The 55,396-nt window shown below is 59.2% G+C and carries 58 protein-coding genes (2 of these 58 only partly in view); 30 read left to right on the forward strand and 28 right to left on the reverse strand.

Annotated features, from left to right (window positions below; translation table 11 throughout):
• Positions 1 to 654, reverse strand: partial view of a hypothetical protein gene (locus HFO71_RS18410; RefSeq protein WP_025394217.1) — the 5' portion only. It extends 69 nt beyond the left edge of the window; only the first 654 of its 723 coding nucleotides appear in the window; it begins with the start codon at positions 652 to 654; its stop codon lies beyond the left edge, outside the window.
• A 177-nt stretch (positions 655 to 831) separates the two neighbouring features.
• On the opposite strand from HFO71_RS18410, the gene HFO71_RS18415 reads away from it, so the two are divergent.
• A complete protein-coding gene (locus HFO71_RS18415) occupies positions 832 to 2,820 on the forward strand; it encodes a bifunctional 2',3'-cyclic-nucleotide 2'-phosphodiesterase/3'-nucleotidase (RefSeq protein ID WP_025394216.1) in 1,989 nt (662 codons plus the stop codon).
• A gap of 42 nt (positions 2,821 to 2,862) precedes the next feature.
• Here HFO71_RS18415 and HFO71_RS18420 read toward each other — a convergent pair whose 3' ends face one another.
• Entirely contained in the window at positions 2,863 to 3,831 is a 969-nt protein-coding gene (locus tag HFO71_RS18420; RefSeq protein WP_027666095.1) for a LysR family transcriptional regulator, read from the reverse strand.
• Between the two features lie 139 nt (positions 3,832 to 3,970).
• Between HFO71_RS18420 and HFO71_RS18425 the strand changes: the two genes are divergently transcribed.
• The gene (locus tag HFO71_RS18425; protein WP_131640273.1) at positions 3,971 to 4,585 is read left to right on the forward strand and encodes an FMN-dependent NADH-azoreductase; all 615 of its coding nucleotides are present in this window, start codon (positions 3,971 to 3,973) and stop codon (positions 4,583 to 4,585) included.
• A gap of 48 nt (positions 4,586 to 4,633) precedes the next feature.
• On the opposite strand, the gene HFO71_RS18430 is transcribed toward HFO71_RS18425, so the two are convergent.
• The gene (locus HFO71_RS18430; protein ID WP_131640274.1) at positions 4,634 to 5,209 is read right to left on the reverse strand and encodes a TetR/AcrR family transcriptional regulator; all 576 of its coding nucleotides are present in this window, start codon (positions 5,207 to 5,209) and stop codon (positions 4,634 to 4,636) included.
• Between the two features lie 162 nt (positions 5,210 to 5,371).
• On the opposite strand from HFO71_RS18430, the gene HFO71_RS18435 reads away from it, so the two are divergent.
• A complete protein-coding gene (locus tag HFO71_RS18435; protein ID WP_020049619.1) occupies positions 5,372 to 6,148 on the forward strand; it encodes an SDR family oxidoreductase in 777 nt (258 codons plus the stop codon).
• Positions 6,149 to 6,155: 7 nt separating this feature from the next.
• Here HFO71_RS18435 and HFO71_RS18440 read toward each other — a convergent pair whose 3' ends face one another.
• The 3 genes from HFO71_RS18440 to ilvA all read right to left on the reverse strand — a co-directional run bounded on the left by HFO71_RS18440 (position 6,156) and on the right by ilvA (position 9,280).
• Positions 6,156 to 7,424 (reverse strand): GGDEF domain-containing protein, encoded by a 1,269-nt coding sequence (locus HFO71_RS18440; RefSeq protein WP_131640275.1) that lies wholly within the window; start codon positions 7,422 to 7,424, stop codon positions 6,156 to 6,158.
• A 241-nt stretch (positions 7,425 to 7,665) separates the two neighbouring features.
• Positions 7,666 to 7,992: an HlyU family transcriptional regulator gene (locus HFO71_RS18445; protein WP_131640276.1), complete on the reverse strand. Its 327-nt coding sequence runs from the start codon at positions 7,990 to 7,992 to the stop codon at positions 7,666 to 7,668.
• Positions 7,993 to 8,029: 37 nt separating this feature from the next.
• Positions 8,030 to 9,280 carry a threonine ammonia-lyase gene (gene ilvA / locus HFO71_RS18450; RefSeq protein ID WP_094086185.1) on the reverse strand — a complete coding sequence of 417 codons (1,251 nt, stop codon included), beginning with the start codon at positions 9,278 to 9,280 and terminating at the stop codon, positions 8,030 to 8,032.
• A 183-nt stretch (positions 9,281 to 9,463) separates the two neighbouring features.
• Between ilvA and HFO71_RS18455 the strand changes: the two genes are divergently transcribed.
• Positions 9,464 to 9,838, forward strand: coding sequence for a VanZ family protein (locus tag HFO71_RS18455; protein WP_077981228.1), 375 nt, complete (start codon positions 9,464 to 9,466; stop codon positions 9,836 to 9,838).
• Between the two features lie 539 nt (positions 9,839 to 10,377).
• Here the strand turns inward: HFO71_RS18455 and HFO71_RS18460 are convergent.
• The 3 genes from HFO71_RS18460 to wrbA form a co-directional block, all read right to left on the reverse strand.
• Positions 10,378 to 10,704 (reverse strand): type II toxin-antitoxin system RelE/ParE family toxin, encoded by a 327-nt coding sequence (locus tag HFO71_RS18460; protein ID WP_077981229.1) that lies wholly within the window; start codon positions 10,702 to 10,704, stop codon positions 10,378 to 10,380.
• Positions 10,691 to 10,981: a ribbon-helix-helix domain-containing protein gene (locus tag HFO71_RS18465; RefSeq protein WP_077981286.1), complete on the reverse strand. Its 291-nt coding sequence runs from the start codon at positions 10,979 to 10,981 to the stop codon at positions 10,691 to 10,693. Before HFO71_RS18465 ends, HFO71_RS18460 begins: the two co-directional genes overlap by 14 nt.
• Before the next feature lie 662 nt (positions 10,982 to 11,643).
• Positions 11,644 to 12,240 carry an NAD(P)H:quinone oxidoreductase type IV gene (wrbA, locus tag HFO71_RS18470; protein ID WP_131640277.1) on the reverse strand — a complete coding sequence of 199 codons (597 nt, stop codon included), beginning with the start codon at positions 12,238 to 12,240 and terminating at the stop codon, positions 11,644 to 11,646.
• A gap of 286 nt (positions 12,241 to 12,526) precedes the next feature.
• On the opposite strand from wrbA, the gene HFO71_RS18475 reads away from it, so the two are divergent.
• From HFO71_RS18475 to HFO71_RS18490, 4 genes are all read left to right on the forward strand, one after another.
• Positions 12,527 to 13,303 carry a competence/damage-inducible protein A gene (locus HFO71_RS18475; protein WP_020049613.1) on the forward strand — a complete coding sequence of 259 codons (777 nt, stop codon included), beginning with the start codon at positions 12,527 to 12,529 and terminating at the stop codon, positions 13,301 to 13,303.
• Positions 13,304 to 13,411: 108 nt separating this feature from the next.
• Positions 13,412 to 14,254, forward strand: a complete 843-nt coding sequence (locus tag HFO71_RS18480) for a universal stress protein (RefSeq protein ID WP_131640278.1) — start codon at positions 13,412 to 13,414, stop codon at positions 14,252 to 14,254.
• 181 nt (positions 14,255 to 14,435) lie between these two features.
• Positions 14,436 to 14,930: a xanthine phosphoribosyltransferase gene (gpt, locus tag HFO71_RS18485; protein WP_011651569.1), complete on the forward strand. Its 495-nt coding sequence runs from the start codon at positions 14,436 to 14,438 to the stop codon at positions 14,928 to 14,930.
• A gap of 297 nt (positions 14,931 to 15,227) precedes the next feature.
• Entirely contained in the window at positions 15,228 to 15,818 is a 591-nt protein-coding gene (locus HFO71_RS18490; RefSeq protein ID WP_168258292.1) for a hypothetical protein, read from the forward strand.
• A 235-nt stretch (positions 15,819 to 16,053) separates the two neighbouring features.
• On the opposite strand, the gene HFO71_RS18495 is transcribed toward HFO71_RS18490, so the two are convergent.
• Positions 16,054 to 16,335 (reverse strand): hypothetical protein, encoded by a 282-nt coding sequence (locus HFO71_RS18495; RefSeq protein WP_164902861.1) that lies wholly within the window; start codon positions 16,333 to 16,335, stop codon positions 16,054 to 16,056.
• A 122-nt stretch (positions 16,336 to 16,457) separates the two neighbouring features.
• On the opposite strand from HFO71_RS18495, the gene HFO71_RS18500 reads away from it, so the two are divergent.
• Genes HFO71_RS18500 through HFO71_RS18515 form a run of 4 tightly spaced genes read left to right on the forward strand, consistent with a single transcriptional unit; the run spans position 16,458 to position 21,379 of the window.
• A complete protein-coding gene (locus tag HFO71_RS18500; protein WP_168258291.1) occupies positions 16,458 to 20,273 on the forward strand; it encodes a vitamin B12-dependent ribonucleotide reductase in 3,816 nt (1,271 codons plus the stop codon).
• Between the two features lie 6 nt (positions 20,274 to 20,279).
• Positions 20,280 to 20,783 (forward strand): hypothetical protein, encoded by a 504-nt coding sequence (locus HFO71_RS18505; RefSeq protein WP_221988250.1) that lies wholly within the window; start codon positions 20,280 to 20,282, stop codon positions 20,781 to 20,783.
• Complete coding sequence (locus HFO71_RS18510) at positions 20,780 to 21,115, forward strand: hypothetical protein (RefSeq protein WP_168258289.1); 336 nt, start codon at positions 20,780 to 20,782, stop codon at positions 21,113 to 21,115. The genes HFO71_RS18505 and HFO71_RS18510 overlap by 4 nt, the downstream gene beginning before the upstream one ends.
• A 57-nt stretch (positions 21,116 to 21,172) precedes the next feature.
• A complete protein-coding gene (locus tag HFO71_RS18515; protein WP_168258288.1) occupies positions 21,173 to 21,379 on the forward strand; it encodes a hypothetical protein in 207 nt (68 codons plus the stop codon).
• Between the two features lie 34 nt (positions 21,380 to 21,413).
• Here HFO71_RS18515 and HFO71_RS18520 read toward each other — a convergent pair whose 3' ends face one another.
• The 5 genes from HFO71_RS18520 to hppD all read right to left on the reverse strand — a co-directional run bounded on the left by HFO71_RS18520 (position 21,414) and on the right by hppD (position 27,335).
• Positions 21,414 to 22,745 (reverse strand): COG3904 family protein, encoded by a 1,332-nt coding sequence (locus HFO71_RS18520; protein WP_168258287.1) that lies wholly within the window; start codon positions 22,743 to 22,745, stop codon positions 21,414 to 21,416.
• A 362-nt stretch (positions 22,746 to 23,107) separates the two neighbouring features.
• Positions 23,108 to 23,740: a maleylacetoacetate isomerase gene (gene maiA / locus HFO71_RS18525; protein WP_221988251.1), complete on the reverse strand. Its 633-nt coding sequence runs from the start codon at positions 23,738 to 23,740 to the stop codon at positions 23,108 to 23,110.
• On the reverse strand, positions 23,737 to 24,762 hold the full coding sequence (locus HFO71_RS18530) for a fumarylacetoacetate hydrolase family protein (protein WP_168258285.1): 1,026 nt from the start codon (positions 24,760 to 24,762) through the stop codon (positions 23,737 to 23,739). Before HFO71_RS18530 ends, maiA begins: the two co-directional genes overlap by 4 nt.
• A 40-nt stretch (positions 24,763 to 24,802) precedes the next feature.
• Entirely contained in the window at positions 24,803 to 26,164 is a 1,362-nt protein-coding gene (gene hmgA / locus HFO71_RS18535; RefSeq protein ID WP_168258284.1) for a homogentisate 1,2-dioxygenase, read from the reverse strand.
• A 61-nt stretch (positions 26,165 to 26,225) separates the two neighbouring features.
• Complete coding sequence (gene hppD, locus HFO71_RS18540) at positions 26,226 to 27,335, reverse strand: 4-hydroxyphenylpyruvate dioxygenase (protein ID WP_168258283.1); 1,110 nt, start codon at positions 27,333 to 27,335, stop codon at positions 26,226 to 26,228.
• A gap of 130 nt (positions 27,336 to 27,465) precedes the next feature.
• On the opposite strand from hppD, the gene HFO71_RS18545 reads away from it, so the two are divergent.
• The gene (locus tag HFO71_RS18545; protein ID WP_168258282.1) at positions 27,466 to 27,966 is read left to right on the forward strand and encodes an Lrp/AsnC family transcriptional regulator; all 501 of its coding nucleotides are present in this window, start codon (positions 27,466 to 27,468) and stop codon (positions 27,964 to 27,966) included.
• Between the two features lie 19 nt (positions 27,967 to 27,985).
• On the opposite strand, the gene HFO71_RS18550 is transcribed toward HFO71_RS18545, so the two are convergent.
• Positions 27,986 to 28,447 carry an Lrp/AsnC family transcriptional regulator gene (locus tag HFO71_RS18550; protein ID WP_003547665.1) on the reverse strand — a complete coding sequence of 154 codons (462 nt, stop codon included), beginning with the start codon at positions 28,445 to 28,447 and terminating at the stop codon, positions 27,986 to 27,988.
• Between the two features lie 123 nt (positions 28,448 to 28,570).
• On the opposite strand from HFO71_RS18550, the gene HFO71_RS18555 reads away from it, so the two are divergent.
• Positions 28,571 to 29,362, forward strand: a complete 792-nt coding sequence (locus HFO71_RS18555; RefSeq protein WP_168258281.1) for a phenylalanine 4-monooxygenase — start codon at positions 28,571 to 28,573, stop codon at positions 29,360 to 29,362.
• A 60-nt stretch (positions 29,363 to 29,422) separates the two neighbouring features.
• Here HFO71_RS18555 and HFO71_RS18560 read toward each other — a convergent pair whose 3' ends face one another.
• The gene (locus HFO71_RS18560) at positions 29,423 to 31,204 is read right to left on the reverse strand and encodes a peroxidase family protein (RefSeq protein WP_168258280.1); all 1,782 of its coding nucleotides are present in this window, start codon (positions 31,202 to 31,204) and stop codon (positions 29,423 to 29,425) included.
• Positions 31,205 to 31,890: 686 nt separating this feature from the next.
• Here HFO71_RS18560 and HFO71_RS18565 point away from each other — a divergent pair.
• Both HFO71_RS18565 and HFO71_RS18570 read left to right on the forward strand, forming a co-directional pair.
• A complete protein-coding gene (locus tag HFO71_RS18565) occupies positions 31,891 to 33,246 on the forward strand; it encodes a S8 family peptidase (RefSeq protein ID WP_168258279.1) in 1,356 nt (451 codons plus the stop codon).
• Complete coding sequence (locus HFO71_RS18570; protein ID WP_168258278.1) at positions 33,243 to 33,473, forward strand: hypothetical protein; 231 nt, start codon at positions 33,243 to 33,245, stop codon at positions 33,471 to 33,473. Before HFO71_RS18565 ends, HFO71_RS18570 begins: the two co-directional genes overlap by 4 nt.
• A 96-nt stretch (positions 33,474 to 33,569) precedes the next feature.
• Here HFO71_RS18570 and HFO71_RS18575 read toward each other — a convergent pair whose 3' ends face one another.
• Positions 33,570 to 34,274 (reverse strand): type 1 glutamine amidotransferase domain-containing protein, encoded by a 705-nt coding sequence (locus HFO71_RS18575; protein ID WP_168258277.1) that lies wholly within the window; start codon positions 34,272 to 34,274, stop codon positions 33,570 to 33,572.
• 80 nt (positions 34,275 to 34,354) lie between these two features.
• Positions 34,355 to 34,861 (reverse strand): YybH family protein, encoded by a 507-nt coding sequence (locus HFO71_RS18580; RefSeq protein ID WP_020049599.1) that lies wholly within the window; start codon positions 34,859 to 34,861, stop codon positions 34,355 to 34,357.
• 349 nt (positions 34,862 to 35,210) lie between these two features.
• Between HFO71_RS18580 and HFO71_RS18585 the strand changes: the two genes are divergently transcribed.
• The 7 genes from HFO71_RS18585 to HFO71_RS18615 all read left to right on the forward strand — a co-directional run bounded on the left by HFO71_RS18585 (position 35,211) and on the right by HFO71_RS18615 (position 41,507).
• Entirely contained in the window at positions 35,211 to 35,936 is a 726-nt protein-coding gene (locus tag HFO71_RS18585; protein ID WP_131640289.1) for an SDR family NAD(P)-dependent oxidoreductase, read from the forward strand.
• A complete protein-coding gene (locus HFO71_RS18590; protein ID WP_131640290.1) occupies positions 35,930 to 36,400 on the forward strand; it encodes a RidA family protein in 471 nt (156 codons plus the stop codon). Before HFO71_RS18585 ends, HFO71_RS18590 begins: the two co-directional genes overlap by 7 nt.
• Positions 36,401 to 36,440: 40 nt before the next feature.
• The gene (locus HFO71_RS18595) at positions 36,441 to 37,445 is read left to right on the forward strand and encodes an enoyl-CoA hydratase/isomerase family protein (protein ID WP_131661191.1); all 1,005 of its coding nucleotides are present in this window, start codon (positions 36,441 to 36,443) and stop codon (positions 37,443 to 37,445) included.
• A 153-nt stretch (positions 37,446 to 37,598) separates the two neighbouring features.
• Positions 37,599 to 38,132 (forward strand): hypothetical protein, encoded by a 534-nt coding sequence (locus HFO71_RS18600; RefSeq protein WP_131640292.1) that lies wholly within the window; start codon positions 37,599 to 37,601, stop codon positions 38,130 to 38,132.
• Positions 38,133 to 38,165: 33 nt separating this feature from the next.
• Entirely contained in the window at positions 38,166 to 38,789 is a 624-nt protein-coding gene (locus tag HFO71_RS18605) for a cysteine hydrolase family protein (protein ID WP_168258276.1), read from the forward strand.
• A 287-nt stretch (positions 38,790 to 39,076) separates the two neighbouring features.
• Positions 39,077 to 39,745, forward strand: a complete 669-nt coding sequence (locus HFO71_RS18610; protein ID WP_131640293.1) for a VOC family protein — start codon at positions 39,077 to 39,079, stop codon at positions 39,743 to 39,745.
• Positions 39,746 to 40,220: 475 nt separating this feature from the next.
• The gene (locus HFO71_RS18615) at positions 40,221 to 41,507 is read left to right on the forward strand and encodes an epoxide hydrolase family protein (protein WP_168258275.1); all 1,287 of its coding nucleotides are present in this window, start codon (positions 40,221 to 40,223) and stop codon (positions 41,505 to 41,507) included.
• A gap of 131 nt (positions 41,508 to 41,638) precedes the next feature.
• Here the strand turns inward: HFO71_RS18615 and HFO71_RS18620 are convergent, their stop codons facing one another.
• Positions 41,639 to 44,485, reverse strand: a complete 2,847-nt coding sequence (locus tag HFO71_RS18620) for an ATP-binding protein (protein ID WP_168258274.1) — start codon at positions 44,483 to 44,485, stop codon at positions 41,639 to 41,641.
• Positions 44,486 to 44,744: 259 nt separating this feature from the next.
• Here HFO71_RS18620 and HFO71_RS18625 point away from each other — a divergent pair, with 259 nt between their 5' ends.
• Positions 44,745 to 45,398 (forward strand): response regulator transcription factor, encoded by a 654-nt coding sequence (locus tag HFO71_RS18625; RefSeq protein ID WP_025394185.1) that lies wholly within the window; start codon positions 44,745 to 44,747, stop codon positions 45,396 to 45,398.
• A 92-nt stretch (positions 45,399 to 45,490) separates the two neighbouring features.
• On the opposite strand, the gene HFO71_RS18630 is transcribed toward HFO71_RS18625, so the two are convergent.
• Positions 45,491 to 46,492, reverse strand: a complete 1,002-nt coding sequence (locus tag HFO71_RS18630; RefSeq protein ID WP_168258273.1) for a L,D-transpeptidase family protein — start codon at positions 46,490 to 46,492, stop codon at positions 45,491 to 45,493.
• Positions 46,493 to 46,611: 119 nt separating this feature from the next.
• Between HFO71_RS18630 and HFO71_RS18635 the strand changes: the two genes are divergently transcribed.
• Positions 46,612 to 47,505, forward strand: coding sequence for a LysR family transcriptional regulator (locus HFO71_RS18635; RefSeq protein ID WP_168258272.1), 894 nt, complete (start codon positions 46,612 to 46,614; stop codon positions 47,503 to 47,505).
• A 101-nt stretch (positions 47,506 to 47,606) separates the two neighbouring features.
• Here HFO71_RS18635 and HFO71_RS18640 read toward each other — a convergent pair whose 3' ends face one another.
• The 5 genes from HFO71_RS18640 to HFO71_RS18660 all read right to left on the reverse strand — a co-directional run bounded on the left by HFO71_RS18640 (position 47,607) and on the right by HFO71_RS18660 (position 50,224).
• Entirely contained in the window at positions 47,607 to 47,921 is a 315-nt protein-coding gene (locus HFO71_RS18640) for a hypothetical protein (protein WP_025394182.1), read from the reverse strand.
• Positions 47,922 to 48,043: 122 nt separating this feature from the next.
• Positions 48,044 to 48,625: a BA14K family protein gene (locus HFO71_RS18645; RefSeq protein ID WP_168258271.1), complete on the reverse strand. Its 582-nt coding sequence runs from the start codon at positions 48,623 to 48,625 to the stop codon at positions 48,044 to 48,046.
• The gene (locus HFO71_RS18650) at positions 48,622 to 48,789 is read right to left on the reverse strand and encodes a hypothetical protein (protein ID WP_165503774.1); all 168 of its coding nucleotides are present in this window, start codon (positions 48,787 to 48,789) and stop codon (positions 48,622 to 48,624) included. The genes HFO71_RS18645 and HFO71_RS18650 overlap by 4 nt, the downstream gene beginning before the upstream one ends.
• A gap of 50 nt (positions 48,790 to 48,839) precedes the next feature.
• Positions 48,840 to 49,709 carry a DUF1236 domain-containing protein gene (locus HFO71_RS18655; RefSeq protein ID WP_221988252.1) on the reverse strand — a complete coding sequence of 290 codons (870 nt, stop codon included), beginning with the start codon at positions 49,707 to 49,709 and terminating at the stop codon, positions 48,840 to 48,842.
• A gap of 116 nt (positions 49,710 to 49,825) precedes the next feature.
• Complete coding sequence (locus HFO71_RS18660; protein WP_025394179.1) at positions 49,826 to 50,224, reverse strand: DUF1236 domain-containing protein; 399 nt, start codon at positions 50,222 to 50,224, stop codon at positions 49,826 to 49,828.
• A gap of 196 nt (positions 50,225 to 50,420) precedes the next feature.
• Here HFO71_RS18660 and HFO71_RS18665 point away from each other — a divergent pair, with 196 nt between their 5' ends.
• Positions 50,421 to 50,687 (forward strand): hypothetical protein, encoded by a 267-nt coding sequence (locus tag HFO71_RS18665; RefSeq protein ID WP_221988253.1) that lies wholly within the window; start codon positions 50,421 to 50,423, stop codon positions 50,685 to 50,687.
• Between the two features lie 91 nt (positions 50,688 to 50,778).
• Here the strand turns inward: HFO71_RS18665 and HFO71_RS18670 are convergent, their stop codons facing one another.
• On the reverse strand, positions 50,779 to 51,624 hold the full coding sequence (locus HFO71_RS18670; RefSeq protein ID WP_170269155.1) for a class I SAM-dependent methyltransferase: 846 nt from the start codon (positions 51,622 to 51,624) through the stop codon (positions 50,779 to 50,781).
• 403 nt (positions 51,625 to 52,027) lie between these two features.
• Here HFO71_RS18670 and HFO71_RS18675 point away from each other — a divergent pair, with 403 nt between their 5' ends.
• Positions 52,028 to 53,416: a sensor histidine kinase gene (locus HFO71_RS18675; protein WP_132615171.1), complete on the forward strand. Its 1,389-nt coding sequence runs from the start codon at positions 52,028 to 52,030 to the stop codon at positions 53,414 to 53,416.
• 2 nt (positions 53,417 to 53,418) lie between these two features.
• Entirely contained in the window at positions 53,419 to 54,042 is a 624-nt protein-coding gene (locus tag HFO71_RS18680) for a response regulator (RefSeq protein WP_094086217.1), read from the forward strand.
• 27 nt (positions 54,043 to 54,069) lie between these two features.
• On the opposite strand, the gene HFO71_RS18685 is transcribed toward HFO71_RS18680, so the two are convergent.
• A complete protein-coding gene (locus HFO71_RS18685) occupies positions 54,070 to 54,567 on the reverse strand; it encodes a hypothetical protein (RefSeq protein WP_131719702.1) in 498 nt (165 codons plus the stop codon).
• A gap of 291 nt (positions 54,568 to 54,858) precedes the next feature.
• On the opposite strand from HFO71_RS18685, the gene HFO71_RS18690 reads away from it, so the two are divergent.
• The gene (locus HFO71_RS18690; protein WP_025394173.1) at positions 54,859 to 55,356 is read left to right on the forward strand and encodes a hypothetical protein; all 498 of its coding nucleotides are present in this window, start codon (positions 54,859 to 54,861) and stop codon (positions 55,354 to 55,356) included.
• Positions 55,357 to 55,366: 10 nt separating this feature from the next.
• On the forward strand, positions 55,367 to 55,396 hold the start of the coding sequence (locus HFO71_RS18695; RefSeq protein WP_132615169.1) for a GFA family protein. The gene runs 372 nt beyond the window's last position; only the first 30 of its 402 coding nucleotides appear in the window; its start codon is at positions 55,367 to 55,369; its stop codon lies off the right edge, out of view.

Genomic DNA, 55,396 nt, shown 5'->3' on the forward strand with positions numbered 1-55,396 from the left:
GTTCCAGTAGCTGCGGTTGACGTTGACGTCGAGGGTGACCGAACCTTGCGTCTGCGGCAGCCTGGCGCCGAGGTCCCTGACGTCGACGGTGGCGGTATTGGCGTTGGCGCCGGACAGCAGGATCGTTTCCGTGCCGAGCGGCACGTTGACCGCGCCAGGCGCCTGGCTGCTGGAGAGCGGCTCGCTTGATATGATCTGGCCGTCTCCGCCGAGGAACTTGATATCGCAGGTCTGGCATTCGCCCTGCGTCCAGCCGGGATTGACCTTCAACTCGACCCGCGGCGGCAGGGAGCGAGTGCCGTCCTGAGCATGGGCGACGCCGACGATGCCGAACAAGCTGGCGGCCGAGCTGACCTCGATCGGCCGCGGGTTGGCTGCACTCCCCTGTGCAGCGGCCATAATGAGAGCCGGTGCGCCGATGCCAAGAAGAAGCGCCTTCTGCAACTGCTGTTCGCGATAGATCAGCGCGATAGCGCCGCCAATAATGAAGAAGACGACGATGGCGGCAAGCGCGCAGGCAACTGAGATCCAAGGGTTTGCCGTCGTCGTCAGCCATTTCTCGACATCGCCGCTGTAGAGCGCCTGCGCCTTGTCGACCAGACTGGGTGCGATGCCTCCGAAACCTCCGACCAAAGCGATAACGACCTTGTTCATGATCCCATCTCCCCAATGGTTCCAGCCGCCGCTACTGTACCATAAATTGTGTTTCACGACCATGCCGCTCTCCCGCTGGATTGTTTTGACGTCCTGTCATTTTCGCAGTGTACTCCTCGTCAAATCGTCCTAATTCTGACGGGCCGGACGATGCATGATCTTTGAAGGAGAGTTTCCATGTCTTCCATTTTCGATGTTGGCGTAATGAGCCGCCGTTCCCTGCTCGGAGGCCTTGCCGCCACTTCCGCCCTGGTGCTGCTGCACCCTTTCAGCGCGCGCGCCAACGCCAATCAGGCGCATCTGAGGCTGATGGAAACGACCGACATTCACGTCAACGTCTTCCCCTATGACTATTATGCCGACAAGCCGAACGACACGATGGGCCTGTCGCGCACCGGGACGATTATCGACGCGATCCGCGCAGAGGCCGTCAACTCGCTGCTGATCGACAATGGCGACGTGCTGCAGGGCAATCCGATGGGCGATTACATGGCTTATCAGCACGGCATGAAGGACGGCGACGTCCATCCAGTGATCAAGGCGATGAACACGCTCGGCTATACGGTCGGCACGCTCGGCAATCACGAGTTCAACTACGGCCTCGACTTCATGTTCAAGGTCCTGGCAGGTGCAAACTTCCCCTTCGTCTGCGCCAACCTGACCAAGGGCCAGCTCGCCTCGGACCCGAAGCAGGACGATCTCTTCTTCAAGCCCTACATCATCGTCGAAAAGCAGATCAAGGACGGCGTCGGCAATGAGAGCCCCGTCAAGATCGGCTTCATCGGTTTCGTGCCGCCGCAGATCATGCTGTGGGACATCAAGAACCTCGAAGGCAAGGCGCAGACGCGCGACATCGTCGAGGCCGCTAAGGCCTGGGTTCCCGCCATGAAGGAAGCCGGCGCCGATATCGTCATTGCGCTCTCGCATTCCGGCATCGACGGCAGCGCACCGTCCGAAAAGATGGAAAACGCCTCGCTGCATCTCGCCGCCGTCGACGGGATCGACGCGATCTTCACCGGCCACCAGCATCTCGTCTTCCCCGGCCCGAAGAGCTGGGACGGTGTGGCCAATGCCGACCCCGTCAAGGGCACGCTGCAAGGCAAGCCCGCCGTGATGGCCGGCTTCTGGGGCTCACATCTCGGCCTTATCGACCTGCTGCTCGAAAAGGACGGCAATAGCTGGAAGATCGTCGATTTCACCTCGGAAGCACGGCCGATCTTCCATCGCGACGACAAGAAGAAAGTTGTTGCCGACTACGCCGATAAGAAGGAAGTGGTCGAGGCGGCCAAGGCCGAGCACGAGGCAACGCTTGCCTATGTCCGCACCCCGGTCGGCAAGACCTCCGCACCGCTCTATTCCTACTTCGCGCTGGTTGCCGACGATCCCTCGGTGCAGGTCGTCAGCCAAGCCCAGACCTGGTACATCAAGCAGATGCTCGCCGACACCGAGTTCAAGGACCTGCCGGTGCTTTCGGCGGCTGCTCCCTTTAAGGCCGGCGGTCGCGGCGGTGCCGACTACTATACCGATGTTCCGGCCGGCGATATCGCCATCAAGAACGTCGCCGACCTCTATCTCTACCCGAACACGGTGCAGGCTGTCGCCATCACCGGCGCCCAGGTGAAGAACTGGCTCGAAATGTCGGCAGGCATGTTCAATCACATCGAGGCCGGCTCGAAGGATGGGGCGCTGCTCAACAATGATTTTCCGTCCTACAATTTCGACGTGATCGACGGCGTCACCTACCAGATCGACCTGTCGCAGCCGCCGAAATATGATTCGTCCGGCAAGCCGATCAATCCGGACGCCAACCGCATCCAGAACCTCGCCTTCAACGGCAAGCCGATCGACCCGGCCCAGAAGTTCGTCGTCGTCTCGAACAACTACCGCGCCGGCGGCGGCGGCAATTTCCCTGAGATCACCGCGGACAAGGTGATCTTCCAGGCGCCGGATACCAACCGCGACGTCATCGTCCGCTATATCCATGATCAGGGCACGATCAATCCGTCGACCGACGCAAACTGGACCTTCAAGCCGCTCCCGGGCACGACCGCGACCTTCGAAAGCGGCCCGAAGGCGAAACAGTTCCTCGCCGAGGTCAAGAGCGTCAAGATCGAGGATGCCGGCGAAGGGGCCGACGGTTTCTCGAAGTTCAGGCTGGTTCTTTAGACGGAAGACAATATCAGCGAAGGCGCGGCACCCGCGCCTTCGTCATTCGGCCGCGAGCGGCGTACCAGCGTCCTGCAGTTCCGCTATCTGAGCATGGAAATCGGCTTGGCTCGGGCATGCGGAAAGCCGCGTGCGGAACGCGTCGATCATCCAGGTGGCGGCAGGTCCGGGCGGGTTGGCGAGCTGACGGACCGAATATATCGGATACTCCCCCTGTTCGTAGGCATCCAGATCGAGATGAACGAGCCTGCCGCTCGTCAGATCGTCATGAATCACGGAAGCCGGAAGGCCGCCCCAGCCAAGGCCGGCCGTGATGAGCTGGTGCTTCGTCGCAATATCGCTGACGCGCCATGTCTTGTAGGAGAGAACGTTGAAATCGCGCCCCTTCGTCCGTCCCGACGCATCGGTGACGACGAGTTGCACTTCCTCGCGCACGTCGCCGAGCGTCAGCGGCCGGCCGATTCCGGCAAGCGGGTGGTTATGCGCGGCGACCGGCAACATGAAGGAATGACCGATACGCTCCGTGACGATCGAATCGTCCTGCTTGACGACCGCGCCGCCAATCCCGATCGTCGCCTTGCCGCTGAGGACGAGATCCATGACCATTCCGAGCTCACCGACATTGAGGCTTAACGAAACGGATGGAAACATCTCGCGGAATTCGCGGAGGACGTCCACCAGGGCTCGCGAAGGCACCATGACACTGATGGCGACGGAAACCTCCGCTTCGAGCCCTTCCCTCAGGCTCTTGACGCGCGCGCGCATGACTTGCAGATCGCCCAGAATGCGCCGCGCATCCTCCAGCATCGCCTTGCCCGCCTCCGTCAGCTTCGGCTGACGCGCGCCGGAGCGCTCGAAAAGCGGCACTTCGAGCTGTGCTTCCAGATTGGCGATCGTATAGCTGACGACCGACTGCGCACGGTTCAGCGCCCGCGAAGCGGCCGAGAAGCTGCCGGTCTCGGCAACGGTCAGAAACACCTGCAATTGGTCCAGAGTGGGATTGGGCAGCATCTTCTATCCATTCCATCGATAGTTTCGATCTACATTATCACCGTTTTTTCGATAGCAGGCCAGACCTATTTTCCTCATCGAGACTGCGGCTCACCTCCCAGCAACGGGCCGTCAAATCCCATTCGAAAGGAAATGCACCATGTCGTCCATCCTTCTTCTGACGTCCAGCCCGCGTGCCGAATCGCTCTCGACGCCGATTGCCGTCGATCTCGCCGAAAAGCTGAAGAGCCAGAATCCGGGCAGCGTCGTCGTTCGCCGCGACCTGGCCGCCAACCCGCTGCCGCATATCGATGACCTCTTCACCGGCGCGATCCGCAAGCCGGCCGAAGCCCGCACCGCTGAGGAAACGGCAGCCGTCAAAACCTCCGACGAGCTTGTCAACGAGCTGCTCGCAGCCGACACGATCGTCATCAGCACCGGCCTCATCAATTTCAACATCTATTCGTCGCTGAAGACATGGATCGACAACGTCGCCCGCGCCGGCCTGACCTTCAAGTACACGGAAAGCGGCCCGGTCGGCCTGGCAACCGGCAAGAAGGTCTATGTCGTGCTCGCCTCGGGTGGCGTCTACTCGCAGGGACCGGCCGCCGCCTTGAACCATGCCGTGCCGTATCTGAAGTCGGTTCTCGGCTTCCTCGGCATCAGCGATATCGAGACCATCTATGTCGAAGGCCTGGCGTTTGGTCCGGAAGCTGCCGAAAAGGCCATCGACGCCGCCAAGTCGCGCGTCCAGAAAATCGCGCTGGCGGCCTGATCGGCTCCCAAATGCTTTGCGGAACGGCCGGCCTTTGCCGGCCGTTTTTCATTTATCGATATCGGCGACAAAATCCCGGACCGTCGCCAGGATTTCGGCGGAGAGTTCCTCATCGGACGAAATCCTGGCAAGGCCGACGCCACCGGCCATCATCGCGAAGGCCATGATCGCCTTGCGCCGCCTTTCCCCTTCGTCCGCTCCCGCAGCCTTGCTCGCCAATGACGCGACATTGCGCCTGAGCCCGTCCGTCGCGATCGCCCGCGTCTTCTCGCCGCTGCGGGATATGTCGGAGGTCAGCGCTGCGAAAGGGCAGCCCTCGCCAGGATGGTCGCGGTGATAGGCGCTGACATAACGATCGGCGACATCGGCAGCCGTCATCTCCGCCGGGTTCACCCCCTCGGCCTCCAGCTTGCGTCCCCATGAATCGAAAGCGGACTGGATCGCTTCGGCAACCAGATCGTCACGGGAGGCGAAATGCTTGTAGAAGCCGCCGACGGTCAGTCCGGCCTCCTTCATCAGATCGGCGACGCCAATACCGTCGAGCCCCTCCTCGCGCAGCCGCTTCGACGCGATCTCGACAATCTTCTCGTGCGTCTTCTGTTTTTCCAACTGCGAACGCCCCATCGGACATCTCCCCGGCACCAATCGAATGAGCATGATGTCGGCCGAAAACCGCTTACACTTTTCGGAATCATGCTTCTCTTGACTTAAATGGATTATCATCATAATCCTTATGGATAACGATCATAATCCAGATCGTTGCCAATTCCAAGAGGAGCATGAATCATGCGTCTAAGAAACAAGGTCGCCCTGATCACCGGCGGAAACAGCGGCATCGGTCTTGCCACCGCCAAGGTCTTCATCGACGAGGGTGCCAAGGTGGTGATCACCGGCCGCAACCCGGACACGCTGGCGGCTGCCGAAAAGGCGCTCGGTGCCGGCGTGCTGGCGCTGAAGGTCGATGTCACCGATGCCGCCGCAACCGAGAGGGCCTTTGCGGAAGCCGCCGGAAAGGTCGGCAAGTTCGACATCGTCTTCGCCAATGCCGGCATCGGCGGCGCGACGCCGCTCGGCGAGACATCACTGGCGCAGTTCAACCAGATCATCAGCACCAATCTCACGGCAGTTTTCTTCACGGTGCAATCGGCCCTGCCGCATCTCAATGACGGCGCTTCGGTGATCCTCAACGGTTCTGTGCATGCCGTGCTCGGCGCTCCCGGCTGGTCGGCCTATGCGGCGACCAAGGCGGCGGTCCGCGCAATGACGCGCAATATGGCATCCGAGCTCGCGCCGCGCGGCATCCGCGTCAATCAGGTAACGCCCGGCGGCACCAAGACGCCGATCTGGTCGCCGATGGCCCAGACGGAGGACGCCATGTCGGCGCTCGAAGCCCGCATCGGCGGCATGAGCCCGCTCGGCCGCATGAGCGAAGCCGACGAAATCGCCAAGGCGGCGCTCTATCTGGCCTCGGATGATTCGGCAAATGTCACCGGCATCGAGATCACAGTCGACGGCGGCATGACGAGCGCCCCATCCGGCGCCAAGATCTTCCGCGCTGCCTGAGTGAGTTTCAGCTGAGCTTGACAACACCGGAGCGGCCGACGACGCAGTTGCGGCCGCTCTTCTTGGCTGCGTAGAGCCTGCCGTCGGCAGCCGTCAGCACGGCGGTGAAATCGACGCCGTCCTCGTCGGCAGTCGCAACACCGATGCTGACGGTGATCGGCCTGTCATCCGGCGTCTTGACGCTGGTCGCGATCGTCCAGCGCAGGCGCTCGGCAAGCCGCAGACCTTCCTCGTGGTCGGTGCCCGGACAGACGGCAACGAACTCCTCGCCGCCGAAGCGGAAGACACGATCGCTCGAGCGCAACGTCGTGCCCAATCGGGCGGCGATCGCCTTCAGCACCTCGTCGCCCTGGAGATGACCGTAGCCGTCATTGACATCCTTGAAGTGATCGGCGTCGAGAATGAGGATGGTGGCGTATAACCCCTGCCTCAGTGCCTCGCGCAGCATCAGCGGCGCTTCAACCTCCATGCGCGTCCGATCGTAGACGCCGGTGAGCATATCGCGGCCGGTGCGCTCCAGAAGATCGTTATACCGCTCGCGGAACGTCAGGTCGCCGAACACGTCGCTGATGGAGCGTGCGGACCCGGCTGCGCCGCGGCGAATACGATACTCATAGAATGCGAACATCGCCGAGTAGAGGCAGACGGCAAGCATTTTCGCCTTCCATCCGCCCCAGAATGCGGCGATCGGCACATCCAGGAAGTAATGCAGCGCGGCGAAGAAGCCGATCTGGTCGAAGGTCAGCAGCACGAAGCCCGAAATCAGGAAACGCAGGACGACGCGGCGGCGGAAGAAATCGCCGAGTTTTTCGTAAAGCAGGATGATGCCGAGCGAATCGACGTAGAGCAGCGCCGTGCCCCAGACCATCAGCCAGCCCATCTCCTTGAGGAAATCGACGTCGGGCGTGTGGTTGGTCGACATCTGCAGCGGCTGGTGCAGCTGCAGCACCCAGGCGATACCGACGGTGAGCAGGTTGCCGAGGAAGAGGCCGTAGATCGGCTGGCGCACAGTCGCCGCATCCTCCTGCAGGTAGAGCATCAGGATCATCATCAGCTTGCCGGAGAAGAAGACGGATGAGCCCGGCGACACATCCCCAAACGGCAGCGAGACATAGAAGACCGCCGCCAGATAGGTCTCCATGAAATGCATGACGCCGAGCGCCGTCAGAAAAACCCCGAGACCGAGGCGGTGACGGAAATGCAGAAGCGTCACCATCAGCACGAAATAGGCGATGGCTTCGACGACGAAGAGAAGGAGGTTGAGCGTCTCCATCACAACATCTCGGCTTCGGGCCAGCGCCCCCAGCACCCCGCTGGCGCGACGATCGCGACAGCGGATCCTTTGGTCGATCGTTGGAAAAAATCAAACACGAGGGCGTCCCGCAAATCCTGCAGGCGATACCATTTACCGCAATCCTTTAAGATTGCGTGAGTGAGAAGGCTCGCACCGGAGGGCACACGGGTCACACACAGGAATAGTTGCAGCCGGTATCAAGGACCTATGCCCCGATCCCGATTCAGACCTGACGAAGCTTCTCGCCGTCGCCAAAGAGCGACGAACCATGCTGATCGATGATCTGCTGGGCCTTGCGCACGGTGCATTCGATCGCGTCATCGGAGGAGGAAAACAGATCGGCGCGGATGAAATTGCGCACCAGCACCTCGTCGCCAACCTTCTTTTCGATCCGGCCGGCAAGGCGATACTGGCCGCCCTCCTTGCGCGGCTCGGCATAGATCGTGCAGTCGCCGTAAAGCTGCGGCTCGCCGGAAGGGCCTGCCGCCTCCGAAGCCGGTTTGCCGCCACCGGAGAACATCGAAAAGATATTTGAAATGAACGAAGCCATGCTCCGCCTTTAGCACGGCGATATCGCTGTCGCCAAGTCAAATGATCAGATTGGCGAGGATCTCGTTTTCGGTGATATCCTCGTAACCCATGCCGGCTGCTTCGAAATTTCCGATCAGCCGGGCGAAATTCTCCGGCGCCTTGGTTTCGATGCCAATCAGGATCGAGCCGAAGTTGCGCGCCGATTTCTTCAAATATTCGAAGCGGGCGATATCGTCGTCGGGGCCGAGCAGATTGAGGAAATCCCGGAGCGCACCGGGGCGCTGGGCGAGCCGCAGGATGAAGTATTTCTTCAGCCCTGCGTAACGCATGGCTCTTTCCTTTACGTCAGGCAGACGCTCGAAATCGAAATTGCCGCCGGAGACGACAGCAACGATGGTCTTGCCGCGGAGCGCTTGACGGTCCATGGCGGCGATCGCCGTCAGCGACAGGGCGCCGGCCGGCTCCAGCACCACGCCCTCGACATTCAGCATTTCCTGAATGGTAACGCAGATGGCGTTCTCCGGCATGAGTTGCACTTGGCTTGCCGGGAACTCACGAAGAGCGGCGAAATTCAGGTCGCCGATGCGGGCGACCGCAGCGCCATCGACGAAATTGTCGACCTTGGCAAGCGTCGTCACCTTGCCCGCCTCGATGCTGCGCTTGAGACTCGGCGCGCCGGCGGGCTCGGTGAAGACGAAAGCCGATTTCGGCACGGTGCCGTCGAGATAGCCGGTGATGCCGGCGGCCAGTCCGCCACCGCCAACCGGCAGGACGACCATGTCGGGCACCGTTCCTTCCGGCAGCTGCTGCATGATTTCGGCGGCGACGGTTGCCTGGCCTTCGATGATGTCGGCATGGTCGAAGGGCGGCACCATGACGCCGCCGACCGCCTCCACATGTTCGCGGGCGGCCTGGTAGCACTGGTCGAAGAAGTCACCGAACAGCCGGATGGTGATGAATTCGGCGCCGAACATGCGGGTCTTGTCGATCTTCTGCTGCGGTGTCGTCACCGGCATGAAGACGACGCCCGGAACGCCGAAATGGCGGCAGACGAAGGCAAAGCCCTGGGCGTGGTTGCCGGCCGAGGCGCAGACGAAGGTCTTGCCGGCGGCACCCTGCCCGATCGCCTTGCGGAAGAAATTGAAGGCGCCGCGGATCTTGTAGGAGCGCACCGGCGACAGATCCTCGCGCTTCAGCCAGATATCGGCCTCGTAGCGGGCCGACAGATGATCGTTGAGCTGTAGCGGCGTTGCCGGAAACAGGCTGCGCATTGCCTCTTCGGCGCTTTCGACATCAAGTCTCGTCACGGGCGTGGTCCATTCTCATGATTAGCCATCGCCGCTATGGCATAGGCCGACCGGCAAAAGAAAGCCCGTTTCGGCCATTTCCGGTTCCCGACCGGGAAAGTCTTTCTTAAGCCAATCGTAAAATTGACGGCAGATAAACTGATTTTTACTGTCAATGAAAATGCAGGCCACTAATATCAAGCCATGATGATCTTCAAATTTGCAAGGCCGCTCGCCTGGCTGCTGCTCGCCCTCATCCTCTTCGTCACGATTTCGCCAATCGGGCTGAGGCCGGAAACGGTCACGACGGTCGACACCGACCGCGGGGGCGCCTATGTTCTCGTTGGCCTCGCCTTCGCTCTCGCCTATCCCAAACAGTGGAAGATGGTGGCGGTGCTGCTGATTGCCGGTGCAGTCGCCATCGAATATCTGCAGTATCTCACACCAACACGCCATCCACGCCTGCACGATGCCGGCATCAAGGCCGCCGGCGCAGCCCTCGGGCTGCTGGCTGGCTGGCTGATCAACAGGTGGCGCGAGACCAAAGCGCCAGACACGCTTCCGCTCACGGAGCGATGATCACTATCAGGAACCGTACATAATCCCGAAAATCGAATTCGGGATCTGCCCAGGGATCGAAAGTAATAGAGCGTCCTTAGCGCGTCTTCTTAGACGCGCTAAGGACGCTCTAGAAACCGCGCAAATGCATTGCCCAGAAGAACAGCGGTATCGCGGCTATCGCAGTCCCCAGAACAAGTGCGACACTGGTCTTGAAGATGCGGATGCGCCGAACCTTAGTCCCACTCCAATCGTAAACCATCGTCTTACTCCCACAAGACAACCCTTACTCAACTGTCGCGGCGCAATCGTTACGCCGGAAATTCCTTTGTCAAGCGATAACTTGCTTTTATGCACAATATACAAGCAGATTCAATACGGGCATATTCGAACAGGATTATGAAAGTGGTGCGGGCGACGGAGGCGAACCGGTACAGCCAAGGCCGAAATTTTAAAGCCACCGCCACTACCGCATCGAGCAGGGGCAACCCTTCGACTTCTCGGATACCGACGCCAAGGCGCTGGAAGAATGGCTCGAGCCGAGACCGTTCCAAAGCCCGTTAGGATTCATCCTCGTCATCGCGCGCCCGAAACAGGGCCTCATAGTCTCTGCCGCCGTAGAACACATTGACGATCTCAACCGCGTCGGTGACGTGATAGGCGATCACGGCGGAATGCTCAAACGGTACCGTTCGCAAGCCGGGCGCCAGATCATCCCGAGGACGACCGCCGTTCGGTGCATCGCCGATTTTGTGGCACCTCGCCATGAGGCGCTTCACGAAGCCATTGGCAATGACGTGGCTTCGACTCATATCGGCAACGTCGATATAAATTTGGCAAAGGTCGCTCAGTGCCTCAGGCCGATAGATGACCTTAGCGCGCCGCATTGCGGGACGCTTTTTCCTGACCTTTCATGAAGCGGTCCATTTCCACTTCCGCCTCTTCTGCTGTCAAACTCGGGCGCGGATCATCAAGGGAACGGCGAATACGAGCTCGCATCGCGTTGAGGCGTTCGGCATCCTCGAGCCGCAGGCGTTGCCACACCCGCACCGCATCCCGCATCGCCTCACTCGTGGTCGCAAATTCACCGGCCTCGACCGTATCGCGAACGCTCCGCAGCATATCGGCCGTGAGGGTAATGGTCACCTTTTCCGCGTTTCGCATCGTCATCCACTTTCCTTGGCTTCTTATAAAGTATGATAAAATCATATTTTATACCAGAAAAATTGCGATGCCATCCGCATCAAAAGCGATGGTGACGAACAACTCTCGGGATCTACGGCAATTTGCGTGATGGGCTGTGCCGAGATCGTTGGATGGCCTTATTTCCCTGATCATGCTGCAAATACCTTCAACAACCGGTGGATAGCAGTTGAGAATACCGTCTCTCTTTGTTAGCAGAGGGAACCACGCGGACGTGGTGGAATCGGTAGACACAAGGGACTTAAACAAAATTGAGTGCACCGGCGGAAACGCTGGCTGTAGAACTGCTCAAAGTCGGGGAAACCTGTCAGATGGCAATCCCGAGCCAAGCCCCGCCAGGGGAAGGTGTAGAGACTAGACGGGCAGCACCTAAGGCAAACGCTAGGGTGAAGGTATAGTCCAGACCACAAACGCCGAAAGGCGGCGGCGAAAGCCGTAGCGGTAAGAAAATCCCTCGGCTTAGGCTATGCGGGTTCGACCCCCGCCGTCCGCACCAGCCTTCGATCTGTGAGCTTCGACTCGGCGAGCCGAAGAGAGCAGCCAGTCGCCCGGCCAGTCGGGCGGCAAGAAAAGGCGCGGCGAGCCCCATACCCGCCGCGCCTTCATGATTTCAGCGTCAAAGATCAGGCGAGCTTGGCAGCCAGCTTGGCGACGTGGGCGCCCTGGTATTTCGCGCCTTCCAGCTCGATCTCGGAAGGCTGGCGCGAGCCGTCGCCGTTGGTGATGGTGGAAGCGCCGTAAGGCGAGCCGCCCTTGACTTCCTCGGTGCCCATCTGGCCCTGGAAGGCATAAGGCAGGCCGGCAACGACCATGCCCTGGTGCAGGAAGGTCGGGATGAAGCCGAGGATGGTCGATTCCTGGCCGCCGTGCTGGGTGGCCGAAGAGGTGAAGACCGAACCGAGCTTGCCGACGAGTTTGCCGGCGAACCAGAGGCCGCCCGTCTGATCCCAGAAATTGCGCATCTGCGAGGCGACCGTGCCGAAGCGGGTGCCGGCGCCGACGATGATCGCGTCATAGTCCGCCAGTTCGTCGACGGTGGCGATCGGAGCCGCCTGGTCGACCTTGTAATAGGAAGCCTTGGCGACGTCTTCCGGAACCAGTTCCGGAACGCGCTTGACGGTGACCTCGGCGCCGGCCGACTTCGCGCCTTCGGCGACCGAATAGGCCATGGTTTCGATATGGCCGTAAGCCGAATAATAAAGGACGAGAACCTTCGCCATCTTCTATCTTCCTTGAAACATCGGGTTGAATTTCGTGCCCGACGCGATTTCTATCAGCGCGCCTGGGCGAACACAGCCCCGCGCTCAAGAACTCAGTGTTCACCACCCGGAGACGAAAATTCGCTTGCGGTTTTCATTTCGGCAAAAATGACGCATCGCCCGAGTTAAAGAGTTAGCGCATGATGTCGTCCGAAAACCGCCTGGACTTTTCGGCATCATGCTCTGGTGTTTGCAAAGCGAGCGAACGGCGCTACCTATTCCCCAGCCTCACATCACGGAACATCCCATGAGCCAAGACATCGTCGTCACCGCCGCCATGCTCGCCATCGGCGACGAACTTCTCTCCGGCCGCACCAAGGATAAAAATATCGGCCATCTCGCCGATTTGCTGACGCTTTCCGGCATCGATCTCAAGGAGGTGCGCATCGTCGCCGACGACGAGGAGGCGATCGTCGAGGCGCTGAACGCGCTTCGCGGCAAGTATGACTACGTCTTCACCTCAGGCGGCATCGGGCCGACGCATGACGACATCACCGCCGATGCCATCTCCAAGGCTTTCGGCGTGCCCTGCGAATATGACGAAACAGCAATGACGCTGCTTGCCGAGATGTACCGCCGCCGCGAGATGGAATTCACCGAGGCGCGCCAGCGCATGGCGCGCATGCCGCGGGGCGCTGCGCATATCGCCAACCCGGTCTCGACGGCGCCCGGCTTCATCATCGGCAATGTCCATGTGATGGCCGGCGTGCCGCAGGTGTTCCAGGCGATGGTCGACAATGTGCTGCCGACGCTTCGAACCGGCACACCGGTGCTCTCGCTCGCCATCGCCTGCCCTTACGGCGAAGGCGAGATCGGCACGCCGCTGACCGCGATCCAGAAGGCACATCCGGAAACCAGCATCGGTTCCTACCCGCGCTACATCGGCCAGAAATTTTCTACCGAGATCGTCGTACGAGGCCGCTCCCAGGCAGCGATCGATGCGGCCGGCGCCGAGGTGCAGGCGATGATCGACGCCATCCGCCAAAGGAAGGACATCGCCGAAAACCATTCCGCCGAGGCTTGAGGGCAACGCCGGACTCAAAGGCCATCCTTGATCCCGATCAAGGAACAGGAGAACGGTCCGGCGCACTCCTTCCCTCGCGCAAGCCATTTCAGCGCAAGGAGAATTGATATGTCTTACAAAACCATTCTCGCCATTCTCGATACATCAGACAATAGTACCGCGGTTGCCGATTTCGCCTTTGCCATCGCTGCTGAAAGCGGCGCCCATGTAATCGGCCTGCATGCCGAAATCATTTCCGCCGTGCCGCTGGTGGCGCCGATGGAAATCCCCGATCCCGTTGCCGTGCAGGCGCTGCAGGATATGGCGCATAGCGAAACGATTGCCGTCGAGCGCATCTTCAGGGCGAAAGCGGAGGCATCCGGCGCCTCCTTCGAATGGCGCAGCTTTGCCACATCAACCGGATACGGCTCCGCTCCGCTGATCGAAAGTGCGCGCAGCGCCGACCTCCTCATCGCCTCGCAGGCCGACCCGGCCAAACCTTCCGACAGCCACGTCGACGTCGACAGTTTCCTTTTCGAAACCGGCCGGCCGGTGCTGATGATCCCCTATATGATCCGCCAGCCGAAGCCGATCAAGCGCGTGCTGATCGCCTGGAACGGCTCGAAGGAGGCGGCGCGCGCGACCTTCGACGCGCTGCCGATCCTCAAAGCCGCCGACGAGGTGGAGATCTTTTCGGTCGATCCGGCCGACACGGCGCTGCAATCGCCGCTGACATCAGGCGCCGACATCGCCGCGACGCTTGCGCGTCATGGCGTGAAGGCGACGCTTTCGACGGCCCAGAGTGTGAATAAGAGCGCATCGCATGTCATCGAGAACCGGCTTTCGGACAGCAGCATCGATCTTCTCGTCATGGGCGCCTATACGCATTCCTGGCTCTGGCAGATGATCTTTGGCGGCACGACGAAGACCCTGCTGCAATCGATGACGGCGCTGACGCTGTTGTCGCGTTGATTGGCTGCTCTTGCCTTTTGCCGGCAAATCCCGCTAATTGCGGCGACCGATGACAGCTTCGAGCCTCGGCCCCATCTCGCGCAGTTCCGGCTGCGCGATTTGCGTTTTGCCAATCGCCGCTTCAAGCCCATCCGGTCGCCGGCAAACGGCGTGTCGTTTTTTCATGCCGCGGAGCAGCCCGATGTCCCTTCCCGATAAAGCCTTTCCCGTTTCCTGGGATCAGTTCCACCGCGATGCGCGCGCCCTTGCCTGGCGGCTTGCCGGCTTGAATCAGACGTTCAAGGCGATCGTCTGCATCACCCGCGGCGGCCTCGTTCCGGCTGCGATCATCTCGCGCGAGCTGAACATCCGGCTGATCGAGACCGTCTGCGTCGCTTCCTATCATGACTATGTGAACCAGGGCGACATGGTGCTGCTCAAGGGAATAGCGCCCGAACTTATGGAGAATGGCGGCGAAACCGTGCTGGTCGTCGACGATCTGACCGATACCGGCAAGACCGCCGCACAGGTGCGCACCATGCTGCCGAGAGCACATTTCGCCTGCGTCTATGCCAAGCCGAAGGGCGTGCCGACCGTCGATACCTTCATCACCGAGGTCAGCCAGGATACCTGGATCTACTTCCCCTGGGACATGGGCTTCACCTACCAGGAGCCGATCGCCAAGGGTGCCGGCTGATCGCCACCAATCAAAGCGCGCCACCCTCGTATTTACCACTTGAAATTGTTCCAGATTTTGTCGGCGAGGTTTCCTGAATCCGCTATCGGCATCTGCACATCTATTTTATCTTTTGCTCATACACTGCTGTCTAATTCCTTCAATCGGAATCGATTTAAGGATGAAATTATGCAGCAATTCAAAGTGATACAGCGTCCTTTGCGGCTCTCGAAAAGACGCGCGGCGCTGCAGGGCGTGCGAATCGTGTCAAATTGCGCTTAAAGCGTGCGATAATCCGATACGGTACAAGGAAACAAGATGGCGCGGTGGGGGCATATAAGAGCGGTTGTGACCGTCGGGCTGGCGGCCTTTCTGTTGCCGCTGGCACCTGTCCGCGCTGAACCTGCCTATATTCCCCTCGTGCGCGACTATGTCGAGAAGCGGATCCGGCCAATAGTGGAAACGCCCTTGGTGCTGAAAGCCATTGCCGAGCAGAACGCAAAATTCGGCAATGTCAGCGAAATGGATATGCGAGTGCTCGACGAGACCTACCGGTCGGAGGTCGATCAGCACCACCTGCAGATGGTCAAGCTGCTGCTCGACAAATCCGTGTCGCAATACCTCAGGGAAAAACAAGACGCCTCGCAGGGCGCGGTTCTCGAATTTTTCGTCACGGACTCGCATGGGCTGAATGTCGGGCAGAGCACCATCACCGCCGACTACTGGCAGGGCGATGAGGAGAAATACCTTAGAACCTTCGCCAACGGCTCCCGCGAGATCTTCATCGACCGGGCGGAACGCAATGAATCCAGCCAAAATCTCGAGACGCAGGCGAGCTTCGTCGTCAAGGACAAAGAGAACAGGCCGATCGGCGTCGCCATCGTCACCATCGCCATCGATGCGCTCTAATAGCATGTCGCGCAAAAGTTTGCGGTTTTGCGATAACGACGCGCTTTAGGAGCGTTGATTTCACCGGCGAATCGGCATGCGCATTTGCGCCGGAAATGCCATCATAAGATTTGTCGCAGGACGCTTTTTTGCCATTCTAAGGTTTTCCTTAGCCGGCAACGCCTGCAAGCCATTGTAATTTCAGCGCTCCCCGGCTTTCCCCAATCTCCACAGGCGCATCCACAACATGTTGTGGTTAGCAATCAATTAAAAGCCAGCCCTTGACGGAATCAGCTGTTTCAAACTTTACTGATCCTGATGTTGCGGCGGCGACAGGACCGGAGGTAACGAGCCCGGTTCCCTTTTGAAAATTAGGACGCGGAATCAGGGCGATGGACCGAAAACGGTTCAGGCCAGACAGGATTTCTGCGCGATTTTCAGCCTCCAAAAAAAGTGACATCGGGGCTGGCGATAATAAGCTGTTAATACTATATTTAGTGTTTGCAGCCACCATCACCACAAGATACAGGAAGGACATCTCCGGATGACACCCCTGTCACAATACGGAAACGAGACTGGCTGCACGACGACAAAGTGCCGCCGGATAGAAATTTTGCGCCTGAGGTCGTGGGGACCGGGCGCCAACGCGAGGTCAAGACTATGCGCATCGAACGTCGTTTCACGAAGGCCGGCCAGGGCGCCTATGCGGATATCGAATTCCGTAAGGCGACGAGCGAGATCAAGAACCCCGATGGTTCGGTCGTGTTCCGCCTCGAGAATATCGACGTTCCCGCGCAGTTCTCCCAGGTCGCCACCGACGTTCTGGCGCAGAAGTATTTCCGCAAGGCCGGCGTTCCCACACGGCTGAAGAAGGTCGAGGAAAACGATGTTCCTTCGTTCCTCTGGCGCTCCGTCCCCGACGATGCTGCGCTGAAGAACCTGCCGAAGGACGAGCAGACCGGCTCCGAAATCGATGCGCGCCAGGTCTTCGACCGTCTTGCCGGCACCTGGACCTATTGGGGCTGGAAGGGCGGCTATTTCTCCTCCGAGGAAGATGCCTCGGCCTTCAAGGACGAGCTTGCCTATATGCTCGCCACCCAGCGCGTCGCCCCGAACTCGCCGCAGTGGTTCAACACCGGCCTGCACTGGGCCTATGGCATTGACGGCCCCGGCCAGGGCCATTTCTACGTCGACCCGTTCACCGGCAAGCTGACAAAATCCAAGTCGGCCTACGAACACCCGCAGCCGCATGCCTGCTTCATCCAGTCCGTCGAGGACGATCTCGTCAACGAAGGCGGCATCATGGACCTCTGGGTGCGTGAAGCGCGCCTGTTCAAATACGGCTCCGGCACCGGCTCCAACTTCTCGATGCTGCGCGGCGAAGGCGAAAAGCTTTCCGGCGGCGGCCGCTCCTCCGGCCTGATGAGCTTCCTGAAGATCGGCGACCGCGCCGCCGGCGCCATCAAATCGGGCGGCACAACACGCCGCGCCGCCAAGATGGTGGTCGTCGACATCGACCATCCGGATATCGAGGAGTACATCAACTGGAAGGTCAAGGAAGAGCAGAAGGTCGCGGCTCTCGTCACCGGCTCGAAGGTTGTCGCCAAGCATCTCAAGGCGATCATGAAGGCCTGCTTCAATTGCGAAGGCGGCGACAACGGCGATTGCTTCGATCCCACAAAGAACCCTGCCCTGAAGCGCGAAATCCGCGCCGCCAAGAAGGACCAGGTTCCCGAGAACTACGTCCAGCGCGTCATCCAGTTCGCCCGCCAGGGCTACAAGGATCTCCAATTCAAGACTTACGACACGGATTGGGATTCGGAAGCCTACCTCACGGTATCCGGCCAGAACTCCAACAACTCCGTCTCGATCAAGGACGACTTCCTGCGCGCCGTCGAGAATGATGGCGAATGGAACCTGACCGCCCGCAAGGACGGCCGGGTGATGAAGACGCTGAAGGCCCGCGATCTCTGGGAAACGATTTCCTACGCTGCCTGGGCTTCGGCCGATCCCGGCATTCACTTCAACACGACGATGAACGACTGGCACACTTCGCCGGCCGGCGGCCCGATCCGCGGCTCGAACCCGTGCTCGGAATACATGTTCCTCGACGACACCGCCTGCAACCTTGCCTCGCTGAACCTGCTGCAGTTCAAGGACAAGGCCACCAAGCGTATCAACATCGCCGATTACGAACATGCTGTTCGCCTCTGGACCGTCGTGCTCGAAGTCTCGGTGATGATGGCGCAGTTCCCGTCGAAGCGCATTGCCGAACTCTCCTACGAATACCGCACGCTCGGCCTCGGCTACGCCAATATCGGCGGCCTGCTGATGTCAACAGGCATTCCCTACGACTCCGCTGAAGCCCGCGCCATCGCAGGCTCGCTGACCGCGATCATGACCGGCATCTGCTATGCGACCTCGGCCGAAATGGCCGCCGAGCTTGGGCCCTTCCCGAACTTCGCGCCGAACCGCGAGAGCATGCTCAAGGTCATTCGCAACCATCGCCGTGCGGCGCATGGCGAGAGCTCCGGCTATGAAGCGCTGTCGATCAACCCGGTCGCACTGACCCATTCGGAAAACCCGGACCAGGATCTTGTCGCCCATGCCAAATCGGCCTGGGACAAGGCGCTCGAGCTTGGTGAACAGCATGGCTACCGCAATGCACAGGTTTCGGTCATCGCGCCCACGGGCACGATCGGTCTCGTCATGGATTGCGACACGACGGGCATCGAGCCCGACTTCGCCCTCGTCAAGTTCAAGAAGCTCGCCGGCGGCGGCTACTTCAAGATCATCAACCGCGCCGTGCCCGACGCGCTGCGCACGCTCGGCTATTCGGAAAGCCAGATCGCCGAGATCGAGGCCTATGCCGTCGGCCACGGCAACCTTAACCAGGCACCGGCCATCAATCCGTCGACGCTGAAGACCAAGGGCTTCACCGACGAGAAGATCGAGGCCGTCAACGCCGCGCTGAAGAGCGCCTTCGACATCAAGTTCGTCTTCAACCAGTGGACGCTCGGCGCCGACTTCCTGAAGGAGACGCTGAAGGTTTCGGACGAACAGCTCGCCGACATGAGCTTCAGCCTGCTCGACCATATCGGCTTCTCCAAGAAGGACATCGAAGCCGCCAACATCCATGTCTGCGGCGCGATGACGCTGGAAGGCGCACCCTTCCTCAAGAACGAACACCTGCCGGTCTTCGATTGCGCCAATCCCTGCGGCAAGATCGGCAAGCGCTACCTCTCTGTGGAAAGCCATATCCGCATGATGGCGGCGGCCCAGCCGTTCATCTCGGGCGCGATTTCCAAGACGATCAACATGCCGAACGAGGCGACCGTCGAGGATTGCAAGAACGCCTACATGCTCTCCTGGAAGCTTGGCCTCAAGGCCAACGCGCTCTATCGCGACGGCTCGAAACTGTCACAGCCGCTCAACTCCTCGCTGATCGAGGACGAAGACGATGAGGATGCGCTGGAGGAACTGCTGCAGGCGCCGCTGGCCGCCCAGGCCGTCACCATCACCGAAAAGATCATCGAGCGGGTGGTCGAACGAGTTTCGCGCGAACGTGAGAAGCTGCCGAACCGCCGCCAGGGCTATACCCAGAAGGCCGCCGTCGGCGGACATAAGGTCTATCTGCGCACCGGCGAATTCGGCGACGGCCGCATCGGCGAGATCTTCATCGACATGCACAAGGAAGGTGCCGCCTTCCGTGCGATGATGAACAATTTCGCCATCGCCATCTCGCTCGGCCTGCAATATGGCGTGCCGCTCGAGGAATATGTCGAGGCCTTCACCTTCACCAAGTTCGAGCCGGCCGGCATGGTCATCGGCAATGACGCGATCAAGAACGCCACCTCGATCCTCGACTATGTCTTCCGCGAGCTTGCCGTCTCTTATCTCGGCCGCCATGACCTCGCGCATGTCGATACGTCTGACTTCTCGAACACGGCACTCGGCAAGGGCATCCAGGAAGGCAAGACCAACCTGCTCTCCACCGGCTGGACCCGCGGCTACAAGCCGACGCTGGTGTCCGGCACCGGTGGCGAACGCCAGGCGGGCGAACCCAAGGGTGCGGCCACCGCCGCCCCTGCCCGCGCTGCCTCCACCGGCACCGTGACCGCCTTTGCAGGCGCGGCTGCCCGGAAGCTGGAGCCGACGGTTGCCATCGCCACCTCCGAAATCGTCGCCTTCAAGCGCGACTACGAAGAGCGCGCCAAGGAACTGGCGGAAGAGATCGCCGAAGAGGTGACCGAGGAACTCACCAGCGACGCGACAGCCCTGTTCTCCGACAAGGCGGCAGCAGACGCGGCATCGGCGAAATCGGAAGCCAAGAAGCGCGAAGCCGAACGCCGCCAGCGCTCGATCATGCAGGGCTATACCGGCAACATGTGCTCGGAGTGCCAGAACTTCACGATGGTGCGGAATGGCACTTGCGAGAAGTGCGACACGTGTGGTGCGACGAGTGGGTGCAGCTGATAATAGATGATATCACAACAACAACTTTCCTTGTCGGACTGGCTAGGCCTACTAGGGATAATCCTATCCCTAGTAGGTTTTGGTGTATCATTGACACAAATTCGGAAAACGAAGAATGCGGCGGAAAGTGCCCGAGATGCTGCGACGCTAGCCACCGAAAGTGTAAGAAAACTTGACAGCGTAATCAGTTTTGCCACCGTGTCCAAGGCCTTGAGTGAGATGAAAGACACGCTTATTAAGGAAGATTATGTGCTGCTTGCTGGCCTTTTTGATAAAGCTAGAAAAGCGCTAATCGATGCAAGAGAGAACCATCCAGGACTGACAGATGATCAGCGTCGATCAATACAAAAAGCCTTATCGTTTCTGAAATCGCTGGAAATAGATGTTCGAACGCTTGATAGCTCAACGCTGAAACAGCAACATGCTAAGTTTGTAAAAACTTTGCTTGAGATTTCAGACAATGTCGCGACGATTCTTATAAAGACAAGAAACATGGAGGTAGCGTTATGACCTTGGAAAGTCGAATTGAATTAATAAAGGCGGTCCATCAAAAAACGGTTGAGGAGAAATTAAATTGGGAAGTCGGCCCAACTTCTAATAGTTTTTATGTCAAAATTGGCGAAAACGCGATATCTGTTCGAGAAATTAAAGATGACTACATAATACAGCTATTCAATTCTGACGGAGAAATTGTCGAGGAAGTTGCCGATCCTGAATTTTCAGCTGCTGGATACTCGACCGCCTTCACCTTGCTCCGAGAGCTGTTCTCTATGGCCAAAAGAAACGCATATGGATCAGATAGAGTCGTGTCAAATATTCTGTCCGATCTTAATAATATATAATTATTTTACTGTAGTGGGCAGCTGATATTATACAGAAGCTGAAGTCTCCGACAGAGATTGAGCTCGGCAGCGAATCCAGTCAAATTTGCGCATGACGAAAACAATCCCCACATCCGCCGCCTCGTCATCACCGCTATCTCCACCTCCGAAATCGTCGCCTTCACGCGCGATTACGAGGAACGCGCTAAGGAATTGGCGGAAGAGATCGCCGAAGAGGTGATCGAGGAAATCACCAGCGACGCGATCCGGAACCGCCCATGTTGAGGTGTCTCACATATCTTGCCGGGACCGGTGATCCTTAATCTCCATACCGACGGGAATTGGCATCGCATTTGTGCCATTTCATGTCCATTCCGGCTTCATCCTCATGGCCATAACACCAGTCGACGCGATTGAGCAGCGGACCGATCTGATCGCGTCGTTTGCAGGCTCGCTCCGTCTCTATGCCGTAGCGATCGGTGCTGCCGCGGCAGATATCGTCCAGTGCTATCCACTGATGGATCAACCGATCCGGTGCTTTGGCCCCCTTGTCCGTGGCGAGCACCTTTCCGGTCTCGGACTCGATCTGCAGAGAGGCCGTGTTCCACACGAAAGAGAATTCCGCCATCCCGGCGGACGTCTTACCCGTGTCCCTGTTTCCGGCAAACCACTCGACAATTCCCGACATTTCGCATTTTCCGGCACAGCTGGCAGTCACGGAGCCCGGCTTGACGCTGTAGATGCGCTCCGGCCAGCGTTGGGCAAAGGCTGCCTTTTCCTTCAGGACGGCGTCTTTGTCGACCGAGTTTCCGAAGAAGGAGACCTCGTCGGCATAGACGCCCTTCATAAAGGCCAACGCCGAGGCACTGTCTTTCGACCATTCGTCATTGTATCGGTTGGCGAAATCAAGCGCCTCCGTGGTCAGGTCGCCGGGTGCGGATGCGGTGGCCTCCTCGGAAGCGCTTGGGTCCGATGGCATGACGGCGGGTGTTGCGCTCAGCTCTGGCGCGGCGTCCAGCTGTGGCGACGTGCTTGCCGGTGGCGAGGGCATGTTCTCGGGCGTGATGATGTTCCAGTCCCGCATTTCGGCAGAGGTAAGATATCGTATATCGTCACTGTCGATCGACAGGCTGAGCTGCAGCAGATTGGGGCTTACCCCCATATCGGTGAGATATCCGATGATCTCGCCGGTCAGCGATTGAACCGACGAGACTACCAATTTATTGTCCATGCCGGCATCGTCGGATAGCGAAACCCGATGCACGCCGATGGAGCCCGGCTCGGCAAACCTTTCAACGCCACCGACGAAGGCGAAGGCGCAAGCCGATGCGCACTCGGCGGCTCTGATCTGGAACGTTCTTGCATTCAGCAGGCGGAGGGCCCGGCCGAACCTGATCGCGGCGACCACGTTTCCGCCGGGCGAGTCAAAGGTGACATAGTTCGGCTGGTACTGCGTATATTCGTCGACAAGCGTCATCGGATCGTCGGAACTCTCGAACACGCCTTTTATCGCCAGGGCGCGCTCTCCCGGCGCGCCGTCCAGACGTTGGTAGGAAATGGCCGCATGTGCCTCGGCGGCAAGGGCGACGAACGCCAGCAGCATCGATATGAACGAGACGGATTTCCGCATTCTTCTCCAGCCTTCGAGCACGTGTACTTCTCCTGTCGTCACTCGCAGCATATCTTGCGCACATTGTTGGGGCTGATCATCGAATCCTGTGCGATGAGTTCGTGAGCCTTCAATGCGACCAAGCCCGTGGCAATCACGGGCCCGACGATCAACAGCTTTGACGAGAACATTTCAGACCTACCCTAAGCATCCAATCAATGCACAAAGGGCAATCTTCTGGCAAGCGGCACAATCAGAAGTGTTGATACAAGGTAAACGCCCATTGCTCGCCGCGATCGGGAAATCCCAGTCCACGCGATCCGATGCGTGCCGGCAATTTGATGCGAGAGCAGCAGGAAGAAGGGAACGCTTCTTCGGATTTCGTCCCGGGTCCCGATCCGCCGTTAGGGTTTCACGCGGTCGGGATGCGCCGCCTGGAAGGCCGGCAGGTCTGCGCATCTGGCGTCGATATCGACGATGCGCTTGAAAGCGGTCATATCAACGCCCCAGCGGCGGGCGTTATAGACCTGGGGAACGATACAGAGGTCGGCCATCGTCGGCACATCCCCAAAGCTGAACGCGCCATCGGCTTCGCCGATCATGGCTTCCAGTTTGCCCAGTCCGTCTGTGATGAAATGTTTCATCCATTCCTCGCGAGCATCGGCCTTCTTGGTCATGATCATGAGATGCGACACGACATGCAGGTTGCAGATCGGATGGATGTCCATGGCGACCGCATAGGCAAGGGCGCGGACTTTCTGGCGATCAGCAATATCCGACGGCAGCAATCCGCATTCCGGCCGGGTCTCGGCCAGATATTCAATGATTGCCAGCGACTGCGTCAGTGTTTTTCCATCGATCACCAATGTCGGTACCAGCCCCTGCGGGTTGAGGGCCAGATATTCCGGCGTCTTGTGCGCGCCATCCAACAGGTTGATGGGCACGGTCTTATAATCGATGCCCAGGAGATTGAGCGCGATGCGGACGCGATAGCTCGCCGATGATCTCCAGTAGTCGTAAAGAACGACCTCGTTCATCGCGGGTCGGCTCCCCGGTATTTTTCGACCGTCTGCTCGATCGCCCCGAAGATCGAATGGCCGGCCTTATCCTTCATCTCGATGCGGACCTGATCCCCGAACTTCATGAAGGGGGTTCTCGGCGAGCCGGCCTCGATCGTCTCGATCATCCTGATTTCGGCGATGCAGGAGTAGCCGTCCCCTCCCTCTTCCACCGGCTTGCCCGGGCCGCCGTCCAGCTTGTTGGAAACCGTTCCCGAGCCGATGATCGTTCCGGCTGCGAGATTGCGGGTTTTGGCGGCATGGGCGATCAGTTGGCCAAAATCGAACGTCATGTCGATCCCGGCGTTCGCCTTGCCGAATGGCTTGCCGTTCAAGCTCACCAGCAGCTGAAGATGCAGCTTGCCGCCATCCCAGGCCTCTCCGAGCTCGTCCGGCGTCACGGCGACCGGGGAAAATGCCGATGCCGGCTTGGACTGGAAAAAACCAAGTCCTTTCGCCAACTCGTCCGGAATCAGACCGCGCAGCGACACGTCGTTGACGAGCATCACCAGGCGGACGGCGCCGCGTGCCGCTTCCGGGCTGGAACCCATGGCGACGTCGCCGGTGATAACGGCGACCTCGCCCTCCATGTCAATCCCATAAGCCTCGTCAGCCGCCACGATCGGATCGCGCGGCGCGAGAAAAGCGTCCGAACCGCCTTGATAGATCAGCGGATCGGTCCAGAAACTTGCCGGCATTTCGGCGCCGCGCGCCTTGCGCACCAGTTCGACATGGTTGACGTAAGCGGAACCGTCGGCCCATTGGTAGGCCCGCGGCAAAGGTGACGTTGCGTCATGTTCGTGAAACCGGATCGTCGGCTGGGCGCCGGTCTCGACGCCTTCGGCGATGAGTGCAAGCCTCGGAGCCACATGCTCCCAATCGTCGAGCGCTGCCTGCAATGTGCGGGCGATATGACCGACCTCGGAACAGCGGGTCAGGTCGCGGGAAACGACGACAAGCCGGCCGTCCCGCGTGGAGTCTTTTAACGTCGCAAGTTTCATGTCCGAATTCCACTGCCGGAGGATGTCTTTGCTTGATGCATCACTTGATACCAGGGGTTCCGTCGAACTTGCGTTCCAGGCCGTCCCAGCATTCGAGGTAGTCATCCTGCAGCGTTTCAAGCTCGGCTGCGTATTTCGTCAGTTGCTGCGGGTACCGGGTCTCGAACATGAAGGCCATGGTGTGATCGAGCTTCACGGGTTTGAGCTCGGTATTGGATGCCTTTTCGAAGGCGAGCGCGTCCGGCCCGTGGGGAAGCATCATGTTGTGCAGGCTCATGCCGCCCGGCACGAAGCCCTCCTCCTTGGCGTCATACTGGCCGTGGATCAGGCCCATGAATTCGCTCATGATGTTGCGATGGTACCAGGGCGGACGGAAGGTGTGCTCGGCGACCAGCCAGCGCGGCGGAAAAATCACGAAATCGACATTCGCCGTGCCCGCATCTTCGGTCGGCGCGGTCAGCACCGAAAAAATCGATGGATCGGGATGATCGAAGCGGATGGCACCAACGGGAGAAAACGTCCGCAAGTCGTATTTGAACGGGGCGTAGTTGCCGTGCCAGGCCACCACATCCAGCGGCGAATGGCCGATATCTGTGACATAGAATTTTCCGCACCACTTCACATGCACGCGGCAGGGCGTTTCCTTGTCCTCGAATGCGGCGACAGGTGTCTTGAAATCGCGCGGGTTTGCCAGGCAGTTGGCGCCGATCGGTCCGCGGTCCGGCAGCGTAAATTTCGCGCCGTAGTTCTCGCATATATAGCCACGCCAGACCGTCTGCTCGCCGCCCTTTAGAATCTTGAACATCATGCCGCGCGGGATGAGGCATATTTCCAGGGGCTCGACGTCCATGATGCCCATTTCGGTGAACACTCTGATGGCGCCGAGCTGCGGCACGATCAGCAGTTCACCATCGGCATTGAAGAAGTAATCGTCGACCATGTCCTCATTGAAGACATAGGCATGGGCGGACATGCCCACCTGGGTGGTAGCATCGCCTGCCGTGGTGACGGTCCGAACCCCTTCGAGGAATGTCAGCCTCTCCGCGGGTGCGGGGATCGGATCCCAGCGAAGCTGGCCGAGCGGAAGCGAATGTTCGTCGAGGCACGGCGCGGTTTTCCAGAGCGGATAGGACGCGTTGGAGAAGCGGCGGGTGTGACGCACGCTCGGGCGGATGCGGTAAAGCCAGGACCTTTCGTTGGTCCCGCGCGGCGCGGTGAACGGCGAGCCGGAAAGCTGCTCCGCATAAAGACCATAGTTGCATTTCTGCGGGCTGTTCTGGCCCTGCGGCAAGGCGCCGGGAAGCGACTCGGTTTCGAAGTCGTTGCCGAACCCCGGCATATATTTCAGCGTGTTTGCCGTTGCGGCTTCACCATCCGACGCCTGGATCGATGTCTGGTCCATGCTCACTCCTCCCCGAAAACTCCAGCGTCGCGCGTCTGACAGATGCGCGACGCTTTAGAGTTTACTCCGCTGCAGTCCCGATGACACCACGCTTGATCTGATCGGCCTCGATCGACTCGAAAAGCGCCCGGAAATTGCCTTCGCCGAAGCCTTCGTCGCCCTTGCGCTGGATGAATTCGAAGAAGATCGGGCCGATGACGGTCTTGGAGAAGATCTGCAGCAGGATTTTCGTCATGCCGCCATTCACCACACCTTCGCCATCGATGAGGATGCCGTGCTTCTTCATGCGTTCGACGGGTTCACTATGGCCGTTCACGCGTTCATAGGACATGTCGTAGTAGGTCTCCGGAGGACCCGGCATGAAGCGCAGGCCGTTATCGGCAAGCCTGTCGGTGGCGTCGTAAATATCCTCCGTTCCAACGGCGATATGCTGGATGCCCTCGCCCTTATACTTCTTCAGATATTCCTCGATCTGGCTGGTGTCGTCCTTCGATTCATTCAGCGGAATGCGGATTTTGCCACAGGGCGAGGTGATGGCGCGGCTCACCAGACCGGTGATGCGCCCATCGATATCGAAGAAGTGGATCTGCTTGAAATTGAACAGGTTGCGGTAAAAATCCCACCACTTGTCCATGTTGCCGCGGAAGACGTTGTGCGTCAGGTGGTCGAGATAATAGAAGCCGATGCCCTGGGGATGCGGGTTGCGCTCGCCGAGCCAATCGAACTCGGCTTCGTAAGCCGATCCCTTGGCACCATAGGTCTCGATGAAATAGAGCAGCGAGCCGCCGATGCCGACAATCGCCGGGACATCGAGCATCTTGTCGTCCCCTTCATAGGGAACAGCACCCTTTGACACCGCGTGGTCGAACGCGTGCTTGGCGTCGACGACGCGCCAGGCCATCGATGGGGCGCAGGGACCATGATTTGCGACGAAACGCGCGGCATGACTGCCGGGTTCGGCGTTGAGCACATAGTTGATATCGCCTTGGCGCCAGACGGTGATGTCTTTCGTCTTGTGCCTGGCGACCGCAACATAGCCCATGCGCGTGAAGAGTTCGCGCAGCGTCTCGGGCTCAGGATGGGCGAACTCGACGAATTCGAAGCCGTCGGTGCCAGCCGGATTGTCGGCGGTAATTTCCGAAGGCGGCGCATCATGCGGGAAAGGACCCATTTTCTTTCCTCCAGGGGAGATTGCATTTGATATGCAAAGTGTGGCCCAAAACGCGTGCAAAGTTCTTGCATTCTTCATGCTCCGGGAAGAGATTATGCACGATCCGTGAGTGTATTGGAGATTTCGTGCAATGGATGAGCCGCTCGACAAATTGGATTTGCGCCTGCTCCAGGAACTTCAAAAGGATGGCAGGTTGACGAACAACGAATTGGGCGAGCGGATTGCGCTTTCACCGTCGCAATGCTCGCGCCGGCGCACAAGACTGGAGGCTGAAGGATATATCCGCAGCTACCGGGCTTACCTCGATCGGCAGAAGCTGGGCCTCGATATGCTGGTGGTCATTTCCGTGACACTTGCCACCCACAACAGAGACAATGCCCGCCGCTTTTCGCAGCTGATCAACGGACTGCCGGAAGTTCTCGAAGCCTATGCCTTGACCGGTGAAATGGACTATCACCTGACGGTCGCGACCCGCGGGCTCGCCGACCTCTCGAAGTTCGTCAACGACGTTCTGTTGCCCCACGAGTCGGTGCAGCACGTGAAGACGTCGATCGTCCTCGACACGCTGAAGACATTCGAAGGCTTTCCGGTGCTGATGCCGGGTCACTGGCATGGCGACAGCACGCGGTAATCCGGGCTGTAAGCGTCAGTCAGAGCGGCAGTTCGGTTGAGAATTTCAGCTCGCGCAGCACAAAGCTCGAGACGACCGTGCGCACATGGGGGTTGCGCATGAGATAGCGGGTCATGAAGGCTTCGTAGCTTTCCACGTCGCTTGCCCTTATCTTCAGCATGTAGTCGAAGGCGCCTGATAGGGCGTAGCATTCCATGATTTCCGGCCGCTCCAGCACCACCGAAGCGAAAGAAGCGACCGCCTCTTCGTGGTGATCCTCCAGCGTCACATGCGCGATGACGCAGAGCTTGAGATCGAGTTTGCCAGGATCGAGCAGCGTCACACGCTTGCGGATGACGCCGTCGGCTTCCAGCTCCTGGATCTTCCGCCATGCAGAGCTCTGCGACATGCCGGCCTTTTCCGCCAGGTCGGCCAGCGAAAGGCTGCCGTCGGCCTGGACGAGTTGCAGAAGCTTGCGGCGAAAATTCCCAGGTTCTTTCATTTTTGGTGCCACTTTCGGGAATATTTGCCACCATTATGGCGATAGCCAGCATGAAAGAAAAGAAAATCCTCCAATCTCGGATCATAATGGCAGCAAAAGCGCCGTTCTCGGGAGGATCAGCCTATGACCAAGGAAAGCAGCTACACCGCCAAACTGCCCGGCCCGGATGGTCTCTATGACTACACCCCGGATGAAGATGCGATATGGGGTGAACTCTACCGGCGTCAGATGAAACTGCTCGCCGATACCGCCTGCCGCGAATATCTGGACGGCGTCAAAATGCTGGGGCTGAAGCCGGATAAGGTTCCTCAGCTTCTCGACGTCAACAGACGCCTGAACGAGACCACCGGCTTCGGTGTCGAAGGCGTGCCGGCGCTCATTCCGCCGTCGCGCTTTTATGAACTTCTCTCGCAAGGCAAATTCCCGCTCGCAACCTTCCTGCGCCGTCGCGAACATATCGACTATATCGAGGAACCGGACCTGTTCCACGAGGTTTTCGGCCATTGCCCCATGCTCACCAACCAGAGCTATGCCAATTTCGTCCGGCATTTCGGCGAAACGGCCGTCCGCCTCGGCAAGGGTTATTCATGGCATCTGTTCCGGATCTTCTGGTTCACCGTCGAATTCGGGCTGATCAATACGCCGCAGGGACGCCGCTGCTTCGGCGCAGGCATCGTCTCATCGCCCAGCGAAGCGAAGGCGGCAATGGAAGGCAAGGCGTGCGAATTCCGGCCGTTCAATCTGCTGAGCGTGCTCCGGACGCCCTACCGGATCGATATCCTCCAGCCGATCTACTATGTCATCGACAGCTTCGCCGATCTGGAAGCGATCGTGGAGCAGGATATCGAGGCCACGATCCTCAAGGCAAAATCGCTGGGCGATTTCGCCCCCGCTTTCGAAGCCAAAGCTTCGTGAATCGCGGATGATAGGCGATTTGCCTCGCCGCGGTGCGGCGAGGCAACAGTCTTGCGAGCACTACTGCATGACCGCCGCGAACCGCATCCACTTGACGATCGAGTCGATCGGCGTGTTGTCCGGCATCTTGAGAGGGCTCTGACTGGGCGTGAACCCACGCGATAGAGCCGAGTCCGGATCCGCCAGCAGCACGCCCACGAAGGTCGACGCCACGAGACAGCTCCCGACTTCGCCCAATCGATTTCCGCCTGCAGCCTCGGCTTCGGCCAGAATGTAGAACCAGAGCGGCGTACGTTCGTGGAAACGCGATGCAGTACCGGCGAGGAAGTTCTTCAGATCGGGCTTCGCGGCAAACAGCGCTGAGACATCTTGGATCGGCGAGGACTGCACCGCGCCAATTTGCTTGAGATGCTTGTGCAAAGCCTGACCCGTCGGGAGCCTGAGATTGTAGCCCCGACGAAGGTTCCGCCTTGCCAGGTTCTTGAACAACTCCTTAAGCTGTTGGTCGGCCTGGTCCTCCCCCTCCTTGAACAGCGTATGCAATGGCGGAGCAAGTTCCGTATCGATCCTCCTGGCAAGACGGGCGGGCTCCCCATCGCTCGCATCATGGGGATCGGCTCCCGTAAAGCGCGTCCAGTCGATTATCCAGTTCTTGGGCAGCTTCTTCTCGTCATCCAGCCTGCCGCCGCCGCCAGTGAATTCGAATAGCAACTGCAAGGTGGCGCGCTTCAGAAAACCGGTGCCCGGCCGCCCAAAGTTCTTGTTGTAGTCATAGAAGGCTCTGACCATGGAATGACCGAACCGATAGGCTGCGGTGGAGAACTCCAACGGCAGAGCATTGCCGAGCCGGGTATTCTGCCTCCGGGCATCGAACTCGGCTCTGAATTTGAAGAAATGAGATGCCCGATCCTGGACGACGCGGTCCACCACAACCGGATCGCAAACGCCTTTGAGGTATCCTTCTACAATCAACCATTGATAGTGAAGTCTTGTCAGAGCCTGCGCTGAGCTGAAATCGGCGATCCAGCCGGTGTCATGCGATGCGAGATAGTCGACGGCCTTGTTATGAAACCGGAGAAAGCTCAGATGGAACTGCGCGACGACGAGATTTTCATCGTTGCGATTGTCCCCGATTATCGCCCGCTGGGGCAAGGTATCAGAGAATTTCTGAAACGCCTCGGGAGTCATCGCGGCCTCAGCCAGACGTAAAGCCGCCTCCCGGACAGACGACTGGACCTGGCCATAACGAGGAAGGTCGCGATGTTCGTCGAGGTTGTCTGGAAGCGGCCCAGGATCGACGGCTGTCCCGACACGCATTTTGTTTTTCAGCGTGGGGTGGCGAAGGCCGGAGATCACTTTGACAACATCTGCATCGATCCCCTCACCGACGGCAGATCCGCCGTAGACACTATCCAGATCGAAGCGGGGCGAGCGAGCATTCCTGAACTGGCTCTCCACTGTCGACGAGGCGACAGGCGGGTGTGCGTTGACCATGCTCGAGATCGCCCCTTCGCGATCAGTTCGGGCCGTCAGCTCGTGATCCAGGAATTGTCCCCAATATGTGAACACAGGCGGGAGCGTGGAATCTTCCGTCGGATCCTCGCTCGTCGGCGTCGCGACAACATCGATCATCATTTCGCCGAGTTCATCGAGCTCCCCAAGCGTTTCCGCCGTGTTGGGAAGGTAATTCTCCGGCGCATCTAATGGCGGAACGAAATAACCGAAGTCAGCTTCTTCATCGACCGCGACGTCACCCGTCGCTGGCCGCCCGGCCCGAACGCTCGGCCCTGGAACTGCGCGCTCTTTCTCCGCACCCCCGTGCGATTGAAAAACGATTGCCATTGGCAACACCCTCCGTTTTCCAGCCCGCGGGATAATTCATACACCTAGAACGCGAAGTCAACTAATCATATTGGGCTATTATTCATCTTAAAGTTGGTAAATTACCGGTAAAGCTCAGTCGACGTCTGTGCGGATTCAGCGCACTCGTTTTGTGCGCATCGTATTCCCTGCCCCGCGGTTGGCGCCTCGTTGTAAGCGGTGCCATTGCCGGTATCGCTGGCGCTTTTCGCCGCAAGTCCGTTATTGCAAGGCAGTATCGATAATCGGACAGAGCTACCTCAGGCACAAAAATAGCGAGGAAATACAATGGGGAGGAGATGTAGAAGTATAGGCTACCTGAAAAGCAACGAAACGCCGGCGAACGACCGCTAGAATTTTCATTTGCTAACTCAACAATAAGATGTATATTTGCCGCCGAGATTTCGGCCAGGGGAAGTACATCCCGAAATCGACCTACAAGGTACAATTTATTATGCTTGCTTGACGAATGCTCCAGTTTTCGGTTGGCGAAGCCTTGAGTTCTGGCGGCAAGTCAGCGGAAACACATCTGGCCAATCCGCATCGATCCACCAGCAGCTCAGCCGCTGTCCCGAACGCGAGTTTCGGTTCGATTAACGGGCAGCCGCACCGAGCTTGCGGCTTTTGTATTGCTTTCAAACCGTGAAAGATGGGGGAGAGTTGGTATCATGGCGAAATCAACACGAGGCAGGGTCAACGCACCAGGCGACGGCACATCGGGTCTTGGCATGGTGGTGCGATTTACACCCAAAGCAAGGAACGAGGGTGTACAGCAACTCGAAAAAGGCGGCTTCCGCGTCGCGTCGTCCAAAGATTTTCGCAGCGCCGTGGCGGTGCCAAATGATTTCGATGGCGCTGATGTTCAGTACTTTGAACGTTTCGGAATCGCAATTGTGCGCCGGGACGGCGAGAGACTGAAGCCCATGTTGCAAAACGCCATGCAGCAAAAGGTCGTTAGCGCGGCTCGACCGGAGCGATCCTATCGTGCCCTCGGCGGCCCGCTGACGAAGCGGCTAGACGTCGCACAGGCAACGGTGGGCGGCGTTGCAACCTCCTTGGACCGTGACTACCTGCTCGGCTATCGTGACGCTGTGAACGAACTGGTCGATCGCTTATTGGGCAAAAAGGCGGCAGAGGGGCTTGTCGCCCGGGCTGCCTTTGAGGAGACCAGCAACACCTGGGGACTGCAGGCTGTCAGGGCTATCGAAGGTGAGCTGAGCGGGGCCGGCATCAAGGTAGCAGTACTGGATACCGGATTTGACGAAACTCATCAGGATTTTGTCGGCCGTTCGGTCACCAAGAAGCTCTTTGCGACACGTAGTTCCGATGGCGATGTTCACGGTCACGGAACGCATTGCATTGGGACGGCATGCGGTCCGTTGCGACCGACCAGCGGCCCACGTTACGGCATCGCCCATGAGGCGGAAATCTACGCTGGGAAGGTGCTGGGCGACGATGGCTTCGGCACTGACCGGTCGATCATTGCCGGCATGGAATGGGCGCTGGATGAAGGTTGCCATGTTATTTCGATGTCGTTAGGCGCTGCAACGCAAATTGGAGATGCGCCGAGTGACGACTACGAGCAAATTGGGCAGGTATGTTTAGACGCAGGAACCTTAGTTGTTGCCGCTGCCGGGAACGAAAGTTCCCGTCCTCAACAGATTAACCCAGTTGGTTCTCCGGCGAACGCGTCCACGATCCTCGGAGTTGGCGCCGTGGATCGCTCCTTCGCGCCGGCGTCGTTCTCGTGCGGCGGTTTGAATCCTGGTCAGGAAGTGGACATTGCCGCTCCTGGCGTCGATATATTTTCGAGCTTACCCGATGACAAGTATGACCGATGGGATGGTACCAGCATGGCGACCCCACATGTCGCCGGCGTCGCGGCTCTTATTGCTCAGTCTGATCCGAAGTTTCGCGGATGGGCGCTATGGGCGCGCTTGATTCAGCTTACAAAGCCTCTATCTTCCCCTGCTAGGGATGTTGGCAAGGGCCTGCTCCAGGCAAGAGGATGCGGCGAGGTATGACGACCGATAAGATTGAAGTTACCATTCGGATCGACAAAAACGAGGCCCGCAGTTTGGGAGAGGTCGTCGGCGACTTGAAGTCGCAAGGCCTCGAACAGGTGCAAAGCCACGAGCGCTTCATGATTGTCAACGGCAGTGTCAATCCTGACGCGCTCGATGCGCTTCGCGCGGTAAAGGGAGTCGCTTCAGTTCGGCAAGATGCCGCATACAAGACTCAAGTGAACTGATCATGCAGGCGGCACGGCCTATGCGCAGGCGCTGAGCAGGAAGTCCCGTTTGCGACCACGCATGCTGAGTTTGTCAGCTGGCCACCCGGCTGTGACTTATGCGGCGCTCGAACCGACAGCAGACGGCTGGGCAAGCAGTTTGACCAGGGCTTTCGCACCGGCAGTCGAAGAGGCCGGGTTCTGTCCGGTGATCAACCGGCCGTCCGTGATGGTAAAGCTCTGCCAGTTCGGCGCTTTTTCATAAAGTCCGCCGAGACGCTTCAATTCATCTTCGACCAGGAACGGCACGACGTCGGTGAGTTGAACCTCTTCCTCTTCGCTGTTCGCGAACCCTGTGACGCGTTTTCCCTTGACGATCGGCGCGCCCTTATATGTCACCCGATGCAGCACGGCAGGTGCATGGCAGACGGCGGCAACGGGCTTGCCGGAATTGTAGAAGGATTCGATCAGGGAGATTGAATCCGGGTTGTCGACCAGATCCCACATCGGTCCGTGGCCGCCCGGATAGAACACCGCGTCGCAATCCTCCGAGCGCATGTCCGCCAGCTTCAAGGTGCTGGCGAAATCCTTCTGCGCCCCTGCGTCTTGTTTGAAGCGCGTCATCGCCTCCGTCTGGTTTTCCGGCAGATCGCTCTTCGGGTCGACCGGCGGCTGACCGCCTTTGGGCGAGGCGAGGACGAGTTCAACGCCGGCATCGCGAAAGACATAGTAGGGTGCAGCTCCTTCTTCGAGCCAAAAGCCCGTCTTTCGGCCGGTGCTGCCAAGAATGTCATGGGACGTAAACACCATCAGGATCTTCATCTGTCGACTCCTTCTTGTTCGACCGCAGTCAGAACCGGCTGCGTGAAGAGAAGTATGGCAAGTTTCCGCTTGCACCACAGCTACACCTTAGTATCGGCGATACCTTGGTATTGGCTGCCTTTCGCCCTGCCCCCAAAAATCAAACGTTGGTAGTCAGCGAGCATCTTGGGATCTTCGACGGAACCGTGGTGGTGAAGTTGGCGCCAGGTGTCGTTCATTCGAACGAACCAGCGTGTCGTACGAAAGGCGACATCGAGCCTCTCCTCGGGTGTCTCGCATCGGCCTCTTTCGCGGCCGACAAAGAGGTGCCAGTCTTCTCCGCCCTGGCTGGTGAAGTCGTGGAACACCACCTGCACCTTCGCCTGACCTTCGAAAAGCCTGGAATACCCCTCTGCAATCGCGCCCCAGCCGCGTCGGATTCCGCCGATGGGATTGTCCATGCTCGGAGCTTCGCCCTCGACCCAGACGGCTTCCAGCCCCGTCATGTCGGCAGCGTTGAACGCCCTGTAGAACTCTATCAACGCGTCTAGAGGACCGTCGCCGGTCTTCGCCTCGTTTCCCGTTATCTCTCGGAGATGCGTCTGCATGTCAGAACCTCTTTCCGCTTGGTTTTAAAGAAGCGCCGGCTCGAGCCGGCTTGCTGAGGATGCGGAAAGGAAAAAGCGGATTCCATTAGACGATGGTGTCGCCAACGCGCGGATTCGGCTTCCTCCGGTGATCAACGCTCGGTCCCGCCATCCGACCCAAAGGTATCGGCGACACCTTCGTACAATAGGCGGCAACCGTTTTTGGCGAGATGTTCCTGACAGAACGGCAACGGAGATGTCGAAACCGTTCCCGGCTGAAGGCCGGATCAACACACAATTCGCGATCGAGGCAGCGCCCGGCCATTGGTGGTGGGCGGCTGGTCGGTGCGTACCAATAACGGAGGCGGAAATGAGCCTGCACAAGACAGTGGTGATCACCGGCGCATCCCAAGGGATCGGCGCCGGCCTCGTGAAGACCTTCCTCGACAAGGGATACAATGTAGTCGGGACATCGAGACGCATCCGCGAGACGACCGCGTTCGAGCGCAATGACAGGCTGGCGTTGATCGACGGCGACGTCGCCGATCCGGAGACCGCCGAGCGTGCGGCGCAGCGGGCCGTCGAGCGGTTCGGGTCGATCGACGCACTGGTCAACAACGCCGGCATCTTCGTCACCAAGCCTTTCCTCGACTACACGATCGATGACTTTCGGCGCCTCACAGCCACCAATGTCGAAGGCTTCCTTCACTTCACCAAGTGCGCTGTCAGGCAAATGCTTCGTCAGAGGTCGGGAGGAAGCGTCGTCACCATCACGTCGTCGCTGACGGATCATCCCATCGCCGGTGTGACGGCGTCCGTGCCTATGATCACGAAAGGCGGCCTCAATGCCATCACCAAGAGCCTGGCGCTGGAATTCGCCAGGGATAACATCCGGGTCAATGCGGTGTCGCCAGGTGTGGTCGATACGCCGCTACATGCGACGAACCCAAAAGATTATCTCAAGTCGCTTTCGCCGATGGGAACGATCACGGCCGTCCAGGAGATCGTCGACGGCGTCGTGTATCTGACCGAGTCAGCGAATATTACCGGGGAGGTGCTGCACGTCGACAACGGCGCACATTTGGGAAAATGGTAGGCCGCGACCCCGAGGGGCGCCTGCAGGAACTGGGGATCGTGCTGCCTCCCCCGCCGACGCCCTTCGGCGCCTATGTCGAGGCGATCCAGTCAGGGCCGCTGCTGTTCCTGAGCGGCATGCTTCCGGTGGTTGGCCATGATCCCGTCTACTTCGGACGGGTCGGCGAGGAGCTTTCGACCCTTGAAGGCTATGATGCCGCGCGCATCGCCTGCCTCAGCGGCATCGCGGCCGCGAGGTCGCATCTGGGATCGTTGAACTCCGTTCGTCGCATTTCCAAGCTCGGCGTCTATATCGCGACATCCGACACGTTCCGCGAACATCCGAAGGTGGCAGACGGCGCCTCCGAGCTTCTGCTCGACATGTTCGGAGCGGAAAGGATTCCGCCGCGCATCGTTCTGGGCGTCACCAGCATCCCGCTCGGAATGCCCGTCGAAATCGAACTCATTCTTGAAATCGAACCCTAGCGAAGGATTTCGCTGACCAAGCCCAGACATGGAGACAATCATGACACCCACATCATCGAAAAGGTTGCGGTCCCGGCTTGCTCTCGCCGTCGTCGCCGCGTCATCCACGTTTCTGACAGCCGCTGCGGTCCTGATGCTGCCAGCACTTGCGCTCTCCGGCCAGTCGCCGGTCAAGCCGGACAGCACGGTACAATCAAAGCCCGGGTCCGAAACGGCACACGAATCCCAGATCAAAGTGGACAAGCGGACGCCGGCCTATTGGCGGGTGACATTCGACAACCCTCCGTTCAATATTTTCGGTCCGGAGACCATTCCGCAGCTCGAGAAGATTATCGCCGACATCGAGACTGATCCGAACCTCAGGGTCGTCGTGTTCGACAGCAACGTGCCGGGCTTCTTTCTGACTCACTACAATTTCACGCCGCCTCTGGAGGAGTCGACTAGCCTTCCCTCAGGGCGCACGGGTCTTCATCCGCTTCCCGACATGCTGGTGCGATTGAGCAAGGCGCCGGTCGTATCGATCGCCTTGATCCGTGGGCGCGCCACCGGGGTCGGAAGCGAGCTCGCCCTGGCAAGCGACATGCGTTTTGCGAGCCGGGAAAAGGCCATTCTGTCACAATGGGAGGTCGGCGCCGGCTTCGTGCCGGGCGGCGGTCCTATGGCACGGCTTCCCAGGCTGATGGGCCGAGGGCGCGCGCTTGAAGTCCTGCTCGGATCCGACGACATCAACGGCGAACTGGCCGAGCAATATGGTTACGTGAACCGTTCGTTCGCAGACGACAAGCTCGATCCCTTCGTCGACTCGCTTGCAGCGCGCATCTCCGGATTTGACCGGGGAGCCATCGCGGATACGAAACGGCTGGTCGATTTCGCCAGCCTGCCGACCGACCCGGAAATCGGTGCCGGCTGGGACGCCTTCATTTCCTCGGTCCAGCGTCCCGTGGCGCAAAAGAACATCGGCCGGTTGATGGAGATGGGCCTGCAGACGAACCCAGACATCGAGTCGAGGCTCGGCCATTACACGCAGACTTTGGCCGATAAGTAGGCTGAAGAGGCGCCCCATGTGAACCAGCAAGTCGCACGGCGCCTACCGCAATATTCGGTAACGGTTTCCCTGTGACGACACAGAATCCACTACGCGGGATTGCACGCCTTGTCGTGCCAGCCCGCCCATCACGATGAACAATGGAGAGATGACATGCACAGCGTTGAGAACCAGATCGTCGATTCAAGCTTTTCCGCCATCATCAATGCGCCGATCGAGAAGATCGACATCCCCCGTTGGTGCTTCACATTGCCCGAGAAGGACTACCAGGAATGCTCTCCAGCCCACATCGCCGCCGGCTTCACCACGGCGCCGGACGGCAGACGGATGTCGATCAATGTCGAGACCATCGGCGGCAGCCTGATGGTCCAGCATTACGTCGAGACGCTCGGCGAGAAGGATCATCTGATCCTCGACTCCGACTCGGACGTGTTCACACCGTCGGGCCGTACGACCATCCATGTGACCTGGGAACTAACCGCCAAGAGGCTCGACGACGCGAGATGCGAGTTCACCAACCGCGTCAGGTCCTACGCCACCGACGAAATGCTTGGCTTCCTCGACCGCCAGGGAATTCCGTTCGACATCTTCCGGACACAGCGCCAGCCGATGTCCATCGCTCACAACAAGGGCGAGACGCCGCTCTTCGCGGCGAGCATCGAGCGCTCCGCGCTCCACAACGACTGATCACCTAGGTCCAGTTGCCGCACGGAGAACATCATGAAACCTCTATCATACGATCCAAACAATACCGGCCTCGTGGTCGTCGACCCCTACAATGACTTCATTTCCGAGGGCGGAAAGATCTGGCCTCGGATCAAGGAAGTGGCGGAAGCGAACAGCTGTGTGCCACATATGCAGCAGGTCTTGTCCGCAGCGCGTGCTGCGAAGCTTCGCGTTTTTTTTGCCATGCATCATCGGTTCCGGGAAGGAGACTATGAGAATTGGAAATTTGTGGCGCCGATCCAGCGCGCTGCGTGGCACCGTAAAAGTTTCGAATTCGGGACCTGGGGCGGCGAATTCCGTGCCGAGTTCGTTCCCGCCAAAGGCGAGATCGTCGCCTCGGAGCACTGGTGTTCAAGCGGATTTGCCAACACCGATCTCGATTTGCAGCTGAAGCGACACGGCATCGAGAGGATCATCGTCATCGGGCTGGTCGCTCACACCTGCATCGAAGCCACGGTCCGCTTTGCCGCCGAACTCGGCTACGACGTCACGGTGGTGAGGGACGCCGTGGCGGACTACTCGGACGAGATGATGCACGCGGCGTTGGAAATCAACATGCCCAACTACGCCAGCGCCATCGTGAATACGAGCGATGTTGTTGAAGCGCTTGCAGCGTGACAAGCACGTCGCGCGGCGCCAAAGCGGCCCTCTGCGGACACACTCCGCCGGGGGCGAGCGCACGCCTTAAGGGTGGACAAAGGCTCTTGGTCTGCTCTGTCGGACAAACGAAGGCGCTTCTTGCGAGCGGGCGCCACAGGCGCCCGGCGCGGTCTTCATCGACCATCGCGGATCATCGCCGCAACGATCGACCGACACCATGGGACAATGGACGGCCGCACTGGGCTGGCGCATCGTCCGCAGCGTCAAGGGCAATGCCCATCACGCTCATTACGGGAGAATTGAAAATGTCCATCCAGGAACGCAACAGGACAGCGGCAGAGAAGGTGCATGACATCGACATGAAGCTCGAAGTCGTGGTTATTCCGGTTTCCGACGTCGATCGAGCGAAGGCCTTCTACACCGGGCTTGGCTGGAGGCTGGACGCCGACGTTTCCGGCGCGAACGGGTTCCGGGTGGTTCAGGTGACGCCGCCCGGCTCCCCGTGCTCTGTCATCTTCGGCAGCGGCGTCACCTCCGCCAAGCCGGGTTCAGCGCAAGGCCTTCATCTCATCGTTTCCGACATCGAGATGGCTCACGCGGCGCTGGCGGCCCGAGGCGCCGCAATGAGCGGTGTCTTTCATGATGTCGGCGGCGTCTTCCATCATCAGGACGAGGAGGGCCGTCTTGCAGGCCCGCATCCAACCCGCGGCAGTTATTCATCTTTCGCATCGTTCAGCGATCCCGATGGAAACGGCTGGCTTTTCCAGGAGGTGACGGCCAGGCTGCCAGGCCGCATCGACGCCACGGGCGCGGCATTTTCATCGGAGAGCGATCTTGAGAGCGCCTTGCGCCGCGCCGCTGCCGCCCATGGCGAACATGAGAAACGCACCGGCGGCAATCATGATGAGAACTGGCCGGACTGGTATGCGCAATACATGATAGCCGAGCGCTCAGGACGGCCGCTGCCCGATTGACGGCTCCATTTTGCACGGCCGGCATGTGCCATGAAGAGAGCTTCCGGCGCTGCGCACAGGAAAGGCCGCTGCAAGTGTTACGACCGAATCTGGATTGGGCCGCCATCTGCGATGATGGCGGCCTTCTCCTCTTTTGCCATGATCGAACTCCCCCGTTTCAACGGAACATCGGCCGCGGCCTCGCCCAGTTCGATCGGATTTTAGCCGACTGAACGAGCAAGAGATCCCCGCTTTGGCCACGACATCAATGATCTCGCCCTCACGACCTTCGCACCTTGAGCAAGAAAGAACCTGCCGCTTCAATGGAGCCGGCCCCGTTGCTTCGCCAATGTCGGCCTCGACAAGCTCTAAGGGTCTTTTTGCCATCCACATGCGGAGCCGATCCAATGGTATCGGCGACACCTTGGTGCAATAGAACCTCGTCTCCGCACATGAGAGCTTTGGCGCGTCGAAATTCTGAACCCAGGAGAGCCCCATGTCATCCATCTCATCCTCAGTCACTCGCCGCACGCTTTTGGCAACCGTCGCGGCCGCGGGCGCGCTCAGCGTCCTTCCAGCCTCGATCGCCCTGTCCAAAGCCGGTGGCGAGGAAATTCGTCCCTTCAAATACAAGGCGACCGATGCCCAACTCGACGATCTCCGCCGCCGCATCAGGGCGACACGCTTTCCTGAGCGCGAGATCGTCGATGACAATAGCCAGGGCGTTCAGTCCGCGACCATCGAAAAGCTCGCCAGGTATTGGGCCACGGACTATGACTGGCGAAAGGTCGAGGCGAGGCTGAACGCCCTGCCCCAGTTTACGACGACAATCGACGGCGTCGAGATCCACTTCATCCATGTGAAGGCTGAGCGCGACGGCGCCCTGCCCATCATCGTGACACATGGATGGCCGGGGTCGATCATCGAGCAGATGAAGATTATCGAACCCCTTACCAATCCGACGGCACATGGCGGCTCGGCGTCAGATGCTTTCGACGTCGTCATTCCTTCGATCCCTGGCTACGGCTTTTCCGGAAAGCCAACCGAGAAAGGCTGGGATCCCATCCGGATCGCGCATGCCTGGATCGAACTCATGAAACGCCTCGGCTACTCGAAATATGTCGCTCAGGGCGGGGACTGGGGCGACGCCGTGACTGAACAGATGGCACTGATAGCCCCGCCGGAACTGGTCGGGATCCACGTCAATATGCCGGCCACCGTTCCGGACGACATCGCCGCCGCGCTGCGGCCGGGAGGCACCAAGCCCGCAGGACTGTCGGCCGACGAGGAACACGCCTACAACCAGCTCGATGACTTCTACAAGCATGGCCTCGGCTACGCGATCGAGATGGCAAACCGCCCGCAGACCTTGGTCGGCATTGCGGATTCACCCGTTGGCCTTGCCGCGTGGATGATCGATCACGACATCCGGAGCTACGAGCTGATTGCCCGCGTCTTCGACGGCGAGACGGAAGGCCTGACACGAGAGGATATCCTTGACAATGTGACCCTCTACTGGCTGACGAACACGGCCGTCTCGTCGGCACGCCTTTACTGGGAGAACAAGCTTGAATTCTTCGCTGTGAAGAATGTCAAGATTCCGGTGGCGGTCAGCGTATTTCCCGACGAAATCTATGCGGCGCCCCGGAGCTGGACGGAGCGGGCCTACCCGAACCTGATTCACTACAACAGGCTCGCGAAGGGCGGGCACTTCGCAGCTTGGGAGCAGACGACGGTGTTCTGCGAAGAGCTCCGGACTGCGTTCCGTTCAGTCAGAACGTAAAGGCATTTCAGACGCGTGCCTGGTCGCCGGTTTTCCGGCGGCCTTGCTCCATGTGTTGAACGTGGACGTGGGCCACATTTGATTTCGGTTGCGACGCAGGGACTGCCGTGCAGCGATTTTCGGCCTTCGTTTCAGCCCAGACCGTCGATCAGCATCTTTGCTCGTGACAGTTTGACGCTGGAAAATCCTTCCGTGAACTGCTGGTAGATCGGAAGGAGGATATTGCGAGCCGATCCGCGTCCATCATTGCGATCAAGGAATTCGACCAGGCTGATGCCTGCCGAAATTTGCCAGTAAATTCCGCCTTGCGCGGAGGCCTGCTGCATTGCCTGTTGGTACAAGTTTTGGACATCAGAGGCGTCGCTGATGTTCTGGGCGGCTAATATCTCGCCCTTCCTTCTCAAAATCTCGGGCACCATCCACCGGTAGCCTTTTTGCTCTGAAAAATGCAGGGCATTTCCGATTTCCTGAAGCGCCTCATTAAAACGACCGGCCGTCTGCAACGCAGACGCAAGCTCGCATAAGAAAAAGGGATAAAAGAGCAGGTACGCGGCTTCACGCATTTCACCAATGCCGGATCGAATCGCGTCGATGCCACTCCTTGGATCGCCCGACCGAACCGCCAGGCTTCCCTTCACGCATAGGCCAACCGCGTGAAAAGGGCGCAGGCCATGCTGCAATGCATGGTCGAGCAACTCTTCGCCGTATTCCTTGGCTCGATGCACTTCGTCAAGGCTTAGTGAAACGAAGGCAGCCGACCATGCGAGAGCAACACATAAGACGAATGGCTGCCTTGTTTCGCGTGCTTCCCGGATCGACTCCTCAGCCGTTCGAACCGCCGCGTCCAACTGACCGCGTGAGATCAGGTTCACCGTGTTATGGGCCATGGAGGACGTCCGAACGTCGGCCCCGAGCCTCAGCATATTTTTGCGGCGATTGTCGAAGGGGAAATGCCTCGCCGCCCAATCAAGCCGCTCGCCAGCTTCCTGGTGCTCCGCCTGATAGGTTTGAGGGATTCCCACGAGCCATGCGGCCGTAGCCCGGGACTGTATGTCTCGTCCCTTGACGACTTGCTCGTATTCACGCGCAAACACCAGCGCGTCTTCCAATTCCATCGATCGGGCGGAGAACAGCCAAAGTGCGCATGTCACGCGCTGCTGGTAATCAAAGTCATCGAATGCCTTTGCCAGCGACAAGGCACCGGTCAGCAGGTCCCTGCCGCGATGGCTCATGCCTTGGGTGTAAATCAGCGCGAATCCGAGAGCGCATCGCAAGACCATCTCCGTGCGGCTTCCGCTCTCCTCGCCGATCTGTTCGAGCGCCTTTTCCGCCCAGTCGCCCGCCTCGGAAACCAGCGACATGGCAGTCCAGAAGTCGCTCGCGGTGGCGGCGAGCCTTACGCCCAGAATTCCGTCCCCATCGGGCGAGAGAGCCCATCTCAACGCGGCACGCAGATTGTCGATCTCCCGGCGATAGCGACCAATTTCTTCGATCGCAGCCTGAAGATGGCGCTCCTCTGAAAACGGCCGAAAGAACGACAGAAAGTACTTCGCCAGCCGACGCATGGCGCGTTGGTAGTGGTCGCGGACCCCGAGTTTTTCGCGCGCGTAGACGCGCACGGTTTCGAGGAGACGCCAACGAGGACCTGTTTCCGCCCCTTCGAATGTCACCAGCGACTTCGAGACGAGATTAGAAATAGCGAGAGCCGTTTCCGCCTCGGTTTCCCCACTCACCGCCACGGCGGCATCTAGCGTAAAGCCGGCCGGGAAGATCGCCAAACTGCAAAGCAGCTGGCGTTCGGCTTCCGGCAGCAATTCATAGCTCCAGTCCAGCGCCGCGCGGAGTGTCTGATGACGAGGCAGAGCTGTCCTACGTCCGCCGGTCAGCAGGACAAAGCGATCGTCCAGTCGGCCGGCGATCTGTTGGAGACCGAGGGTCGCAGCGCGGGCGGCGGCAAATTCGATGGCGAGCGGAATTCCATCGAGATGCCGACATATCGTCGCGATGGCAGACAGCCTTTCCTCGCTTGGCGAAAAATCCCATAGCAAGGCCCGGGTGCGGGCGATGAAGAGCTGGACTGCACTATGTTCCAGAGCGTTGCCGAGATCCTCGCTCGCCGGAACCTCGAGCGGGGGCACGCGGTAGGCGAATTCACCCTCGATACGGAGAAGCTCTCGGCTTGTCGCGAGCACCGATACGTTTTGGCAAGCGCGCACGATCGCCTCGACCATTGAGGCGGCCGCGTCGATGACGTGTTCGCAGTTGTCGATCACCAACAACATCTTCCTCGTTCCGATGGCGCGCGCCACCAGCTCTGCGGAAATGTCGTCTGCCTGAAGATGCAAATCGAGGGTTTGAGCTAGCGTTGTGGGAACAAGGCTTGGATCCGACAGGGATACAAGTTCTACGAAGAAGGCGTCGCCATCCAGCGATGGCAGCAAACGGCGGGCGATTTCTGACGCAAGCACGGTCTTTCCGATACCGCCGGGACCGGTCAGCGTAACAACTCGGTAGGCAGAAGTCAGGTTCAGGACTTGGGTAATCGTCGTCTCGCGGCCTACCAAATCAGACATCGAGGCCGGAATATTTGTAAAAAACGAATTCCGAGTTGATCGCGGGTGGATGGGAGGCGTCGGCGCCGGCGCGTGTGCTGATTTACGATGGCACGTCCACTCGCCGAGGATACGATAGCCTCGACCAGAAATGGTCTTCAGCAAATTCCTATCTTTTCCGAGCGCCTTACGAATTGCCGATATGTGAACTTGGATCGTATTGTCTTCGACGACGAGTCCGGGCCAAACGCGCTTCATAAGGTCGTCTTTGGATACGATATCGCCTTCCGAAACCACGAGTGTTTCCAGAATTTCAAAGGCCCGACTGCCGATGGGTACTGGCGCTCCCATGGCACGCAGCTCTCGCTTAGCGAGGTCAAGCTCCCAACCGCAGAACTCGAAAAGGCCTAGCTCGATCTGTCCCAAAGCACTCTCTCCAGGCAATGGTATTTAGGACCATAAAACCATAGAAACGCCCCTTATTCCAAGGCCACGGGGCCGCGTACCAAAGCAGCGATTCAGATTTTTTCAGAATCTCTCATAGCACTTAAGTGCCATTTTGAATCGCTATCCACTAAAAGAAATCTCAGCAGCGATCGCGACAATCAACAGTCGGACGCAAGTACAATTCGTTTCTAATGATCTTTGCCCACAGATTCTCGACACAATTTAAAGGAGAATGGCAATGTACACTGGTAACCACCCGCATGCCACAACGCGCAAAGCGCAGAAATTCTCACCGGAAGACGCAATCGTCGTTATCTTGAGTGACGACGATACTATCTCTTCGGCTTTGAACGCAAACATCTGCTTACAGGGTTGGCGGCCGCACCTTTATAAATCAAGAACGGAATTTCTGACATGCCCAGAGGCGGACTTTCTAGGTTGCGTTGTTCTTGACGCGAGGCTGCCTGACCTCACCGCGTCTGATCTGACACATCTAATATGTGCGCATGCAACCCGTTGCCCGGTGATCGTCCTCACCGGCCATGGCGGTCAGGCGATGACCGTGAATGCAACGAAATTTCATGTCAGCTTCATACCACAGCCGTTCGACTTGAACGCTCTCACGGAAAAGATTGATGCGGCCATTCAAGCCACCATGGAGATAGGTCGCCTCGAGGGAAACTACCGGACGCTTACGCCGCGAGAGCGGGAAGTCATGAAGTTCGTCGCCGAGGGGCTACTGAACAAGCAGGTGGCGTTCAAATTGAACATCAGCGAGATCACAGTGAAGGCTCATCGCGGTCAGGTCATGAGGAAGATGAACGCCCGAACGTTACCGCATCTGGTGAACATGGCGGCGAAGCTCGATATCGGCGTGGGATCTCTGCATTAGTTTGTGGTCTGACAGACGGCCGGGATGCCGGGAAGAGCCCGACATCCAATCGGCAGCAAACCCGAGAAGGGATCGGAATAAATATATTCCGTTCACTTCGGAGCCGCGGAACTGCCTTTGACGAAGTCCACCATGACGCCTGGCTTGACCATGCTAGCCAGCTCTTCGACATCCCAATTCGTCAGCCGCACGCAGCCATGCGATCCCACCTTGTCGATAAGCTTCGGCTCCGGTGTCCCATGTATTCCATAGGTCGGTTCGGTCAGGTCGATCCAGACCGTCCCGACAGGACCGTTCGGCCCTTTCGGGATCGTCAGGACCTTGTTGTTCTTTCCCTGCTTGAAGTTGCGCTTCGGATCATATCTGTAGACTGGCATTCTCGCGACGCCCTTGACCTTGTGCTTGCCTGACGGCGCCGGATTGTCTTCGCTTCCGATCGTTGCGGGATAGACTGCGAGCAGCGATCCATCCGCGGCATAGGCGAGCACCTGCCCCGTCTTCCCGTCTGCCTCGATCCTCTTGACCTTTCCTTCCCTTGGAGGACCCGGGTTCACCACCCACACAGTGTCGCCAGGAGCAAACTGCGAAGCCGGGTTGAGCGCATGCACGAGATCAATACCCATGTGGAACCGCTCTGATAGCTTCTCGGCAACGCTCGTATACCCCAGGCTCTGCATCTTTGCCTTCTCGCCATAGTCTTCAGGGATCTTCTCAACGAGACCCGCCGCATCCTCGGCCGAGACGACATTACTCTCAACGATCGGGGCGTTGCCTTCCAGGCGGGAGGCGACCTCTGGATCCAGCCTCCCATCGACAGGAAGATTGTTCATCGCCTCGAAGCCGGCCACGGCCTTGTCGACGTTTTCGCCCGAGAGGCCATCGATCACGCCGGGAGATGAGCCTGCACGGTCGAGCAGGACTTGAAGGCGAACGATCGCCGGGTCTGGATCTCCCGGCCCAGATTTCTCAGTCCCGATGGACGCAATCGACGCAGTATTGATTTCTTCGGGTCGGAGTTCCCGCGCGGCGGCACCGCCAACGGAGAAGGCCAGAGCGAGCAGCGACATCGGCAGGGCTGTTTTCATGGACGACAAATGGCCAGCGGCGCAACTTGTTCCAGTGCGAACAGAGCCAGGCGGGTGTTCACGATGATTTCAATGTCCAGCCTCAGCAAATTCAGTACAACGGCCATTTGATCCGAAGGAGCTCGTGAATGCCGCGCGAGAGCGTCAATGACCTGCTGGCTTTTCTGGCGGTCGCCCGAGAGAAGAACTTTACGCGAGCGGCTGCGAAATTGGGCGTGTCTCAATCGGCGCTCAGCCACGTTGTCCGCCAGCTCGAGACGCGGCTTGGAATCCGGCTGCTGACCCGTACCACGCGGGCCGTTTCGCTCACCGAGGCCGGGGAGCGGTTGTTCCAAGGCGTGGGACCGCATTTCGACGAGATCGATGCTCAACTCGACGCTCTCACAGAGCTCCGGGACAAGCCCGCGGGGAACATTCGCATCACGGCATCCGATCACGCGATCAAATGGATCATCTGGCCGAAACTCCAGCGCTTCCTACCGAACAACCCTGACATCAAGGTGGAGCTGATACGCGAGAACGGGCTGTCTGACATCGTGACCGAGCGCTTCGACGGCGGCGTCCGGATGGGAGAGCAGGTGGCGAAAGACATGATCTCAACACGTATCGGGCCTGATTTCCCTTTTGCCGTCGTCGGCACGCCCTCATATTTCGACGGCAATGGGGTTCCGGAGCATCCGCAGGACCTCGTCCGCCATAACTGCATCAACGAGCGCCTGCCCACATATGGCGGCTTCTGGGCATGGGAGTTCGAAGACAACGGGAAAGAGATCAGGATCAGGGTGGAGGGACAGCTTGCCTTCAATAACTCCTATCAGAGTGTGGAAGCGGCGCTGGACGGACTTGGCCTGGCATACGTACCGGAAGACGTCGCGCTACCTCATATTGCGGAAGGCCGTCTGAGACGCGTGCTGGAGGCCTTTTCCCCACACTGGGATGGCTACCATCTATACTACCCCAGCAGAAGGCAGTCCTCTCCGGCTTTCGTGGCGCTCGTGGACGCCCTGCGCCATCGAGCTTGATAGCCATCTTGCTTTTCTTGGGCGCCCTTTGAGCAGGGAACGCTGACGCGCAGGGATCGCTTTCGGTGGGGCGCTAAATTGAACGCCCATCGGTGACCCTCTCAATGAATTATCTTTGACCGCTTCTCCGCATGCGAAATTCCATCGAGCGTCGCCATAAGCTTTTCGAACTCGCTCAAGACTCGATTGAACTCGGCGTCCTGCATGGCGGCGATTTCCGATATCGTCGAGGACACGGACTCAATCAGCGTGTCGATCCAAACGCAGCGCTCGGCCGGGACATGACCGAGGACCTGCTGCCTATGCGTCTTCAGCTCCCGCAGGATGCGAACGATAAGAGCGCCACGGTCCGCCCTGCTCAAGAACGGAAGCCTTGTCTGCGCCTGCTGGATTTCCGTTATCAGCGTCGTCGCCATCCCCGATCTCCGACGTTCGAATGCAACCCGTTATCACAACCACAGCGTTTCCAACATGGACTTTGGTCTGAGTGACCATATCGGTGCGGTTCAGTACTTTCTTCGCCACCACAGCCGATCGGTTAGTCGCTCGTTGCGACGAGATCTGAAGTGCCGCAGCTGCGCCTTGGTCCTTCCCATGGTTGATAAGTATTGTCCTCCGGACGATACGACCTGTAGCGAGCAGCGCACCGAGCCGCCTGTGCATTCACCTTCGTGGCGACGCCCTCATCGGCTTCGGCGACGATCTTCTGGAACGGCGAAGAGCACTCGCGGATCCCGCCGCTATAGGATCGATAGCTATTGGTCGCAGGGTCGAAGGAACGGTAGCGTTGCGCGCACCAAGCAAGGTGCTCGGCAGAAAGCTTTGGCTGCGGTGTCTGGAGTTCGGCTGTTGACGGGCGATCGGAAACCGGCTTCGCCCTGGAGGTGGTGATAGCAGGCGCCTCGGTGACGTAGCTTGAGTAGAGAGGCGGAATTCGCTCGTATTGCTGCTGCCGGATATCGACTTTCACCGGTGCCGTCGTCCACAGATCGCGCGACGTCAGGTCTTTAAAGGCATGAGGTTCCGAGTTCGCGACGACGTAGGACGCGACAGATGCGGCAGCCATGCAGGCCCCGACCGAGCTTAAGATCCCAAAGACGACGGATGCGATGGCTTTCATTGTCCTGACCCCTGCTGTTGAGCCTGCGGAACCCAGACGCGGCCGGCGGTGCTATCATGCCGGCCGCCGGTGGCGACAAGCACGGCGACAATGCCGGCGATTGCCAGCAGGATGGCGATCAGCGGCACGGCCAAACCTGCGGATTTCTCTTCGGAATAGATCATGTTCCCTCTCCTCGGCCCCGGCGGCGGCGGTCGCCGCCGGGCACCGGCCGTTATGCCGAGATGATGTAGACGATCGTGAATGCAGAGGGATCGACGATGACGATCCGGCCGTCCGCGAGGAGGAAGAAGCGGTAGGCCTTGTACTGCGGTACGATCTCCACGATCCGCGGCGGCAGCGGCTCGAGCCTGATCTTCTTCGGAATGGTCGTGCCGACCGAAACCGTGAAGTCCACCTCCCGAACCGGCTCGACGTGAACTTCTTTCACAACGGTACGGATTTCCGTCTGCTGCTCGACGGAGATGTTCACGTTGGTCGTGTTGTTCGTCTCGGTCTTCGTGGTTTTCTGAGTGCTGCTGTCGACGGATGTGTTGTTGGTCTTGCTGTTCGACTGGGTCTCAGTCGAGCCGCTGGAAGACTTCGCGTCGCCAGACCTCTGGGTCTCGCTGGAGCCGGTCGATGTGCCGGTGTCCTCGCTGCCGGCAGGCTTCTGGCTTTCCGTCGAGGACTGCCCCGACTTGGGAGACTTCGAAGCATCCGGGCTTCCGTCGGAGGTGTCCGTGCCTGCGGCACCGGAGCCGGTTTCGGTCGAGCTTCCGGACTGCGTCTTGGCACCGAGCTGAGTTGTCGTCTGACCTGAGGAGCCATCCGTGGAGGTTCCGGTCGACGCCCCCGACGAGTTTCCGTCGGAGCCGGAAGGTTGCTGCTGCGCATCCTGGCTACTCGATGCTCCTGCGCCACCCGAGGAGGTGGCGCCCCCCGCATCCGGTTGCTGGGTCGCACCACCGCTGGACTGGTTGTTTTGGGCAGCACCCTTCTTGGGAAGGATTGGTGCATCCTGCGCCGAGGCGGCCATGATACCGACCGGCGAAACGCCGATCGAGAGTGCCGTCATCAGCACTGCGAGTGTCTTGGTCTTCATAACAATCTCTCTGCTTTTTTGGCCGCACGACGGCGCTTCCGTCTGTCGTGCGGCGCTTCTCAGGTTTTAAGATGATTTGCGGAGCAATGACGCGGCAGTGGCTGCGTCGCATCAGGTCACTTGATGACCTGGATGACCTTGCGGGACGACGGTTCGACGATGACACGTTCATCATTGACCACCGCATAAGCATAGGTCGGGTCATCCGGAATAGGCGTCACGACGACCGTCTCCGGCAGGGGCTGGCCGACGACAATCTTCTCCTTCACGACCACGCGCGCCGATGGTGCTGGAGCCTCGCGGACATAGGTGACGACCTTTTGCGGCGGCGGATCGATCGCCGTGCCAACAACGGCGCCGGCAACGCCACCGACAGCAGCACCGACGGGGCCACCGACGATCGCACCGGTAACCGCGCCACCCGCCGCACCATTAACGGTCGAGGACTGGGCGAATGCGACGCCCGACATGAGGCTCGCGGCAGTGGCCGCACCGACGATAAGCTTGGAGAGCATTTTCTCCTCCTTCTGTTTCGAGGCGGCCTTCGTGACCGCTGCAAAACCAACTAGCTGGAGGCAGGGTCGTTCCACGCCCCGGACCTCAGTCCGATGGCCTCGGCCTTTGGTCCTAAAACCCATTTCAATATCGGTCGCCGGCGCTAATTGCGGATCGAAGGCCCTGTCGTCGCGGGCATTGAGGAGACTGAAGGAGATGGCACGATCCAACCGTCGGGAGGCGGGACGCAGGCGCCTGGCGATGCGCCTGCCGCAGATGCGCAAGCTGATCATGGAAACCCGCGACCCGTGGCAGCTCGAGCTCTTCGAAGCCTACCAGATGGCCATCGAAGCGCGTGACGCAGTTCGACGGCATCGGTTCGATTCGAACCTGGTGCGGGAATATGACGAGACCTGCTCGGAGATAGAACGGCACGTCATCCGAGCCATGCGGGAGCCTTCCTACGCGCAACGCACAAGCTGACCGCGGTGAGCCGTCATATCTCGGTGGGCAGGAACTTTTGGACATTCAAATATGGAGGAACCGCATGATTGCCGCCGTACGCTGACGAGAATTATGACACACGGCCGACGACAACCAATGCACTCATGCCGCCGCACGGACGCACTCCGTGGCGCGATTCCAGTTGCTCGGCCACTTCGTCGACGATCTCCAGAATGCGCCCCGGCGCCCGCTTTTCGATCTCTCCCCTGAGCGGAGTGCCTTGACAGAAGGCTGCAGCGACGTCGTGCGCGGCCGCGACGGAGGTCAACTCGATCCGATCGCAGGAAACCGAATCAAATCCAGCCGAAGACATATGCGCCTTGATCGTATGAGGGTCGAAATAGGAATATGGCAGGCGATTTAGAAAGTCCGGCGGGTCAGACCGAAATAGGCCTGCCAGGCACTCGTCCACATATCTCGCGAAGTCGTTAGCAGAAAGCGAATCCCAGGTCGCAAACAGGAAACGACCGCCGCTCCGCAACACTCTTGCAGCCTCACCATAGGCCTTCAGCTTATCCGGAAAGAACATCACCCCGAACTGGCAGACGACGAGATCGAACATCGAAGGCGCGAAAGGGAGATTTTGCGCGTCGGCGTGCATCCAGTGAGTCCGCGACATCGTCAACGATGGTGCGCCGACGTCGATCATCGCCTGGCTGAGGTCGGTGGCAACGAGTTCCGTTGCATGATCGAGTGTCGCCCGCAAAGCGCGTGTCAAGGCGCCGGTCCCCGCAGCAACCTCGAGAACGCTGCATGGTTTCAATCGTTCAGCGACGATCGCCATCTCCGACGCATAAGGCTCGAAGAGTATGGGCACGAGAAAGGCCTCGTAAAAGTCGGCAACGTCTTCCTCGAACGGCGCGGGAAAAACGGCAGATTCGGCGTTGATGCCGCCTTCGATATCTGCGGAAATCATCACGTACAAGCCTCCAAACCTTGGTCTGTCGATCGTGAAATATGACTGAATCCGTTGATGTCTATGGGCGTCAGACCTTGGTCCCAGCCCTGTCCGACCGAAGTCCCTGGAGTGGAACGCGCATCGGGATCGCTCCGTTTCGAAAGAGACCAAGGAGATCCGACATGCCCCAGAGTCATAGATCCCGAGTGAATGACGCTTGCAACGCGTCCGTCTTCGCACTTGTTGTCGTTCTGGCTGCCCTTCTCTACGTTTTCGGCGCAGCCATGTCCGGCGATACCGTCGGGTTGACCCAGAGCATAAGAGGCGCCGAGGTGTTCGACACGAGGAATTTGCCCTGACGCTGTTTGGAAAACTCTGAAGACGCGGTAGGTTCATCGGCAAGTCTATTATCGGTATCAAAATGAATTGGCTTCGCCGCTGGAATGCCCGCTCACTCGCCTCCCAGTTCTTCATCGCGGGTGGCCTCATTTCGATTGCCGCCATGTTCGTGGTGGGCTTTTTCGTGAGCCACCTCATAGAGGAGACCGTCATCCACAATTCGGGCGCGGCGACAGCGCTTTATGTGGACAGCGTGATCGCGCCGCTCCTTCCCGATATGCAAACCGAGTCGTTGCTTGATGAAGCGAGTGCTCAGGCTCTGGACGAAACACTCGGTCAGGGTGCACTCGGCAGGCGCCTCGTTTCGTTCAAGCTGTGGCGAAGCGACGGCACCATCCTCTATTCGAACGAGAAGGAGCTGGTGGGCAGGAAGTTTGCGGTCAGCGACAAGCTGCAGAGGGCATTCGCAGGGTCTCTCGTCGCGCGTTATGAAATCGCCAGCGATCCGGAAAGCGACACAGAGCGCGCGCTCGGCAAGCCGCTGATGGAGATCTATAACCCGGTGCTTCAGCCGTGGTCCGGACAGGCGGTCGCCGTTCTTGAGTTCTACGAGACAGCCGAAGGCCTGGGCGATAGTCTGGCGCATGCCAGGCTCCGGAGCTGGGGCGCCGTCGCCGCCCTCACGGCGACCTTTTTCCTTGTTCTCTCCGTTCTGGTGTTCCGGGGTAGCCGCACGATCGAGGCGCAGCGCAAGGATCTCAAAGAACGGGTCACCGAACTGTCTGCGCTGCTGGCGGAAAACCGCGGACTTCAGCGGCGCCTGCAGCGCGCCTCCCAGCGTGCGGCAGCGCTGAACGAAACATACTTGCGCAGCATCGGTGCCGATCTGCATGACGGTCCGGCCCAGCACATAGCCTATGCCTCATTGCGCCTGGACAGCGACCTGTTGATCAATGCGTCCACCCAGCCCGAAACGCGTGAGAAGGAACTTGCCTGGATACGCTCGAGCCTTGCCGAAGCGATGACGGAGATCCGCAATATCTGCAGCGGACTGGTGCTTCCACACATCGAAAAATCCTCGATCACCGAGATCGTCACGCGGGTCGTCGAAGCGCATCAACATAAGACCGAAACACCTGTCGAAACTGTTATCGACGAGGACGGACCGGAACTTCCCCCCGCCGTGAAGATCTGTATCTATCGCTTCGTTCAGGAAGCCTTGAACAACGCCTATCGCCACGGCGGCGGCGTTCAGCAGGCTGTCAGAGCCGTCTCGCACAAGGGTCATGTCCGTGTCGAGGTCAGCGATCACGGCGACGGCTTCGATCCGACCGAGGTGAGGCCAACGAGCCTCGGCCTCGTGGGTTTGCGCGAGCGCATCGACAGCCTGGGAGGATCTTTCGATATCAAGACAGGCGAAGGAGGAACAACCGTGACCATGATCTTTGAGCCAATGGAAGTGGGAGAGTAGGAATGACATCAATCACCATCGGCGTCGTGGATGATCATCCGCTTTTTCGCGAGGGTGTAACGCGCAGCCTATCCGAAATCAGCGGCTTTATCGTCGTTGGCGAGGGGGCCAGCAGCGATGATGCGGCGATGATCGCTTCGGACAACCGCCCCGACATTATGCTCCTCGATGTCTCGATGCCCGGCGGCGGGCTTTCTGCGATCAGTGACGTCCTTGCGCGGAGCCCCGCAACGAAAGTGCTGATGTTGACGGTATCCGAGGAGGTGGACACCTTACTGGGAGCTCTGCAACGGGGCGCGATGGGCTATGTTCTCAAAGGTGTTGGTTCACGTGGCCTCGCCGAAGCAATCCAAACCGTTTTGCGTGGCTCACGATATATCTCGGCGACCATGTCGGCGAAGGTCATGGAAAATTCCTTGAATGGCGGAACCTCCGACAAAAGCAGCCTGACGCCACGGGAACGCGAGGTGATGGATCTTGTCGCTCAAGGCCTGTCAAACAAGCATATCGGCTTGCGACTCAACCTGCAGGAAAAGACTGTGAAACACCATATGACCCAAATCCTGAGCAAGCTCGGCGCCTCAAACCGGACCGAAGCGGCTCTACAGTGGCGCGAACGGCGCTGAGACGGATTCTCACCCGCCTACCAGGCGTCAGCGAAGAAAGCGGCTCATCCGACGGGCATCGTTTGCCGTTGCTTGTCGACTGATGATCGTCCGGCCCTTGGAGTCCTTCATAACGTAGCGACCGCGTTGCAGGGTTTCAGTGATGCCGTTCGAATGACGAACGTCGATGGAGCCATCGGACGCCGCTGTCGCTCTCGCGCCCGATCTTGCTGACGATCCTGTGCTAGAGGAAGACGATCCACCACCGGCGGAATTTCCACCATTGCCGTTCCCGGAACCACTATTGCCGCTGCCGCCACCATTGCCATTCCCTCCCCCGTTGCCATTGCCATTACCGCCGCCGTTGCCATTCCCTCCACCATTACCGTTGCCATTCCCGTTGTTGCCGTCCTTTGCCTGCGCAAAGTCCGCCGCCAGAACAGGAAGGGAACCGCCGAAATTCAAACTGACCGGTGATGCAGCAGCGATGAGAGCGACGGCCGCACTGCCGCCCAATCTCAGAAAATCGCGTTTCCGGATACTCATGCCATAGCCTCGTTCGTCCGTTCGTTGCCGCTTCCCATGCAATACGACGTATGAGACTTTTCGCTGTTCCGAGTAAAGAATGCAACCGACCTAGGTAGTAGGTGCGGCAAGACTTTGGTCCGCCGCTCGCCGATTGTAATGCTTGTCATCGGAAAAATGTCGCATGGTGGCACCTCAAGCGCACCTCGGCGAGGGGCTGTTCGTGCATCGCTGTTAAGCGCGGAAGCATTCTATGGAACTTCTCCGCTTTTCGCCGCTTTGTTTGTTCAAGGTGCAACAGAGGAAACTTCCATGGCAAACCCGAACGAATCCCCCGCAGTCCAGTCCATGCGAAAAGAACAGGCAGAGCAGCGGAAGCAGGCGCGAAAAGGCGAACTCGACAAAGCAATTGAGGATACTTTTCCTGCGTCCGACCCGGTGTCTGCCACTCACACTTCTATTCCCGCCGGCCGCAGCGACGTCGAAGCGGCTGAGCGTGTGAAGCGGGAGCCGGATCCCGCGAGACTGGACGAGCAATATCCATTTGTCGATCAAGCTCTGAACTCGACGGGCGACACTGCCCGCTCCTCCGACGCCTCCGGTGTCGATCGCCAAGGAATGCGATCTCTTCAGAGAGAAGCAAGCCGCGTCGCTGAGTCCGCATCGGAACTGGCGTCTGGATCGGCTCGCCTGGCAAAGGCCGAAGCCCGCACATTCGTCCATGATCTCGAGGATCGCATACGCCGGCAGCCGCTGACGGCCGCGGCGATCGTCGCCGGTATCGCCTTCGTCTTTGGCGCGACGCGTTGAGGAGCCAGCCATGGCAGCGCGATGGACTGGCGGCTGTCTT

It is taken from the genome of Rhizobium laguerreae, from assembly GCF_019778565.1.
GTDB classification, from domain to species: domain Bacteria; phylum Pseudomonadota; class Alphaproteobacteria; order Rhizobiales; family Rhizobiaceae; genus Rhizobium; species Rhizobium laguerreae.

Bases quoted from the DNA above. Each gene is read 5' to 3' on its own strand.
- HFO71_RS18415 (WP_025394216.1), top strand. From the start codon at position 832: ATGTCTTCCATTTTCGATGTTGGCGTAATGAGCCGCCGTTCCCTGCTC.
- HFO71_RS18420 (WP_027666095.1), bottom strand. From the start codon at position 3,831: ATGCTGCCCAATCCCACTCTGGACCAATTGCAGGTGTTTCTGACCGTT.
- HFO71_RS18425 (WP_131640273.1), top strand. From the start codon at position 3,971: ATGTCGTCCATCCTTCTTCTGACGTCCAGCCCGCGTGCCGAATCGCTC.
- HFO71_RS18430 (WP_131640274.1), bottom strand. From the start codon at position 5,209: ATGGGGCGTTCGCAGTTGGAAAAACAGAAGACGCACGAGAAGATTGTC.
- HFO71_RS18435 (WP_020049619.1), top strand. From the start codon at position 5,372: ATGCGTCTAAGAAACAAGGTCGCCCTGATCACCGGCGGAAACAGCGGC.
- HFO71_RS18445 (WP_131640276.1), bottom strand. From the start codon at position 7,992: ATGGCTTCGTTCATTTCAAATATCTTTTCGATGTTCTCCGGTGGCGGC.
- HFO71_RS18455 (WP_077981228.1), top strand. From the start codon at position 9,464: ATGATGATCTTCAAATTTGCAAGGCCGCTCGCCTGGCTGCTGCTCGCC.
- HFO71_RS18460 (WP_077981229.1), bottom strand. From the start codon at position 10,704: ATGCGGCGCGCTAAGGTCATCTATCGGCCTGAGGCACTGAGCGACCTT.
- HFO71_RS18465 (WP_077981286.1), bottom strand. From the start codon at position 10,981: ATGCGAAACGCGGAAAAGGTGACCATTACCCTCACGGCCGATATGCTG.
- wrbA (WP_131640277.1), bottom strand. From the start codon at position 12,240: ATGGCGAAGGTTCTCGTCCTTTATTATTCGGCTTACGGCCATATCGAA.
- HFO71_RS18475 (WP_020049613.1), top strand. From the start codon at position 12,527: ATGAGCCAAGACATCGTCGTCACCGCCGCCATGCTCGCCATCGGCGAC.
- HFO71_RS18480 (WP_131640278.1), top strand. From the start codon at position 13,412: ATGTCTTACAAAACCATTCTCGCCATTCTCGATACATCAGACAATAGT.
- gpt (WP_011651569.1), top strand. From the start codon at position 14,436: ATGTCCCTTCCCGATAAAGCCTTTCCCGTTTCCTGGGATCAGTTCCAC.
- HFO71_RS18490 (WP_168258292.1), top strand. From the start codon at position 15,228: ATGGCGCGGTGGGGGCATATAAGAGCGGTTGTGACCGTCGGGCTGGCG.
- HFO71_RS18495 (WP_164902861.1), bottom strand. From the start codon at position 16,335: ATGTCCTTCCTGTATCTTGTGGTGATGGTGGCTGCAAACACTAAATAT.
- HFO71_RS18500 (WP_168258291.1), top strand. From the start codon at position 16,458: ATGCGCATCGAACGTCGTTTCACGAAGGCCGGCCAGGGCGCCTATGCG.
- HFO71_RS18505 (WP_221988250.1), top strand. From the start codon at position 20,280: ATGATATCACAACAACAACTTTCCTTGTCGGACTGGCTAGGCCTACTA.
- HFO71_RS18510 (WP_168258289.1), top strand. From the start codon at position 20,780: ATGACCTTGGAAAGTCGAATTGAATTAATAAAGGCGGTCCATCAAAAA.
- maiA (WP_221988251.1), bottom strand. From the start codon at position 23,740: ATGAACGAGGTCGTTCTTTACGACTACTGGAGATCATCGGCGAGCTAT.
- HFO71_RS18530 (WP_168258285.1), bottom strand. From the start codon at position 24,762: ATGAAACTTGCGACGTTAAAAGACTCCACGCGGGACGGCCGGCTTGTC.
- hmgA (WP_168258284.1), bottom strand. From the start codon at position 26,164: ATGGACCAGACATCGATCCAGGCGTCGGATGGTGAAGCCGCAACGGCA.
- hppD (WP_168258283.1), bottom strand. From the start codon at position 27,335: ATGGGTCCTTTCCCGCATGATGCGCCGCCTTCGGAAATTACCGCCGAC.
- HFO71_RS18545 (WP_168258282.1), top strand. From the start codon at position 27,466: ATGGATGAGCCGCTCGACAAATTGGATTTGCGCCTGCTCCAGGAACTT.
- HFO71_RS18550 (WP_003547665.1), bottom strand. From the start codon at position 28,447: ATGAAAGAACCTGGGAATTTTCGCCGCAAGCTTCTGCAACTCGTCCAG.
- HFO71_RS18555 (WP_168258281.1), top strand. From the start codon at position 28,571: ATGACCAAGGAAAGCAGCTACACCGCCAAACTGCCCGGCCCGGATGGT.
- HFO71_RS18560 (WP_168258280.1), bottom strand. From the start codon at position 31,204: ATGGCAATCGTTTTTCAATCGCACGGGGGTGCGGAGAAAGAGCGCGCA.
- HFO71_RS18565 (WP_168258279.1), top strand. From the start codon at position 31,891: ATGGCGAAATCAACACGAGGCAGGGTCAACGCACCAGGCGACGGCACA.
- HFO71_RS18570 (WP_168258278.1), top strand. From the start codon at position 33,243: ATGACGACCGATAAGATTGAAGTTACCATTCGGATCGACAAAAACGAG.
- HFO71_RS18575 (WP_168258277.1), bottom strand. From the start codon at position 34,274: ATGAAGATCCTGATGGTGTTTACGTCCCATGACATTCTTGGCAGCACC.
- HFO71_RS18580 (WP_020049599.1), bottom strand. From the start codon at position 34,861: ATGCAGACGCATCTCCGAGAGATAACGGGAAACGAGGCGAAGACCGGC.
- HFO71_RS18585 (WP_131640289.1), top strand. From the start codon at position 35,211: ATGAGCCTGCACAAGACAGTGGTGATCACCGGCGCATCCCAAGGGATC.
- HFO71_RS18590 (WP_131640290.1), top strand. From the start codon at position 35,930: ATGGTAGGCCGCGACCCCGAGGGGCGCCTGCAGGAACTGGGGATCGTG.
- HFO71_RS18595 (WP_131661191.1), top strand. From the start codon at position 36,441: ATGACACCCACATCATCGAAAAGGTTGCGGTCCCGGCTTGCTCTCGCC.
- HFO71_RS18600 (WP_131640292.1), top strand. From the start codon at position 37,599: ATGCACAGCGTTGAGAACCAGATCGTCGATTCAAGCTTTTCCGCCATC.
- HFO71_RS18605 (WP_168258276.1), top strand. From the start codon at position 38,166: ATGAAACCTCTATCATACGATCCAAACAATACCGGCCTCGTGGTCGTC.
- HFO71_RS18610 (WP_131640293.1), top strand. From the start codon at position 39,077: ATGTCCATCCAGGAACGCAACAGGACAGCGGCAGAGAAGGTGCATGAC.
- HFO71_RS18615 (WP_168258275.1), top strand. From the start codon at position 40,221: ATGTCATCCATCTCATCCTCAGTCACTCGCCGCACGCTTTTGGCAACC.
- HFO71_RS18625 (WP_025394185.1), top strand. From the start codon at position 44,745: ATGTACACTGGTAACCACCCGCATGCCACAACGCGCAAAGCGCAGAAA.
- HFO71_RS18635 (WP_168258272.1), top strand. From the start codon at position 46,612: ATGCCGCGCGAGAGCGTCAATGACCTGCTGGCTTTTCTGGCGGTCGCC.
- HFO71_RS18640 (WP_025394182.1), bottom strand. From the start codon at position 47,921: ATGGCGACGACGCTGATAACGGAAATCCAGCAGGCGCAGACAAGGCTT.
- HFO71_RS18645 (WP_168258271.1), bottom strand. From the start codon at position 48,625: ATGAAAGCCATCGCATCCGTCGTCTTTGGGATCTTAAGCTCGGTCGGG.
- HFO71_RS18650 (WP_165503774.1), bottom strand. From the start codon at position 48,789: ATGATCTATTCCGAAGAGAAATCCGCAGGTTTGGCCGTGCCGCTGATC.
- HFO71_RS18655 (WP_221988252.1), bottom strand. From the start codon at position 49,709: ATGAAGACCAAGACACTCGCAGTGCTGATGACGGCACTCTCGATCGGC.
- HFO71_RS18660 (WP_025394179.1), bottom strand. From the start codon at position 50,224: ATGCTCTCCAAGCTTATCGTCGGTGCGGCCACTGCCGCGAGCCTCATG.
- HFO71_RS18665 (WP_221988253.1), top strand. From the start codon at position 50,421: ATGGCACGATCCAACCGTCGGGAGGCGGGACGCAGGCGCCTGGCGATG.
- HFO71_RS18670 (WP_170269155.1), bottom strand. From the start codon at position 51,624: ATGATTTCCGCAGATATCGAAGGCGGCATCAACGCCGAATCTGCCGTT.
- HFO71_RS18675 (WP_132615171.1), top strand. From the start codon at position 52,028: ATGAATTGGCTTCGCCGCTGGAATGCCCGCTCACTCGCCTCCCAGTTC.
- HFO71_RS18680 (WP_094086217.1), top strand. From the start codon at position 53,419: ATGACATCAATCACCATCGGCGTCGTGGATGATCATCCGCTTTTTCGC.
- HFO71_RS18685 (WP_131719702.1), bottom strand. From the start codon at position 54,567: ATGAGTATCCGGAAACGCGATTTTCTGAGATTGGGCGGCAGTGCGGCC.
- HFO71_RS18690 (WP_025394173.1), top strand. From the start codon at position 54,859: ATGGCAAACCCGAACGAATCCCCCGCAGTCCAGTCCATGCGAAAAGAA.